This is a genomic window from Melioribacter sulfuriphilus, from assembly GCF_051488685.1.
Taxonomy (GTDB): domain Bacteria; phylum Bacteroidota; class Ignavibacteria; order Ignavibacteriales; family Melioribacteraceae; genus Melioribacter.
Window position 1 is genome coordinate 230,687 of the sequence record NZ_JBPSEH010000005.1, and the last position, 52,381, is coordinate 283,067.

The 52,381-nt window shown below is 38.0% G+C and carries 51 protein-coding genes and 1 pseudogene (1 of these 52 only partly in view); 18 read left to right on the forward strand and 34 right to left on the reverse strand.

Features of this window, described 5'->3' with window-relative positions; all coding sequences use genetic code 11:
- Positions 1-140, forward strand: partial view of a VOC family protein gene (locus ACSSV9_RS08770; RefSeq protein WP_437346872.1) — the end only. The gene continues 241 nt to the left of window position 1, outside the view; only the last 140 of its 381 coding nucleotides appear in the window; its start codon lies beyond the left edge, outside the window; the stop codon is at positions 138-140.
- Positions 141-205: 65 nt separating this feature from the next.
- Positions 206-763, forward strand: a complete 558-nt coding sequence (locus ACSSV9_RS08775; RefSeq protein WP_437346873.1) for a hypothetical protein — start codon at positions 206-208, stop codon at positions 761-763.
- Here the strand turns inward: ACSSV9_RS08775 and ACSSV9_RS08780 are convergent.
- Genes ACSSV9_RS08780 through rpmH form a run of 5 tightly spaced genes read right to left on the reverse strand, consistent with a single transcriptional unit; the run spans position 757 to position 6,169 of the window.
- Positions 757-3,441: a patatin-like phospholipase family protein gene (locus ACSSV9_RS08780; protein WP_437346874.1), complete on the reverse strand. Its 2,685-nt coding sequence runs from the start codon at positions 3,439-3,441 to the stop codon at positions 757-759. The genes ACSSV9_RS08775 and ACSSV9_RS08780 overlap by 7 nt on opposite strands.
- Positions 3,442-3,459: 18 nt before the next feature.
- Complete coding sequence (gene yidC, locus ACSSV9_RS08785; RefSeq protein ID WP_437346875.1) at positions 3,460-5,340, reverse strand: membrane protein insertase YidC; 1,881 nt, start codon at positions 5,338-5,340, stop codon at positions 3,460-3,462.
- Positions 5,341-5,357: 17 nt separating this feature from the next.
- Positions 5,358-5,567, reverse strand: coding sequence for a membrane protein insertion efficiency factor YidD (gene yidD, locus ACSSV9_RS08790; RefSeq protein WP_437346876.1), 210 nt, complete (start codon positions 5,565-5,567; stop codon positions 5,358-5,360).
- Complete coding sequence (locus tag ACSSV9_RS08795) at positions 5,564-5,971, reverse strand: ribonuclease P protein component (RefSeq protein ID WP_437346877.1); 408 nt, start codon at positions 5,969-5,971, stop codon at positions 5,564-5,566. The genes yidD and ACSSV9_RS08795 overlap by 4 nt, the downstream gene beginning before the upstream one ends.
- Positions 5,972-6,022: 51 nt before the next feature.
- On the reverse strand, positions 6,023-6,169 hold the full coding sequence (rpmH, locus tag ACSSV9_RS08800) for a 50S ribosomal protein L34 (protein WP_437346878.1): 147 nt from the start codon (positions 6,167-6,169) through the stop codon (positions 6,023-6,025).
- Between the two features lie 384 nt (positions 6,170-6,553).
- On the opposite strand from rpmH, the gene ACSSV9_RS08805 reads away from it, so the two are divergent.
- Positions 6,554-9,187 carry a DUF5916 domain-containing protein gene (locus tag ACSSV9_RS08805; protein ID WP_437346879.1) on the forward strand — a complete coding sequence of 878 codons (2,634 nt, stop codon included), beginning with the start codon at positions 6,554-6,556 and terminating at the stop codon, positions 9,185-9,187.
- On the forward strand, positions 9,187-10,401 hold the full coding sequence (locus tag ACSSV9_RS08810) for a lipase family protein (RefSeq protein WP_437346880.1): 1,215 nt from the start codon (positions 9,187-9,189) through the stop codon (positions 10,399-10,401). Before ACSSV9_RS08805 ends, ACSSV9_RS08810 begins: the two co-directional genes overlap by 1 nt.
- On the opposite strand, the gene thrC is transcribed toward ACSSV9_RS08810, so the two are convergent.
- From thrC to ACSSV9_RS08845, 7 genes are all read right to left on the reverse strand, one after another.
- Entirely contained in the window at positions 10,398-11,705 is a 1,308-nt protein-coding gene (gene thrC, locus ACSSV9_RS08815) for a threonine synthase (protein WP_437346881.1), read from the reverse strand. The genes ACSSV9_RS08810 and thrC overlap by 4 nt on opposite strands.
- Positions 11,705-12,637, reverse strand: a complete 933-nt coding sequence (locus tag ACSSV9_RS08820) for a homoserine kinase (protein WP_437346882.1) — start codon at positions 12,635-12,637, stop codon at positions 11,705-11,707. Before ACSSV9_RS08820 ends, thrC begins: the two co-directional genes overlap by 1 nt.
- Positions 12,627-13,676, reverse strand: coding sequence for an aspartate-semialdehyde dehydrogenase (gene asd, locus ACSSV9_RS08825; RefSeq protein WP_437346883.1), 1,050 nt, complete (start codon positions 13,674-13,676; stop codon positions 12,627-12,629). Before asd ends, ACSSV9_RS08820 begins: the two co-directional genes overlap by 11 nt.
- A gap of 4 nt (positions 13,677-13,680) precedes the next feature.
- A complete protein-coding gene (locus ACSSV9_RS08830) occupies positions 13,681-15,078 on the reverse strand; it encodes an aspartate kinase (protein ID WP_437346884.1) in 1,398 nt (465 codons plus the stop codon).
- Positions 15,079-15,326: 248 nt separating this feature from the next.
- Complete coding sequence (locus ACSSV9_RS08835) at positions 15,327-17,369, reverse strand: thioredoxin domain-containing protein (RefSeq protein WP_437346885.1); 2,043 nt, start codon at positions 17,367-17,369, stop codon at positions 15,327-15,329.
- A gap of 32 nt (positions 17,370-17,401) precedes the next feature.
- On the reverse strand, positions 17,402-17,836 hold the full coding sequence (locus ACSSV9_RS08840; protein WP_437346886.1) for an FKBP-type peptidyl-prolyl cis-trans isomerase: 435 nt from the start codon (positions 17,834-17,836) through the stop codon (positions 17,402-17,404).
- Between the two features lie 207 nt (positions 17,837-18,043).
- Positions 18,044-19,528 carry a B12-binding domain-containing radical SAM protein gene (locus ACSSV9_RS08845; protein ID WP_437346887.1) on the reverse strand — a complete coding sequence of 495 codons (1,485 nt, stop codon included), beginning with the start codon at positions 19,526-19,528 and terminating at the stop codon, positions 18,044-18,046.
- Positions 19,529-19,701: 173 nt separating this feature from the next.
- Between ACSSV9_RS08845 and ACSSV9_RS08850 the strand changes: the two genes are divergently transcribed.
- The 8 genes from ACSSV9_RS08850 to ACSSV9_RS08885 all read left to right on the forward strand — a co-directional run bounded on the left by ACSSV9_RS08850 (position 19,702) and on the right by ACSSV9_RS08885 (position 26,719).
- Entirely contained in the window at positions 19,702-20,658 is a 957-nt protein-coding gene (locus ACSSV9_RS08850) for a sensor histidine kinase (RefSeq protein ID WP_437346888.1), read from the forward strand.
- Between the two features lie 5 nt (positions 20,659-20,663).
- On the forward strand, positions 20,664-21,380 hold the full coding sequence (locus tag ACSSV9_RS08855; protein ID WP_437346889.1) for a response regulator transcription factor: 717 nt from the start codon (positions 20,664-20,666) through the stop codon (positions 21,378-21,380).
- Positions 21,381-21,465: 85 nt separating this feature from the next.
- Complete coding sequence (locus ACSSV9_RS08860) at positions 21,466-22,029, forward strand: DUF3109 family protein (RefSeq protein ID WP_437346890.1); 564 nt, start codon at positions 21,466-21,468, stop codon at positions 22,027-22,029.
- A 6-nt stretch (positions 22,030-22,035) separates the two neighbouring features.
- Positions 22,036-23,508, forward strand: a complete 1,473-nt coding sequence (gene rpoN / locus ACSSV9_RS08865) for an RNA polymerase factor sigma-54 (RefSeq protein WP_437346891.1) — start codon at positions 22,036-22,038, stop codon at positions 23,506-23,508.
- Positions 23,505-24,179 (forward strand): NnrU family protein, encoded by a 675-nt coding sequence (locus ACSSV9_RS08870; RefSeq protein ID WP_437346892.1) that lies wholly within the window; start codon positions 23,505-23,507, stop codon positions 24,177-24,179. Before rpoN ends, ACSSV9_RS08870 begins: the two co-directional genes overlap by 4 nt.
- Positions 24,142-24,678 (forward strand): ATP-dependent protease subunit HslV, encoded by a 537-nt coding sequence (gene hslV / locus ACSSV9_RS08875; RefSeq protein ID WP_437346893.1) that lies wholly within the window; start codon positions 24,142-24,144, stop codon positions 24,676-24,678. The genes ACSSV9_RS08870 and hslV overlap by 38 nt, the downstream gene beginning before the upstream one ends.
- 11 nt (positions 24,679-24,689) lie before the next feature.
- Positions 24,690-26,048 carry an ATP-dependent protease ATPase subunit HslU gene (gene hslU / locus ACSSV9_RS08880; protein WP_437346894.1) on the forward strand — a complete coding sequence of 453 codons (1,359 nt, stop codon included), beginning with the start codon at positions 24,690-24,692 and terminating at the stop codon, positions 26,046-26,048.
- A 35-nt stretch (positions 26,049-26,083) separates the two neighbouring features.
- Positions 26,084-26,719, forward strand: a complete 636-nt coding sequence (locus ACSSV9_RS08885) for an HAD family acid phosphatase (RefSeq protein ID WP_437346895.1) — start codon at positions 26,084-26,086, stop codon at positions 26,717-26,719.
- Between the two features lie 4 nt (positions 26,720-26,723).
- Here ACSSV9_RS08885 and ACSSV9_RS08890 read toward each other — a convergent pair whose 3' ends face one another.
- From ACSSV9_RS08890 to ACSSV9_RS08960, 15 genes and pseudogenes are all read right to left on the reverse strand, one after another.
- Complete coding sequence (locus ACSSV9_RS08890; protein ID WP_437346896.1) at positions 26,724-27,881, reverse strand: metallophosphoesterase; 1,158 nt, start codon at positions 27,879-27,881, stop codon at positions 26,724-26,726.
- Between the two features lie 32 nt (positions 27,882-27,913).
- Entirely contained in the window at positions 27,914-29,419 is a 1,506-nt protein-coding gene (locus ACSSV9_RS08895; protein ID WP_437346897.1) for a glycogen synthase, read from the reverse strand.
- A gap of 143 nt (positions 29,420-29,562) precedes the next feature.
- Entirely contained in the window at positions 29,563-30,813 is a 1,251-nt protein-coding gene (locus ACSSV9_RS08900) for a multiheme c-type cytochrome (RefSeq protein WP_437346898.1), read from the reverse strand.
- Positions 30,814-30,862: 49 nt separating this feature from the next.
- Complete coding sequence (locus ACSSV9_RS08905) at positions 30,863-31,384, reverse strand: DUF1858 domain-containing protein (RefSeq protein WP_437346899.1); 522 nt, start codon at positions 31,382-31,384, stop codon at positions 30,863-30,865.
- Positions 31,374-32,603 carry a DUF438 domain-containing protein gene (locus ACSSV9_RS08910; RefSeq protein ID WP_437346900.1) on the reverse strand — a complete coding sequence of 410 codons (1,230 nt, stop codon included), beginning with the start codon at positions 32,601-32,603 and terminating at the stop codon, positions 31,374-31,376. Before ACSSV9_RS08910 ends, ACSSV9_RS08905 begins: the two co-directional genes overlap by 11 nt.
- Positions 32,600-33,394 carry an ATP-binding protein gene (locus ACSSV9_RS08915; protein ID WP_437346901.1) on the reverse strand — a complete coding sequence of 265 codons (795 nt, stop codon included), beginning with the start codon at positions 33,392-33,394 and terminating at the stop codon, positions 32,600-32,602. The genes ACSSV9_RS08910 and ACSSV9_RS08915 overlap by 4 nt, the downstream gene beginning before the upstream one ends.
- 76 nt (positions 33,395-33,470) lie before the next feature.
- A complete protein-coding gene (locus ACSSV9_RS08920; RefSeq protein WP_437346902.1) occupies positions 33,471-34,259 on the reverse strand; it encodes an ABC transporter permease in 789 nt (262 codons plus the stop codon).
- On the reverse strand, positions 34,225-34,962 hold the full coding sequence (locus tag ACSSV9_RS08925) for an ABC transporter ATP-binding protein (protein WP_437346903.1): 738 nt from the start codon (positions 34,960-34,962) through the stop codon (positions 34,225-34,227). Before ACSSV9_RS08925 ends, ACSSV9_RS08920 begins: the two co-directional genes overlap by 35 nt.
- Positions 34,949-36,205 (reverse strand): nitrous oxide reductase family maturation protein NosD, encoded by a 1,257-nt coding sequence (locus ACSSV9_RS08930; RefSeq protein ID WP_437346904.1) that lies wholly within the window; start codon positions 36,203-36,205, stop codon positions 34,949-34,951. The genes ACSSV9_RS08925 and ACSSV9_RS08930 overlap by 14 nt, the downstream gene beginning before the upstream one ends.
- On the reverse strand, positions 36,183-36,629 hold the full coding sequence (locus ACSSV9_RS08935) for a nitrous oxide reductase accessory protein NosL (protein ID WP_437346905.1): 447 nt from the start codon (positions 36,627-36,629) through the stop codon (positions 36,183-36,185). The genes ACSSV9_RS08930 and ACSSV9_RS08935 overlap by 23 nt, the downstream gene beginning before the upstream one ends.
- Complete coding sequence (locus ACSSV9_RS08940) at positions 36,607-37,185, reverse strand: hypothetical protein (protein ID WP_437346906.1); 579 nt, start codon at positions 37,183-37,185, stop codon at positions 36,607-36,609. Before ACSSV9_RS08940 ends, ACSSV9_RS08935 begins: the two co-directional genes overlap by 23 nt.
- 56 nt (positions 37,186-37,241) lie before the next feature.
- Positions 37,242-39,185 (reverse strand): annotated as a pseudogene (gene nosZ, locus ACSSV9_RS08945) (Sec-dependent nitrous-oxide reductase).
- A gap of 16 nt (positions 39,186-39,201) precedes the next feature.
- Positions 39,202-39,663 carry a c-type cytochrome gene (locus tag ACSSV9_RS08950; RefSeq protein ID WP_437346907.1) on the reverse strand — a complete coding sequence of 154 codons (462 nt, stop codon included), beginning with the start codon at positions 39,661-39,663 and terminating at the stop codon, positions 39,202-39,204.
- Positions 39,664-39,676: 13 nt separating this feature from the next.
- Positions 39,677-40,411 carry an iron-sulfur cluster repair di-iron protein gene (gene ric, locus ACSSV9_RS08955; protein WP_437346908.1) on the reverse strand — a complete coding sequence of 245 codons (735 nt, stop codon included), beginning with the start codon at positions 40,409-40,411 and terminating at the stop codon, positions 39,677-39,679.
- A gap of 49 nt (positions 40,412-40,460) precedes the next feature.
- Positions 40,461-40,865: an RrF2 family transcriptional regulator gene (locus ACSSV9_RS08960; RefSeq protein WP_437346909.1), complete on the reverse strand. Its 405-nt coding sequence runs from the start codon at positions 40,863-40,865 to the stop codon at positions 40,461-40,463.
- Positions 40,866-41,024: 159 nt separating this feature from the next.
- Between ACSSV9_RS08960 and ACSSV9_RS08965 the strand changes: the two genes are divergently transcribed.
- The 4 genes from ACSSV9_RS08965 to ACSSV9_RS08980 are packed head-to-tail and all read left to right on the forward strand — an operon-like array spanning position 41,025 to position 45,498.
- Complete coding sequence (locus tag ACSSV9_RS08965; protein ID WP_437346910.1) at positions 41,025-42,119, forward strand: 4Fe-4S binding protein; 1,095 nt, start codon at positions 41,025-41,027, stop codon at positions 42,117-42,119.
- Entirely contained in the window at positions 42,116-42,724 is a 609-nt protein-coding gene (gene nrfH / locus ACSSV9_RS08970) for a cytochrome c nitrite reductase small subunit (RefSeq protein ID WP_437346911.1), read from the forward strand. Before ACSSV9_RS08965 ends, nrfH begins: the two co-directional genes overlap by 4 nt.
- Before the next feature lie 14 nt (positions 42,725-42,738).
- Positions 42,739-44,235 carry an ammonia-forming cytochrome c nitrite reductase gene (nrfA, locus tag ACSSV9_RS08975; RefSeq protein ID WP_437346912.1) on the forward strand — a complete coding sequence of 499 codons (1,497 nt, stop codon included), beginning with the start codon at positions 42,739-42,741 and terminating at the stop codon, positions 44,233-44,235.
- 60 nt (positions 44,236-44,295) lie between these two features.
- The gene (locus tag ACSSV9_RS08980; RefSeq protein ID WP_437346913.1) at positions 44,296-45,498 is read left to right on the forward strand and encodes an alginate export family protein; all 1,203 of its coding nucleotides are present in this window, start codon (positions 44,296-44,298) and stop codon (positions 45,496-45,498) included.
- A gap of 26 nt (positions 45,499-45,524) precedes the next feature.
- On the opposite strand, the gene ACSSV9_RS08985 is transcribed toward ACSSV9_RS08980, so the two are convergent.
- The 4 genes from ACSSV9_RS08985 to ACSSV9_RS09000 are packed head-to-tail and all read right to left on the reverse strand — an operon-like array spanning position 45,525 to position 48,548.
- Positions 45,525-46,952 carry an alpha/beta hydrolase family protein gene (locus ACSSV9_RS08985; protein WP_437346914.1) on the reverse strand — a complete coding sequence of 476 codons (1,428 nt, stop codon included), beginning with the start codon at positions 46,950-46,952 and terminating at the stop codon, positions 45,525-45,527.
- An 8-nt stretch (positions 46,953-46,960) separates the two neighbouring features.
- Positions 46,961-47,158: a type II toxin-antitoxin system antitoxin gene (locus ACSSV9_RS08990; protein WP_437346915.1), complete on the reverse strand. Its 198-nt coding sequence runs from the start codon at positions 47,156-47,158 to the stop codon at positions 46,961-46,963.
- Between the two features lies 1 nt (position 47,159).
- On the reverse strand, positions 47,160-47,666 hold the full coding sequence (locus tag ACSSV9_RS08995) for a hypothetical protein (RefSeq protein ID WP_437346916.1): 507 nt from the start codon (positions 47,664-47,666) through the stop codon (positions 47,160-47,162).
- Between the two features lie 6 nt (positions 47,667-47,672).
- Positions 47,673-48,548 (reverse strand): SPFH domain-containing protein, encoded by an 876-nt coding sequence (locus ACSSV9_RS09000; protein WP_437346917.1) that lies wholly within the window; start codon positions 48,546-48,548, stop codon positions 47,673-47,675.
- A 94-nt stretch (positions 48,549-48,642) separates the two neighbouring features.
- On the opposite strand from ACSSV9_RS09000, the gene ACSSV9_RS09005 reads away from it, so the two are divergent.
- Entirely contained in the window at positions 48,643-48,750 is a 108-nt protein-coding gene (locus ACSSV9_RS09005) for a TetR/AcrR family transcriptional regulator (RefSeq protein ID WP_437346918.1), read from the forward strand.
- A gap of 59 nt (positions 48,751-48,809) precedes the next feature.
- On the opposite strand, the gene ACSSV9_RS09010 is transcribed toward ACSSV9_RS09005, so the two are convergent.
- The gene (locus ACSSV9_RS09010) at positions 48,810-49,127 is read right to left on the reverse strand and encodes a hypothetical protein (RefSeq protein ID WP_437346919.1); all 318 of its coding nucleotides are present in this window, start codon (positions 49,125-49,127) and stop codon (positions 48,810-48,812) included.
- A 102-nt stretch (positions 49,128-49,229) separates the two neighbouring features.
- On the opposite strand from ACSSV9_RS09010, the gene ACSSV9_RS09015 reads away from it, so the two are divergent.
- On the forward strand, positions 49,230-50,186 hold the full coding sequence (locus ACSSV9_RS09015) for a pyridoxal-phosphate dependent enzyme (protein ID WP_437346920.1): 957 nt from the start codon (positions 49,230-49,232) through the stop codon (positions 50,184-50,186).
- A 2-nt stretch (positions 50,187-50,188) separates the two neighbouring features.
- On the opposite strand, the gene ACSSV9_RS09020 is transcribed toward ACSSV9_RS09015, so the two are convergent.
- Both ACSSV9_RS09020 and ACSSV9_RS09025 read right to left on the reverse strand, forming a co-directional pair.
- Positions 50,189-50,710: a type 1 glutamine amidotransferase domain-containing protein gene (locus ACSSV9_RS09020; protein ID WP_437346921.1), complete on the reverse strand. Its 522-nt coding sequence runs from the start codon at positions 50,708-50,710 to the stop codon at positions 50,189-50,191.
- A gap of 51 nt (positions 50,711-50,761) precedes the next feature.
- On the reverse strand, positions 50,762-52,243 hold the full coding sequence (locus ACSSV9_RS09025) for a M64 family metallopeptidase (RefSeq protein WP_437346922.1): 1,482 nt from the start codon (positions 52,241-52,243) through the stop codon (positions 50,762-50,764).
- Between the last annotated feature and the right edge of the window lie 138 nt (positions 52,244-52,381).

Below are 52,381 nucleotides of genomic sequence, written 5' to 3' on the forward strand. Positions count from 1 at the left end.
ATCTGGACGCAAGCATTGATGCCTGTATTGTAAACGGCGGCAAAGTTATCTCCGGACCAAAGATAATTAAAGGAATGGGTAAATATTGCTTAATCGAGGATCCTGCTGGCGCATGTTGTGCACTCTTTGAACACGAATAAAATGAAACTTTTTTCTCTGGTGTGATGAATAAAAGTGCCAGAGTCAAATAATTTTCTGAAAAGAGATGAAAAAAGAATTGATAAAAAAACTCGAGTCCACTTTTAGATATTCAAGTTCGTCCGATGAATTATTCGACGCATTTACCGAAGCCGTAAGATGCGGAATAGACGATCTGGAAGTATTTAAAATATTATTAGGCAATCCGACCCTGAATCTCGACGAAATAAAAATGTACACCGAAAAATTGATTCGAGATTTCAATCACAAGAAATACGACCTGGCAATCTGGACTGCAAAAATTCTGGAAAATAATGCCGACGAATACGAGTATCTCGAAAGCGCTATTGAGTATTACAAAAAAGCGATGACCGCTAATCCAGCTGCGCACGAACCCCTTATAAATCTTCTCGGCCTTTATAATTTTGACCTCGACTTGCCGACAAATTCAAAGATAATTGAATTAGTTAAAACAAATGTTAAGAACGTTGAACTAAAAAGTAAAGTATATCAATCGCTTGCTAATCATTATAAACGATTAAAGGATTTCCAGAACGAAGCCCGCTATACAGCACTTGCCGAAAAAGCAGCCGAGCAGGAAAGGAAATCGAAAAAGACTCAGTAATAATAACCAATCGTAAAATAGAAGAAAGGTTCACCCTTGACCAGAATGTTTTTAGGTAATCGGTCTTTAAAGAAAAAACTCCTGCCTGCGGAAAAATCTGCCGGCCCAATCGGAGTGTCGAACGACAGTGTAAATCCTAATCCATGCTTCAGGTCTTTGTACCTAATTGCTTCCCGCTTTTCCCAAACCGAGCCGATATCGTATCGAAGTTTCAAATAGGTATCGAAAAATATTTTTACAGGCAATTTATATCTGTACTCTGCAGAAATGTTTAGTATTTGTCTGCCTTTGTATTCATCATTTCGGAAACCGAAAAACATGTTCTGTCCACCCAGAGAAAATTGTTGCGTTAAGGGCAATGTATTGTCGCCCACTCCAACGGTTGTTTTGAATGTAAATGTGTGCGATGGCAGAGGGCTGAAAACATTCTTGTAATCGAAAAATATTTTTGTATAACTGACGTCGCCGCCCAGCGAGGCTTGAGCTGTTTCATAATAAGTTTTAAGATAAACACCCCGTGTTGGGAAAGGATAATCGTTTTGTGTATCGACTGCAATAGAAAATCTAAGAGCAGATATAACCGTGCTACCCGTCAGATCTTCAGCGTTCGATTTATTTTTAATTCTGTCTTCCTGAAAACGAGCTTCTACCATTAAATTTCCAAACCTTTTTACCTGCGCTCCAATCCCGAACGTTCCACCCAGGAAAATTTGTCTGTATTCACCCGATTTTATCCGTTTAAATTCATTAAAAGCTGCGGTTGAATCGTCTTTGTAAATATTAATATCATTAAATTCATAAATTGCTCTCACTTTGTAAGTCATATAAGTATCGAAAACTCGATTTGCTTTATGTTCAATGATAAACGATCGATTCCTGATCCCACCCGAAACTATTGCTCCAATTTCGGTACCTGTACCATTAAAATTTTCGTCGCGCACATCCACAGAAAACTGGGTGAAGTTTTCATTGTCTACACGCATTCCAAATCGAATTATACTCGACGGGCGCTCAATCATTTTCAACGAAAGGATATTTTTTTCGCCTTTTCTATCGACTGTCAATTCGATCTGTTCAAACAAGTCCGTACTTCTCAAATTCATCAAACCCAATTCGGCTTCTCTTAGAATAAAAGGCTTACCCTGTTTAATTGGGAACTCGCGCAGTATAATTTCTCTTTTTGCTCTATATTTCCCTGTTAATTTTATTTCGTCAATCACGCCTTCTTCTATCAAAAATTTCAAAATACCGCTTTGTTCGTCGAAATCTACCTTTTTTATTTCTGCTATCGGGAAACCTGCATTGCGATAGTAATTGATTATTTTTAGAGCAACTTCAAATAGTTGCCTCGGGCTGGCGGGTTTTCCTATCTGATTCCTAACAATCTGCATCAATTGATATCTCGAAACTGCAGAATCTCCAGTGAATTCCACTTTCATGACCTGAGGATATTCATCTTTAATTAACCTGAGATACGTTGTGTCGTTTATTATTTCAAATTCGAAAGCTGCTTTTTTTAGTCCGTAATCTTTTTTTATACGATATAAAATCAAAGTCAGCCTGCTGCTGTCGATAGAATCAATTATCGTTTGATAATCGAAGTATTTGTCTATATGGTCTTTCGCGTGTAGTTTTAAATTATAATAAACTGTGGGATTTTTAATTTTTTTCTTAAAATGTTTGAGATAAAGATTCGTTATCTCTTCCTTCTTTTCCTTAGCGGCAAGATAACCTTTTTGAATCAACTCATTAATATTTTTGAAATCGGTATTTCTGACACCCATCAGTTCAGGTTGAATTACAATATCGGCATTTTCGAGTTGTTCTTTGTTGAGCAGGTGCATTGGTATGCTGATTAGCTGATCGGCAAGAATCCATGGATAATTAAGTTCGCTTTCCGAATAAAGCGGGCTTACGGCATTTCCTGCAATGACGATATCTGCACCGAGACGTCGTGTTTCTTTTACAGGAATATTGGCAACTATACCGCCATCGACAAGTGTAAGCGAATCAAATTGAACCGGCGGTAATAGAAACGAAACACTGGAACTGGCTTGCATAGCAAGTCCCAGAGAACCTTTGTCGATAATTACTTCCCTGCCGTTAACAAGATCGGTACAAACCGCTCTGTATCTGTATATCAGTTTATCGAAATCATCCGATTTTACAGGCGCATTTAACGCAAGCAAATTTAAAAATGCCGATCCTTTCAAACCGGAATTTAGAGACCTTGGAATTATTGGCTTTAAGCCTTCGAGTCTTAAAGATAAAATTGCCCTATCTTGAGTAATTTTTTGATCGACAAAAAGTTCGTTCCTGTTGGAACTTTCAGAGGTAAAAAGTCCATTCCAGTCGGTGTTCGAAGCGATTGAATCGAGATCGTCAATTGAATATCCAGAGGAATAGAGTCCGCCGATAATACTGCCCATACTTGTGCCCATAATCATGTCGATTGGAAGATCGATTTCTTCAAGGAATTTTAAAATTCCGATTTGAGTTAATGCCCTTGCCCCGCCACCACTGAGTGCTAATCCAACGTATGGTCTATTCGCAAGAATTTGTTCTTCCAGTCCGAATGGCAGGGATCTGTTTTCAAGTTCAAGGCACAGCGTGTCTTTCCGCTGCGCCATAATTAGAGATAAACAGGAAAAGAATAATGTAATTAAAAGACGTTTCACATTTCGACTCGTAGTCGATTATTTTTTTCTTTTTCTGGATTTCGATTGAATCTGTTTTTGTGCCTTTGCCTGCTTTTCGGCTGCTTCGAGCATACGTGCCATGAATCCTTGCTTTTTACCAGGATTGGCCACTGGCACCAGTTCAATATCGCCTTTTTTGTGATTTATATAATATTGCTGTCCAATCGACAATAAATTGAACATAAAGTAATAAAGATTGAGCCCGGAGGGGAATCCCATAAACATCAAAGTAAACATTATGGGCATTATATAAACCAAAGCCTTTTGTGAAGGGTCTTTAACACTCTGCTTTTGTTGAATAAACATCGTTATACCGAGCAGCAAAGCTAAGCCACTGACTACGTCGATATTAAAAAGAGGCACCCTGAAGGGTAATTTGAAAATAACATCTGGCGCTGAAAGATTGTCGATCCAGAGCATAAACGGCTGCTGCCTGATGTCGATGGCTACATTAAACAAACTCCACAAAGCTATAAGTATAGGCATCTGAAGCAGCATCGGGAAACATCCGCCCATTGGATTGATGCCGTAGGTCGAATAAAGTTTCATCGTTTCTTTCTGTAATCTTTGCGGGTCGTCTTTATACTTTTCCTTCAACTCATTTATCTTCGGCTGTAAAAGCTGCATTTTTTTCATCGACTTCATACTCTGCTTTGTAAGTGGATGCAGAGCAAATTTTACTATTATCGAAAGTAATATGATTACGAATCCGTAATTTGGAATAAACTCATGGAGGAATTTCATCAAAGGCAAAAGAAAATATTCAGAAATGGGACGAATTATAATTTTCAATCCCAGAAAACTTCCGAAATCGACAAGTGCTTCGAAGTTTCTGCCGTATACTTTTAGTGTATTGTATTCTACAGGTCCAATGTAAAGTTTAAACGAATCTTTCTGGTAACTTTGATTTTTGAACGGTACCTTTAGACTTACGTTGTAATATTCCCTGACGTCTTCACCTTTAACCACATGCGTCCCCTCGACGTAAGCGCCACCGTCGTCGTTTGGACTATCAGGCGAAATTATAATTGAAAAATATTTACTTTTTACTGCAGCCCAATCGACTTTACCGTTAATATCCTTAGATACTTTTTCATCCGGACTGGAAGCATCGACAACCACCTGTTCGCCCCCGGCATAAATAGAGGCATTTGTGTAATGCGCTTCGTCAACAGAATTTTTTTCGGTGAAGTTTATTCCATTAGTCCACGCAACGTCGTATCTGAAACTGCTTATGATGTCCTGAAAATTAGCAAATTCGATATCGATATCGGCAGCATAATCATTGCCAAAAAATTTGAAGGTTTTTATAATTTCTTTTCCATCGGTTCCTTCAAATTTATATTTCAACACCAGTGAATCGTTCTCGTCGAGTTTATAAAAATAGTTGCTGGACTCGGAGAAAAAATCAAGATTGGAAGTATTGACAAGTTTTCCGTCTTTTGTAACAAAAATCAAATTGAAATCTCCGCCGTTATCAGGATTAATCAATTGAACATGTCTGTTATAAAAATCGCTCTCATCATATTTTTTGTGGTACCACGTTTCGTAATTTTTTAGATAATATTTTCGAATCTTGGCACCTTTGCTGGTCAATTCGATTCTTGCAAGTTTTGTATCGATTGTAATTATTTTTTCGGGAAGTTGTACTGTTTCAAAGGGAAGAGTTTCATTTTCTTCGGCAATCGAGTCCTTTTTCACTTCTTTCGATTTTTCAGCGGGAAGAGTATCCTTACCTGCCTTTGAAGTATCGTTAGCTACCAACGTTGAATCCTTTGACTCTGGTAATGCCGGAGGGGGAGTGGGTGAATTGAGATAGAGCCATACTACTAAAATAACTCCGATAAGTATGAATGCAATTGTTGATTGTCTGTCCATAAAATTTACCTTTAAAATTAATCGAGAGGATCGTACCCACCTTTATTGAACGGATTACATCTTAATATTCTCCAGATAGATTTAATACCCCCTTTGATTACACCGTATTTAGTAAATGCCTGAACCGAATATTCCGAACAAGTGGGATAAAAGCGGCACGACGGGGGGAACATTGGGGAAATTGCCTTCTGATAAAATTTAATTAAGTAGATAAACAAGTACTTCATTTTAATTCGAGCCTGTCTTTAACTTTTTTCATCAAATCTACGATTTCCGGCATAATTTCGCTCAACTTGACTTTTTTATTTATGGTCTGATTCATTGAATGAGATGCAAACACAAGCAGCAATTTAATTTTATTTGCCTTGCATAATTCTGTCAGTATAAATTTATTGAGGCGATACGATTCGCGCATCAGTCTTTTAATTCTGTTTCTCCAAACAGCATTGCCGCTTTTTCGAGCTACCGCATAAGCTGTTTTAACACCTGGTTCGTCTGCCAGAAATTCAGCGTAATAGACCACTTTCAACTTTTTTGAAGGAGAGATTAATAAATTTCCTTTATTATAAACTAATTCGAAATCTTTTTTCCTTTTGATTCTTTCTTTGGCAGAAAGACCATATTGCTTCAAAATAAACCTCTTTGAAGTCCCGAATTTGAGGGGACGCTTACAGGGCAAAAATTAACGCTCGTCGCTTACTGTAAGTCTCTTTCTTCCTTTTGCTCTTCTTCTGGCTAAAACTTTACGCCCATTTTTTGTGGACATTCTTTCACGGAAACCGTGTTTATTCCTTCTTTTTCTATTACTCGGTTGAAATGTTCTTTTCATAATTCACCTAATTTAATCGTTCGAAACGTGCAAAAGTAAACATTTTAGACGTAATTAACAAACCAATGGTGGGGAGGTATATGGACATAAAAAAGGCGGCAATCTCAGCAAACTGCCCAGCCGATAAACAGTCCGCCGGAAAAACCGCCGCCTTGTTACTTTAGAATCAATTTGAATGCCAATTCTGTTTCGTTCGTTTTTACGCGTCTTTTTTCAATAATTCTGTCCTGTTGTGAGTCGTAATTCGATAATGAGACACTTCGTTCGCTATTCAATTCATTATTTATTTAATTTAAATGCTAAAAAAAATTACTTTTGATTATTTTTGCAACGAAAACCAATTTAAGGAGTCTAAAGACACCAAATTGAAAACCGGGAGTGGTAATGTTTTCTTTATTACTAATTTTATTAATACAGTTACTTACGACTAACACAGAAGCAGCCTGTAGAGCTCCTACGATTAAAGCATTTAAGCTCGAGAATACCGAAATCCACCTGGACGGTAAAATTATCGAACAGATATGGCAATATCTGCCAATCGACAATTTTACACAACGTGACCCTAACGAAGGAATGCCTGCTTCGGAACGAACTGAAGTTTGGATTGCTTACGACGACGAGTATTTATACATAGCAGCGAAACTATACGACAGCCATCCGGAATTAATCGATGCAAGCTTAACGCGTAAAGACAATTATATTCTTTCTGATTGGTTTGGATTTTATGTAGACCCGTACAACGATAAAAAAAGCGGCTTCTTTTTTGCAGTCAATGCCGGCGGCTCGGTTATTGACGGTATTCTATTTAACGACAGCTGGGACGACGATACATGGGATGGCATTTGGGAAGCTAAAACAAGTATAGAAGATTTCGGCTGGTCAGTAGAAATAAAAATCCCATTTTCACAATTACGATTCAAAGAAGAAAACAAGATGAAATGGGGTGTGAATTTTGCGCGCGAAATAAAAAGGAAAAACGAACGCTCATACTTTGTAATGGTACCAAAGAATGAAAGCGGCTTCGTTTCCCATTTTGCCACTCTGGAAGGCATTAACGGAATTAAAGCGACACAAAAGATTGAAGTGCTCCCTTATTTATTGCAAAAGACTCAATTCTTAGTTCACGACGCCGGCGATCCTTTTTATAAATCGAATCAATTTAAAACTTACGCTGGAGCCGACATTAAACTTGGCATCGGCTCTAACCTTAACATGAATTTAACTATCAATCCGGATTTTGGACAGGTGGAAGTAGATCCCGCAGTTATTAATTTATCGGCATTCGAATCTTATTTTCGCGAAAAAAGACCTTTCTTTGTTGAAGGCGCCGACTTGTTCTACTTCGGCATCGGTGGCTCGAACAGCAACTGGAATTTCAATTTCGGTTGGCCAGAACTTTTTTATTCCAGGAGAATCGGGAAAACACCTACTGGCAATCTACCTGATGAATACGATTACGCAGATTTTCCGGGCGAAACACGGATTTTAGGCGCCGCAAAAATTTCAGGAAAAATCAACCAGTCAACTACCATCGGTGCAATATCGGCTTTGACAGAAAGAACGTTTGCTAAAATTTATTCCCAAAATAATATTTCGGAATATGAAGTAGAACCCCTTACACACTATGGAGTATTAAGATTAAAACGAGAATTCAACGAGGGTAAACAATCGCTCGGTTTAATGTTTACATCGGTAAACCGCGATTTACACGACAACGACCTTAAAGAATTGCTTTCAAGACAGGCATACACTATTGGACTCGATGGCTGGAGCTTTCTCGATGACGATAAACAGTACGTTTTATCTGGAGCATTTGCAGGTTCTTACATCGAAGGTACAAAAGAATTTCTAATAAACCTTCAAGAAAGACCGCATCGGTATTTCCAGAGGCCGGATGCTTCTTTCTCACGCCTCGATTCAACACGGACTTCGCTTGCAGGATATTTCGGGAGATTAATGCTCAACAAACAACACGGCAATTTTTATTTCAACATGGCATTGGGTGCGGCTTCTCCAGGATTCGAATTTAACGACCTTGGATTTCAATGGTTAGCCGACAGATTAAATGGACACGTTGTTATTGGCTATCGCTGGTACGAACCTGCAAAAATTTTCAGAGAAAAATTTATCTACGCAGCTCATTCTCGCTCATTCGATTACGACGGCAATCTTCTCAATAATTTCTTGTGGTTCAGAAGCGGAGGAACTTTTCATAATTACCATAATATTCGAATCAGCGGCCATTATTCTTTTGAAAAATATACAAAAACTCTTACACGCGGTGGACCTCTTGCAATCGACCCGGCTAATTACTCGGTAGATATTTCCTTCGGCACCGACAATAGAAATAAAATCGCCTTCGATTTTGATTATGAATATTCGGCTAACGACGCTGGTAGTAATTCGATTGAACTTCAACTCGAAATCGACTGGAAGCCGACTTCACAAATCAATTTGATCTTCGAACCGGAATACAAATTCGGATACGAAACACGACAATGGATCGATGCTTTTGACGATCCAACTGCAACGGCAACTTATAACAAAAGATACGTCTTCGGTAAAATTAAACAAGACGTGCTTTCGGCAAATATCCGTCTCAACTGGACATTCACCCCAACATTAAGCCTACAGCTTTACCTGCAACCTTTTTTGGCCGTCGGTAAATACAGCGAGTTCAAAGAACTTGCTCAACCAGGAACAGACAATTTTATAAATTATACGCATTTCAGGTACGACAGTGCCGAAAATATTTATTATATTGACCCTGACGGCGAAGGAGACGCTGAAGAAATTTCTTTTGAAAATCCCGATTTCAATTATAAATCTCTCAGAGGCAATGCGGTTCTCCGCTGGGAATTTGTTCCAGGTTCCATATTTTATTTTGTATGGTCACACAATCAAACTAATTACGATTACGCTGGTAACTTCGACTTTTCGAGAGATATAAAAAGTTTGTGGAAATCAACCGGCGACGATATCTTCTTAGTTAAATTTTCTTACTGGATAAATATTTAGTGAAAAAGAATATTAAATACTTTTTGTTGATAATTTTACTGCTTGGATGTGAAAGAGGTAGTGATCTTATAGGACCTCTGGAATCTGAGCGGGGCAAAATTATCGACTACGAAAAAATTGCCACATACAATTCCGATCTGCTACTTACTCTTGCTTCAGAGTACGACGACGACAATATATCAAATATTACTTCGAACAAAAGTATTCATGATGTCGAAGTTTATAAAATAATCTATAACACGGTTGGGTACGATAACAAAATTGAAATGGCTTCTGGAATAGTGTTTATTCCTGTGGGAACTAATAATTTATCGATGATAAGCATTCAGCACGGAACCCAAACAAATCGCAAAAGAGTTGGCTCGGTGAACCCGTTATTTGCGCTCGAAGGATTAATTGCTGCGGCGTTGGGCTATTACGCTTGCGAACCCGATTATCTTGGACTCGGCATTTCAGAAATTGTGCATCCTTATCATCATTATCAAACTTCTGCAAATTCGGTAATCGATTTTTTACGCGCCGCCAGAGAATTTGCATACATTCAGAATTTAACACTGAATGGGAAACTCTTTTTAGCCGGCTATTCAGAGGGTGGTTACGTAACGATGGCTGTTCAAAGAGAAATTGAACTTAACCATAGAAATGAATTTAACATCACAGCATCAGCGCCAATGGCAGGCGCTTACGATCTGGAACTAACGGCAACAAAAATTCTTGAAAATGATTATTATCCACAACCCGCTTTCTTAGCTTACCTTATTTATGCTTATTCAAAAATTTATAAATGGAACGACTTGAATTACTTTTTTAACGAACCTTACGCCTCAGCCATGCACGAACTCTTTGACGGCTCGAAAAACATAGAGATGATTAATGAATCACTCCCGAAAGAGCTCAAACAATTGCTTGCGCCAGAATTCCTCTCTTCGATACAAAACAAAACTGAGAAACGACTCCTACCAAAATTGAAAGAAAACAGTTTAATAAATTGGAGCCCCTCGACTCCAATGCGACTTTATCACGGCGATAAAGACGACTTTGTACCTGTCGAAAATTCGTATCTGGCTTACGATTACTTTTCGGCACACGGTGCAAATGTGGATTTAATTATCATTCACAACGGAACTCATTATACAAGCGCCGTCCCTGCTCTTATCGATTTAATTCTTTGGTTCGACAGCTTTAATCAATCGCACTTCTATGTACAAAACTAAACTGTGGAAAGTAAATATTCTTTCAGGTCGCTGTAATTGGAACTAAGTTCGATGCTTTTCTTTTGTTTATCGAGACAAGTTGCAAGCCGTTGAGGAACATCAATTTCAACTCCAAGTTCCTCTTCAATTACATCTTTGAATTTTGCAGGGTGTGCAGTTTCGAGAACCACTTTATTAAATTTAGCCGTCGCTCTAACAATCTCGTAGTCCTTTAGCGCCATATATCCCACCGCACCATGTGGATCGAGGATATATCCATATTTTTCGTAAACTTCTTTAATGCCCCGTCGTGTCTGGACGTCGTCAAAGGATCTGGAGTGAATATCTCGTTGAATTTCCGAAAGTCGGTTGCCGTATAATTCCCGTATACGCGCAAGATTACTCGGATTTCCGACGTCCATAGCATTTGAAAGCGTTTGAACGGAAGGATGCGGCTGGAAAATTCCGGTATTGACAAAATCGGCAAACACGTGATTGCTATTTACTGCACCAATAAATTTTGTAATCGGTAATCCCATTTTCTTTGCAATCAAACCGGCGGTGAGATTGCCAAGATTGCCAGAGGGTACAGAAAAGACTGAGTGAATTGTTTTATTGGGAATTTGTTTATAAGCCTCGAAATAATAAAAGGATTGAGGCAGCAATCGAGCAATGTTAATCGAATTTGCCGAAGTCAAATTCAATTTCGATGCAAGTTCTTTATCAATAAATGCGCTCTTCACAAGACGCTGGCAATCGTCGAATGTGCCTTCGATTTCAAGGGCTGTTATGTTCTTGTTTAACGTTGTTAATTGTTTTTCCTGAATTAAACTTACCTTTCCTTTTGGATAAAGAATATAAACATTAATTCCGGGAGTTTCATAGAAACCGTACGCAACAGCACTACCGGTATCTCCTGATGTAGCCACCAGAATATTTAGACTTTCCCCTTTTTTCTTCACAAAATATCCCATCGTTTTAGCCATAAAGCGGGCACCGAAATCTTTAAATGCAAGCGTAGGACCGTGAAAGAGTTCAAGTACCATTAAATCGTCTTTTAGATTAACTAATGGAGCTGGAAAGTTGATTGCCTGTTGTATAATATCCGAAAGGTCGCTTTCGCCTATTTCATTGCCGACAAATTTTTCCGCAATTCTGAAGGCAATTTCCTGAAATTGATAGTTTTCAATCGAATCAATCATTTCTTTCTGGAGTATGGGAATTTCGACGGGCATAAAAAGGCCACCGTCTTTTGCCAGCCCTTGCAAAACCGCCGTTTCGAAATTGACAATATTTTTTTTGTCGTTTGTACTATAGAATTTCATTATAAAACCATCGGACCTTTTTTATTAATTTTTGATACGTAAATTTTGCCTTCGAAGCCCGCAGATTTTACAGCTTTCAACATTGCGTTTGCAATTACGCGCGCATGCGACTCGCTTCTCGAAAAAGCAAACATCGAAGGACCAGAACCAGTAATGTTACAATTAATAGCTCCCTTTTCCAGAGCTGCATTTCTCACTTCGTCGTAGCATGGTATTAATGCCGCTCGTTTCGGCTCGGCAAAGTAATCGATAATCGACCTGGCAATTAAATCGTAATCCGATGTAATTAGACCAGCAATTAAAGCCGAGGCATTACCTGCCTGTGCAATTGCTTTTTTTATGCTAACATTTTTACTTATTAGTTTACGAGCCTCGCAGGTTTTTATTTCTATATTGGGATAAACAATTGAACAATGGAGATCTTCAGGATAGTCAATTTTTATTATATCAATCGGATTATAACTTCGAATCAATACGAATCCTCCGTAAAGGCAGGGAGCAACATTGTCCGCATGAATACTGCGACTGGCAATAAATTCTCCTTTGAGAGCATGTTCCAGAAGTTCATAAAGAGATAATCTAAGTTCGAGAAGTTCATTTAGAGCAAAAACGCCGGCTACTGCGCTCGCAGCGCTCGAGCCCAATCCGCTACCGATTCCCATCTTTTTATGTATCGTTACATCCAGCCCAACATTTATTCTGTACTTTTTCAATAAAGATAGCATGGCACCAGTTGTAGTATTTTTATCCACTTCATAAGGAAGGTAGCCATTGTCGCCAAAGATTTTTACTATCCGTATTTCTTTGCGGTCTGTTAATTTTACAGTAACCTCGTCGCCGGGATTGTGAAGGGCAAAACCCATCATGTCGAATCCTGGACCAACATTAGAAACCGAAGCCGGAGCAAATACTTTAATCGACTTAGAGCTCATCGAAGTACCCTTTTGCTTTCATTAATTCGGCAATCAAAATAGTGCCTCCCGCAGCACCTCTTACTGTATTGTGTGAAAGGACAACGAACTTATAATCAAAAAGTGGGCATTTTCGTAATCGTCCAACTGAAATTGACATTCCTCCGCCCAGATTGCGGTGTATTCTCGGTTGCGGATAGTTTGACTGTTCGAAATAGATAATTGGTTTTGCCGGCGTCAGCGGCAAATTTAATTCCTGAGGCACTGATCGAAAGTTATTCCATACTTCAATAATATCTTGCGGCTCGGCTTTGGTTTTCAGTTTAATCTGAATATTTTCTGTATGACCGTCAAGTACGGCAACTCTGTTGCATTGAGCACTAATTTTAATATTGGCATACTCAATCGAATCATCTTTCAATTTTCCGAAAATTTTGAGCGGTTCGGTTTCCATTTTTTCTTCTTCGCCTCCGATAAAAGGCACTACATTGTCGAGGATGTCCAGACTCGGTAAACCTGGATATCCTGCGCCCGAGATAGCCTGCAATGTAACCACATTGACGGCTTCTATCCCAAAATTATCAATAATTGGTTTGAGTGCAAGCGCCATCCCAATCGTTGAACAATTTGGATTTGTTACAATTGCTCCTTTATGTTTTTGAGATTTAATCAGTTCGATATGCTCGGGATTAATTTCGGGAATAATCAACGGAACGTCTTTGTCGAAACGGTGATTACGCGCGTTGGAAATTACTATGCAACCGTCTTCGGCGTACATTTTTTCAATATCACCCGCAACTGAAGAATCGAGTCCCGAAAAAAGTATACGCGCCGTTAAACCAGTTTCACATTTCTTAACAATCATATTTTCTATTTGAGGAGGAATAGGTGTAGCCATAATCCAGTTGACGGCGTCTTTATATTTTTTTCCGGCGGATCTATCGGAAGCGCAAAGTTCAACAACTTCAAACCACGGATGATTTGCCAGCATTTCGATAAATCTTTGTCCAACGCTGCCAGTAGCTCCCAATACTGCCACAGGTATTTTACTTTCTTTCATATTTTCACCGTTTTATAGTTTTTAATAAACTTTTATGAAGCACATTAAGTGCTTTTGAAATATCTTTCCTATCAATAATAAGCGAAATATTCAACTCCGAAGAACCCTGAGCAATGGCAATAATATTAATATTGTTCTTGCCGAGTGCCTGAAATACTTTTCCAGCTATACCCGGAGTGCGTCTCATGTTTTCGCCCACAACAGCTATGATCGATAAATTTTCCTCTAACGAGAGCCGACTGATTTTGCCTTCCATAATTTCGAATTTAAATTCTTCTTCGATGGCTTTTATCGAAGTTTTTCCCATCGAAGGAGGAATGGCAATACAGATCGAATGTTCGGAGGAAGCCTGTGAGATTAAAATTATATTCACATTGTAGCGAGCAAGTGCAGTAAATAATCTGCCTGCAATACCAGTGACCCCGACCATACCGCCGCCCGATATACCAATCAATGAAACGTTGTCGATTGAAGAAATTCCTTTAACGGTCATGTCGGAACTCTGTTCCCGTCGAATGATTCTTGTACCCGGGAATTCTGGATTGAATGTATTCTTAATTACAATTTCAATATTCTTTTTCAGAGCTGGCAAAATCGTTGGAGGATAAATTACTTTTGCGCCGAAGTGGGACAATTCCATCGCTTCTTCATAAGTAACTGTGGATAGAGGAAAGGCACCTTTGACCTTGCGCGGGTCGGCAGTAAGTATACCGTCGACGTCAGTCCAGATCTCAATCTTTTTTGCATTCAAAGCCGCCCCGAAAATTGATGCTGTGTAATCGGAACCGCCTCTACCGAGTGTAGTTATTTCGTTATCGATTGTCGATGCTATGAAGCCGGTGATTATCTGCAGTTTCTTGTGCTTTGAAAAATATCTTTTAATTTTATTGTAGGTTACTTTTTCATTTACTTTTGCATTTCCGAAATTGTCGTCTGTCTTTATCAATTTACTGGCATCCAGGTATTCACAATCTATTCCCCTTTTTTGCATTGTATAAGAGATAATAGAACACGATAATTTTTCTCCGAAGCTTTGAATAAAGTCGAGTGTTTTAGGCGAAACTTCGCGTACGAGATAAGCGCCGTGCAAAATTTCTTTCAATTCTCCGAATAAACTGCGGAGCAATTTTTCAATATCTGGCAAGTCTTCAGTTCTATTCAGATCTGCTGCTACTTTCAAATGAAGTTCTACAAGCGAATCGAATTCTTCTTTGTATGAATTGTCCCTGCTATCTGCTTTGCGAGCTATCTCAATCAACTTATCCGTAACGCCTTGAAATGCTGAAAAAACAACTGCAATTTTTTTCCCGTTATTCAGATAATAGTTCGTAAGAATATCGATTACGCTGTTTATTCTTTCCGAATTACCTACACTTGATCCACCAAATTTTAATATAGTCATACTCATTCACCTGTTAAATTTTAATGAAAAAGCTTGGATTGTGTGCCGTAAATCAGCACGTCGTGACATGCGTTTGCGTGGACGTCGTTGTTGTACGCAGTTCTGCTTTTTTGCCGCGCGGGGTAGTCGGCAAAATCTTATATGGGGTTGTTATATAGGAACTGCTCGAATGCACTTGCAAAATCTCAAAATTTTGGATTTTATTATAAGAATCGTTCGGGACAGTTTCAACAGATTTTATTAAAAAATTATTTTTTTTGATTAATTGCCAATAAAATCTCTTCTCGATTATCGGTGGGCAGTGTGCATGAAAAATCCTTGCAAAGATAGTAGATCGTCTTTTGGGAATCGAGTTTGTAATTCTCAAGCCATGGCGCTCTTTCAATCATTTTCTCAATGTTATTTTTGTCGACATGAAGATAATAGAGGTTTGAGTTTTTCCTTAACTGCGAGATAAATTTTTGCTCTGGCTTATTTCCAGAAATCAATAAAAGAGAAGTATCTTTGGAATGAAATTTCATAATACCACGCAGAAAATATGTATACCCGATCGAACTTTTATTTAACGAGGAAGAAAATGCTTTAATCGAATTTACTGCCAGTTCTCTATTATTACCTGTAATAAAATAAAGTTCGATTAAATTTAGCAACTGAATCGAATTCCCCGACGGGATTGCGCCGTCGTAAGCAAATTTTAATCTTATTGTATTCTCTTCTGGCCGATTGTAAAAAAATCCCCCTTCAGATTTGTCTTCGAATAAATCCGTAAGTATATCGTTAATTTGAAGTGCTCGAAAAAGATAATCTTCGTTCAGAGTGGTTTTGTAGAGTTCGAGAGCGGCTTTAATTAAATACGCATAATCGTCGAGAAAACCGGGAATTTTATTCTCGGAATAATGATACAATTGATTATTGACAAAAGCATGGTCTATCAAATATGCGAAAGCTTTTTCAGCGCTTGCAATCATTTCTTTATTTTCGAGAATCGAGCCCGCCAAAGCAAGCGACGAGATAACCATTGAATTCCAGTCTGTTAAAATTTTTTCGTCTCTTAAAGGTTTGATTCTTTTGCTCCTGGCTTCGAGTAAAATTTTTCTTATGGACTCAATTTTATCTCTTCCGTATTGAACACGAAGTATGTCAGATCTTTGTTGCAAGAAGAAGATATTTTTCCTCGTTGGATTTCCAGTCGATTCGTTGCGGTGATTGCCCTCCTCTGAAAAGTTAAATATTTCCCGAGCAATCCCGTAATCGTTCCCCAAAAGCGACTTGATTTCATCTGAAGTCCAGAGATAATATTTTCCTTCTTCCCCTTCACTGTCGGCATCCAGTGCCGAATAAAATGCACCTTCAGAAGAGGTCATTTCGTTTTTAATAAATTCATATACTTCTTTAACCGTATCGGCATAAAAGCTATCGCCAGTTTTTGCATAAGCGAGTGCGTAAACTTCGATCAATGAAGCCTGATCGTAAATCATTTTTTCGAAGTGAGGAAGGAACCATTTTTTGTCCGTCGAATAACGATGAAATCCAAAGCCGATTTGATCGTATATTCCGCCTTTTCTCATTTCAGTGAGAGTTTTTTCAACCATTTCATTTGCCTGCCGATTATTGTAATCGAGAAGAAAGAGAAGGTTGTGAGGTGCAGGAAATTTTGGAGCAGTTCCGAAACCTCCGTACTCGGCATCGAAATTCAATTTCAGTGTTTCGAATGCTTTGTCGATAATCGAATTGTCAAAGGCTTCGCTTGTCGAAGATTCAAAATGTTTGATAATGGTTGATGATATTTCATCGGAAGTACGCAATAACAGACTTCTGTCTTTGTTCCATAAATCGATTATTCTGTTCAATAGATCGACAAAACCGATTCTCCCGTAATATGAATACTTCGGGAAATAAGTGCCGGCGTAAAATGGCTTTCTATCGGGTGTAAGAAAAATCGAAAGAGGCCAGCCTCCCCTGCCCGTAATCAACTGGCAGGCGGTCATGTAAATTGAGTCAATGTCGGGACGTTCTTCCCTGTCGACTTTAATCGAAATAAAATGTTTATTGAGAAGTTCGGCTACTTCTTCGTCTTCAAAAGATTCGTGAGCCATAACATGGCACCAATGACAGGTTGAATAACCGATAGAAAGAAAGACAGGCTTGTCTTCCCTTTGAGCGATACGGAAAGCTTCGTCGCACCACGCATACCAATTGACAGGATTATCTGCGTGTTGTCTTAAATATGGCGATTTCTCGTTTTTTAAGCGATTAATTTTCTCTTCCTTTCGGAAAAAAAAGCTCCACACTCAATAGTATGGAGCAAGTTAAACTAACTAAATTATTCTTCTTCGATCGATACCAATTCAATGTGAAAGTTAAGGTCCTGCCCTGCTAATTCATGATTTGCATCCACCACAATACCATCTTCGAGCACATCAACGATCGTAAGGGGAATAATTTGATTGTCATCTGTTTGCATATGAAGTTTCATTCCAACTTCCGGATTCAAGTTAGGAGGAAGGTTTGAATTATTTACTTTGATAATCAAATCTTCCCTTCTTTGTCCGTAAGCTTCGTCGGCAGGAATATTAATATCGACGGTTTGTCCTGGTTCGAGACCAACAACTGCCTCTTCAAATTTACCGAGCAGAGCTCCTTCACCAATTGTAAATTCAAGGGGTTCGTTGCCGAATGACGAATCGAATTGCGTACCGTCGTTTAATGTTCCGGTATAATGAACTTTTACTTTGTCGCCTGTTTTTGCGATTGACATATTTTTTCCTCCAACCGCATTCCTGAATGCGGGTTATTTTGTTTATAGATTTACCTAAGTTTATTAATTTTTTTTTAATAACATCCAATTACTACGAATAGTTTAAGAGAAGAACCAATGTTGCAAATTCGATGTGAAAAACGTCAGGTGTGAAATGCAACTTACGTTACAAATATAAAAAATATTACTTAGAAAAAAACTAAATTATTAATTTGTTATTCTCGCAGATATTTTTCTAAAATGATATCCGTAAACAGCAAAAGTCATGGCAAGGGGGAATTTTTTTGGATATTTTTTAACCGTATAGAAAAACACCTTCCAGAAATAACGTTTTCCGGCGTCGAGTATACCCAGTTTCCATAATATCATAAAAAACGCTTTAAACTCTCTAAATGTAAATCTGACTTTCGGCCAATCAGGCACACGATAAACATCAACGAAATTTCTTATACGATTATAATATTCTTTCGGCGAATAAATTTTTTTGATGATCTGTGTATAGCCTTTTATCAATTCTTTGTAATTCATTCGGGGGACAATGTTCGTAAAGCCATCCATATTGTTGCCGCTGAAGTTGTCGATCAAGCGGTTCTCTTTTTTTAGCCTGTTATACAATTTAGTGCCGTTAGGAGCATTTAGCAATCCAACCATAGCAGAAACTATACCGCTGCTTTGAATAAAATCGACGTATTGTTTATGAAATCCAGGTTTATCGCTGTCGAAACCCACAATAAATCCCCCCGATACTATCATTCCGCTGCCAATTAATTTTTTAACTGACAATTCGAGGTTTCTTCTTAAGTTTTGTTTCTTACCGCATTCGTTCAAGCTGTCCGGGTCGGTTGTTTCGATTCCTACAAAAACGCTGTTAATACCGGCATTAATCATCTGAGCGATCAGCTCTTCGTCGTCTGCCAGATTGATCGATACTTCTGTAATAAAATTGAAAGGATACCCTTTTTCTTGTTGCCACTTAATAATTGCGGGCAGAGTCTCGGACTTTAAAAGTCTTTTATTGCCGATAAAATTATCGTCAACAATTGAAACTCCACCACGCCAGCCGAGTTGATATAATCTATCGAGTTCTGCAATAAATTGGAAACTGCTTTTTGTACGCGGTCGTCTTCCGTTTAAAACAGTTATGCTGCAAAATTCACAATCGTAAGGGCAACCACGTGAATATTGAATACTCATTGATGCGTATTTATCCATCTCAAGCAGTTCCCACATCGGTACGGGAGTGGCGCCAAGTTCTGGATATTCATTTGTTGAATAAACTCTTTCAGCTCTGCCCTTCGAGAGGTCGCTTAAAAATTGCGGCAAAGTTAGTTCGGCTTCATTCAAAACAAAATGGTCTATGCCGGGAAAATCGTTATACTGAAAAGTAAAAAGGGGACCACCACCAACTATTGGTTTGTCCAGATTATTACATTTTCTAATAATTTTTCTTATCGATGAGGTATGAATATTCATTCCGCTTAAGAAAACATAATCCGCCCACAAAATATCCTCGTCTTCGAGTCGGGTTACATTCAAATCGATCAGTCTCTTTTCCCACTCAGCTGGAAGCATCGAAGCTACAGTGATCAATCCGAGTGGTGGTTCGGCTGACTTTTTCGATACAAATTTAAGCGCATCTTTAAAACTCCAGAATGTTGCCGGAGTCTCTGGATAAATCATTAATATTTTCATCTCGTTTAACGTGTTTATTAACACTCGTAATAATCATAAATTTCAGACATACTTTCTGTAAAAGAAATGTAAAAATTAAGCGCAACCAGCTTTTGATTTTCTTCCTTGCCTTACTACGTATTGTATAATTCGCGTATTTCAGCGATATTAATCCGTCAATTGAACGGCGAAAGATGAAAAAAATTAATTCGCAACTCTATATTATTATCGCCTTTGTTATCGCTCAGATTGCATGGCTTGGCCTGCTGGCTTTGTGGATTTATTGGTATGTAACAAATTATATAATATTCGAACAGGTAGCCAGCAAACTTTCGCCTTTAATTGACATTCAAACCCCAAATGTATTTGTCTTCACCGGTGGAATTATTCTCATTGTGGGAATTGCTGTTGTCATGTTCATTTTTTTTCGGAATCTTACTGTTCAGTATAAACTCGCAAATTTATACGACAATTTCATTGCTACCGTTACTCATGAATTAAAATCACCTCTCTCCTCATTAAAATTATTCCTTGAAACTATGTCATATAAAAATGTGAGCGAAGATAAACAGAAAGATTTTCTTGCGTTAATGATGAAAGACATTCAACGACTAGATAATTTGATAAATACAATTCTCGAAATTTCCCGACTTGAACAAAAAAAGATTGTACACGACAGACGAACATATTATACCTGCAGTCTCTTTGAAGAACTGGTGAATGAATCGATCGCCAATTTATCGGTTCCCGATGGTGTGGTAAAATACGAATGTACTTCCACCTCAAGCTGCTCTGCGGATAAAAAAGCATTGCAGATAGCAGTCGATAATTTGATAAGCAACGCAATTAAATATTCAAACAAAGAACCCTCGATTAATATTTCCGTTAAGGACAATAGAAAGAAAATTATTATAAACATAAGTGACAATGGTGTGGGCATCCCACAGCAATATCAGAAAAAAATATTCAATAAATTTTTTAGAATCGACTTGAATTATATGCCAAACGTAAAAGGGACGGGATTGGGTTTGTACTGGACAAAAGAAATAATCAAGCAGCACGACGGCTCGATAAACGTTTATAGCGAAGGCTTGAACAAAGGGTCAACTTTTACAATTGAACTCCCTGCGGTAAAAATAAAGGACAAATAAAAAACATGACACAATCCGAAGAATTAAAAGGTAAACGTATTTTGCTAATCGAAGACGAAGAATCACTGGCAATCGGACTCGAATTCAATTTAAGAGAGGAAGGATATATTGTAGACTGGGCTAAGAACGGCAGAGAGGGCATCGAAAAAATCACCAACGAAAATTACGATCTCATTATTATCGATTTAATGCTTCCTTATCACGACGGTTTTGAAATTACCAAATTAATTCGGAACAAAGACATTCAAATGCCAATTCTGATACTCACGGCGCGTTCTTCTGCCGAGGATAAAATCAGGGGTTTCAATTACGGAGCCGACGATTATGTGGTAAAGCCATTTAATTTAAAGGAATTGCTTCTGCGGATAGAAAGGATGTTAAAAAGAAAATCGTGGTACAAAAATCTGGAAAAGACGGGAGAAACTTTTCAGTTCGGCAACAACAAAGTCAATTTTATTAATCTCGAGTGTACCTCTGGCAAAAAAAAATTCCGGCTTACTCCCAAAGAGGCAATGTTATTAAAATATTTTGTCGAAAACAGGTCGAGAATAATTTCGAGAAAAGAGTTGCTCGAAAATGTCTGGAATTTGCACTCCGATGTTGAAACCCGTACCGTTGATATATTTGTTTCCCGTTTGAGGAGGTATTTTGAACTCGATCCCGACAATCCGGCTTATTTCAAAAGCGTCCGCGGCATGGGATACATTTTCGAATTCCATTAATGAAGACTGTTTGTATTAAAAAAAATTCGGCAATTTACTGAATGAACAAAAATTTGTATCTTACAACAAAAATTATTCCAGTATTATGAATAATCATTTAATCGATGTTGACGATGTAATTGTAAACAGGGAGATAATTGAAACAAAGTTTACGTGCGATTTGAGCAAGTGCAAAGGGTCATGCTGTACTATGGAAAGCAAATATGGTGCTCCTCTTTTAGAAGAAGAAATCGAGATAATAAGCAAATACATCGATATAATTAAAGATTTTCTTCCTGATGAACACGTTGACGTTATCGAACGCGAAGGTTTCTGGTTCGAAGAACATGGCGAATTTATGACAAAAAGTTTAAATAATAGAGCGTGCGTCTTTGTGGTCTACGAGAACGACATTGCATATTGCGGCATCGAAAAAGCATACAAGGCAGGTAAAATCGATTTTATTAAGCCGGTCTCGTGTCATCTTTTTCCAATTAGGATTTCTAATTTTGGCGGTCCCGTACTTCGATACGAAAAGTACGAAGAATGTCTTCCTGCATTAGCAAAAGGGAAAGAAACATCGACAACAATAATAGAGTTTTGCCGCGAAGCTCTAACAAGAGTTTTCGGCAGCGACTGGTTATCAAAATTAAAAAAAGTAACGGAGTAGAAGACTATGTTATCGTTGCAACAAAAAATGGCACTTCAGCAGAAATTATCGCCTCAACAAATACAGTATCAGAAGCTACTTCAATTAAATACACTTGCACTCGAGCAAAGAATCAAAACCGAGCTCGAACTTAATCCGATTCTCGAAGAAGCTCTTGAAGACGAAATGGAACTCGAACAACTGGAAGAAGAGCCCGAGAAAGAGAACGCAGCTGAGGACGAGGAAGAAGAACAATTCGACAATGCAGAAGACGAGTTCGATCTGGAAGATTTTATGAACGATTCAGAGTACGAACAGGAATTCGAGCGCCTTAATAAAAATAACGACGAAGAAAAAGTTTATCCCGTGGCAATTCAGCGGAAATCGATGCGCGACAGTTTAATAGACCAGCTTCATATGCTCGACCTGACCGAAAAAGAAATGATACTGGGTGAAAACATAATCGGAGCGCTCGACAAAGACGGCTATTTTAAAGAGGACCTCGAAAAATTTATTAATGAATTGAAACTCTTCGAAAGTATCGACGTAAGCCTGGAAGACGCCGAAAAAGTTCTTAAAAAGATTCAAACTTTAGAGCCCGTCGGTATAGCAGCTCGTAATCTTCAGGAATGTTTACTCATTCAAATTCGCAACTCTTCCTACGACCCGTATTATTCATACATTGCAGAAAAAATACTAAGCGAACATTTCGAAGATTTTATCAACAAACGCTTCGACAATATTCAGAAAAATTTAAAACTATCCACAGAAACTTTAAAATCGGCGCTGGCTCTGATTCAAAAATTAAACCCCAAACCCGGCGAAGGAAATATTGACTCGGAACAAATTAACCAGATTACGCCCGATTTCATTATCGAAAAGGTTGACGACAATTATATTGTAACGCTTAACGATAGAGCGGTACCATCTGTTACTATAAGCAAGACTTACCTTGAAATGCTCGAAAACAACAAAAGAAAAAGGAAAATACCCAAACGCGAAAAAGAAGCACATCAGTTCTTGAGAGAAAAATTCGAATCGGCTAAATGGTTTATCGCTTCGTTGCATCAAAGACGCCAGACTCTTATGAAAATTATGCAGGCTATTCTCGAAAAACAATACGAGTTTTTCGAGAACGGACCGAAATATCTCAAACCGATGATCTATAAAGACATTGCCGATGAAATCGGGATGGACATTTCAACAATAAGCAGAGTGGTCAACGGCAAATATGTGCAAAGTCCTCAGGGAATTCACGAATTAAAATATTTCTTCAGCGAAGGTCTTTCAACCGACGACGGCGACGAAATATCTAATAAGCATATCAAAGAACTAATCAAAGAAATTTGCGAAAACGAACCGAAAGATAAACCGTACAGCGACGACAAAATTGCAAGCATTCTGCAGGAAAAGGGAATTCACATTGCTCGAAGAACCGTCGCAAAATACAGAGAACAGTTGAAAATTCCGGTTGCCCGACTTCGTAAAAAAATTATATGATCCTGTTCGATATAATCAGCATCGTCGTACTTTTTATACTTTTTGCTCTGGCACACTCGTTACTCGCGTCTAAAAAAATAAAACTTGCCCTCAAAGAGCGACTAGGAGAAGCAATCGCTTTTTATCGTCTTTTTTACAATGCCGCATCCGCGATTTTTTTTCTTCTATTTTATTTAATCGCACCTAAACCCGACATAACGATATACGACTTACATTATCCCTATGATATTATTACATTTGTATTTCAGGTTCTTTCTTTATTTGGAATTATTGTATCAACTAAGCCAATTGATTTGCTCGAGTTCATTGGCATACGTCAGGTTATTCGATATATTAAAGGCAGCTACAATATTGAACAGCTCGACGAATGGCAGCCGTTGATTACCACTGGTATTTATAAATACGTGCGACATCCGATTTATTTCTTTACAATACTGTTTCTCGGATTCCGTCCGACAATGGATCTGTTTTACATGGTAACGTTTATATGCATCGTTTTGTATTTTTATATTGGTTCAATTTTCGAAGAAGAAAGACTTAAAGAAAAGTACGGGAAAGATTATGAAGAATATTCTAAAAATACACCTCGAATTTTTCCCTGTATGATAAAAAAGGAAACTAAACGGAGATTATATGAAAGTCAGGTCAACGACAATACTGGGCGTAATTAAAGACGGCAAAGCCGCTCTTGGCGGCGACGGTCAGGTTACACTGGGCAATACTGTAATGAAACATAATTCTAAAAAAATACGTAAACTTTTAGATGGAAAGGTACTATGCGGATTTGCTGGCTCGACCGCCGATGCTTTTACACTATTGAATCGCTTTGAAGAAAAGCTCGAAGCTTACAGGGGAAATATTGAAAGAGCGGTTGTCGAACTGGCAAAGGATTGGAGGACAGACAAATATTTAAGACGACTCGAAGCAATGCTTGCAATTATATCGATCGACAAAGCTTTTATCGTTTCGGGAACCGGCGACGTAATCGAGCCGGAAGATAATATTGTGGCAATTGGCAGCGGAGGAATGTATGCGCTTGCAGCGGCCAAAATGTTAAAAAAACACAGCAACTTATCCGCAAAAGAAATTGTTCAAGAAGCACTAAAAACAGCGGCTGAAATATGTATTTATACCAATGACAAAATTTCAATCGAAGAAATAGACAAATGAGGTTTTAAATTATGAATAACAATATGCACCAACTTACTCCTTCTCAAATTGTAAAAGAACTGGATAAATTTATAATCGGGCAGGACGAGGCTAAGCGCGCAGTTGCTATAGCTCTGCGTAATAGATGGCGTCGACAGCAGGTCGAAGAAAAGATGCGCGAAGAGATAATGCCAAATAACATTATTTTAATTGGACCTACGGGCGTAGGCAAAACCGAGATTGCACGTCGACTGGCAAAACTTGCAAATGCTCCTTTCGTTAAAGTGGAGGCTTCAAAATTCACGGAAGTTGGCTATGTAGGCAGGGACGTCGAATCGATGATACGCGACTTAACCGAAATTGCCGTCAATATGGTCAGAGCCGAGAAAACGGCAGTAGTGAGAGACAAAGCCGAAAAACTTGCAGAAGAAAGAATTCTCGATCAATTGATCCCGCCTTTGAAACGCTCTTCTAAAACCGACGACGAAAACTCAACCGATGAAATTCAAAACGAAAAAACCCGCGAATGGATGCGCGAGAAATTGCGTAATGGCGAACTCGACGAAAGGATGATCGAATTCGATATCACGGCTCCCGCTTTCGGTATGCAGGTTCTTGGACCAATGGGCATGGACGATATAACTTCAAACCTTCAGGATATGCTCAGCAATATGATTCCAAAAAAGAAAAAGAAAAGAAAAACTACAATTAAAGAGGCAAAGAAAATTCTCGCTCAAGAAGAAGCAGAAAAGTTAATCGATATGGAAGCAGTACAAAGAGAAGCCACGCAAAGGGTACAGGAATCCGGCATTGTATTCATAGACGAAATTGATAAGATAGCAGGAACAAAAAGTCAGCATGGGCCAGACGTATCGCGCGAAGGCGTCCAGAGGGATCTTTTGCCAATTGTAGAAGGTTCTACTGTAAACACAAAATATGGTCCCATAAAAACCGATCATATTCTCTTTATTGCATCTGGAGCATTTCACGTCTCTAAACCGTCCGACTTAATACCTGAACTTCAAGGTAGATTCCCAATACGTGTCGAATTGAAAAGTCTTACCGAAGAAGACTTTATTAAAATTCTTACACTGCCTGAAAACGCTCTATTAAAACAATATACAGCACTTTTACAAACAGAAGGGGTAAGCATTAAATTCAACGACGAAGCAATACGTGAAATTGCCCGAACGGCTGCTTTAGTAAACGAGCAGGTTGAAAATATCGGAGCTCGCAGACTTCATACAATCCTTACCACATTGCTGGAGGACATTTTATTCGAGGTTCCCGACAAAATGCCCGAAAGCACAATTGAGATAGACGGCGAAATGGTAAAGAAAAAATTAGAGAAAATCGTAACTAACAGGGATTTGAGTAAATATATTTTGTAACCAGCCCCGGCTGACAAATCGTCCGGTATCCTTTTATGAAATATAGAATTCTTCAAATATCGCTCTTAATTTTCTTGGTTGCCTGCCAGCCCGAATTGATTAATCTCGACAAGGCTAAAAAAGCTGTTGCAGAGTACTATGATTCGGGAAAATATGAAAAAGACTGCAGAAAGCTAATTGACAGGGCTATTGAATTTATTGAATCGGTAGAGCCTTTCGATAGCAATGCAGTAGTTTTTGATATCGACGAGACTGCCTTCGACAATTACCAGTATATCAAATCGATCGGATTCGGATATATTCTTGAAGAATGGAATAAATGGGTTAACAGCGCAGAAGCACCTCCGAATAAAGAAGTCAAAAGATTCTACAATTACCTTCGTTCGAAAAATATACGAATTATATTTCTTTCCGGAAGATATGAGGAAACTTACAAAGCCACCGTTGATAACTTACATTCAGCCGGTTATACTGAATACGATACTCTTATCATCAGGAAAAACCATCAAATCAACGAACTGGCTTCCAAATTCAAAAGCCGCGTAAGAAAAGAGCTTTCAGAAAAAGGTTATCGAATTATTGCAAATGTAGGCGACCAGCAAAGCGATTTCGAAGGCGGTTATACGGGTTATGTAGTCAGGCTTCCTAACTATCTTTATGAAGTGGATTAAAAAATCATTTGCCTGTAAAATTCAGTTTGATTTGAATAATTTCTGGAAGACTACCGGTTCTTACCGGCGGGCCCCATCCCCCTACTCCGCAAGAAACATAATAGTGTGTACTGCCTTTAGTTTTATAACCCCAGGGCAATTCATAAATTTTTTTCACAATATAGTTTAATGGCCAGAGCTGACCGTTGTGCGTATGTCCGGACAACTGTAAATCGACACCGTTATTTTGCGCTTCTTCGAGATTAAACGGTTGATGGTCCATCATTATAACAGGCATAGACTTATCAATATCAGCCATAATTTCTTGGAGACTTTTTCTGTTATATTCTGAAAAACGATTGATAGCTCTGTCTTCTCTTCCCACTACATAAAAACTATTGTCGATTAAAACATGACCGTCCCTGATGATTTTGATGTTATGATTGTTCAAATAATCGACCGCTTTATTTACTCCACCAATATATTCATGATTTCCAGTAATCCCATATACTCCATATTTTGCTCTAAGTTCAAGAAGTGCATTGCCAACGTTATCTCTTAATACAGGCTCTATGTCTTCATCAATAATATCACCTGCAAATAAAATTATATCTGGTTTCAACTTATTGATTTTATCGACTATTTTATAAGCAAATTTACTTCCATTGATTGTTCCCAGATGCAAGTCGGAAACCATTACAATATTAAGCGACTTAAGGTCACCTGCTTTTTTATTGATAATGAGGTTATACTTTCTTATTTGAATCATCCGCGTTGTAATAAATCCACCGACAACCATTATAACTACAAAGATGGATACAATCATAGCAACATATTGTTTTGTTTTAATTGGATTTTTTGATAGTACGCCTGGCAAAAATGGAACTGCCCAATTTATTAATCGAATTAGATCAATTATCAGCAAGGAAAGGAAAGTATAAAACATAATCGCAATCCAGAACGAACCAATCCACACTAAAAAATCACTCAGGTAAGATATCCAGTAATTTTCGATCACTCTTCCAATTATATAAGAGAGAACAAAAAACAACGATAGAATCAGAGCAATTCCTTTATACTGCTCCGGGATTACTGAAAGTAGTCTTTTTACAATATAGTAATTAATTAAGCCGTAAACGGCAAATACAATTCCGAAGAATAAAATCATTTGTGTCAACTTCATGACGTTATAAACCCGCTTGACAATAGATTAGTTCAAACATGTAAATTGTTAACAAGAGCTTTTTTATAAAGATCAATATATTTTTCGGCAGAACGACGCCAGGAATAATCCTGCATCATTCCGTTGGTTTGAATTTTATGCCAGACGTCCTTCAAATAATAATCGTGGATAGCACGTTGAACAGACTGCAGCATTGCATGGCCACTATAATCCCAGAAAGAATAACCGGTACCGATTTCTTTTCCCTGTGCGAGATACTCGTTCCAGTCAAGGACGGTATCTGCCAGTCCGCCAGTTTTTCTTACCACCGGCACAGTTCCATATTTCATCGAATAGATTTGATTTAGGCCGCACGGTTCGAATTTCGAAGGCATTAGAAATATATCCGCACCAGCTTCAATTAAATGAGCCAATTCGTTATTGTAACCGATGTAGACAGCCATTTTTTCTCGATATTTTCCTGCCAGATAATAAAACATGTCTTCGTATTTTTTTTCACCGCTACCGAGTACTATCCACCTGACATCCAAACTCATCAGGTCATTGATAACGTATGCCATGATATCGAATCCCTTCTGGTCTACCATACGGGAAATCATTCCAATCAAAGGTCTGTCATCCACGGGTAACATAAAATGCTCAAGCAAATATGCTTTGTTCTTCTTTTTGTCATCCAGATTTTCAATTGAATAATTGTACGGTATATATTTATCGGTTTGAGGATTCCAGATGCTATAATCAACCCCGTTTAATATACCATAAAAGTCATTTATTCTATGCTTAAGATATTCATGCATTCCTTCCCCGTATTCTGGAGTAAGGAGTTCGCGGGCATAATTTTCGCTTACGGTATTAATTACATTGGCAGTATAAATTGCAGTCTTCAGGAAATTAACTCCCCCCTGGTATTCGCCAATTCCTCCGTGAAGATAATATTGATCTTTTATTTCGGCTTTTGCAAAAGATGATTTAGAAAAGCGTCCCTGATATGCTACATTATGAATTGTAAAAACTGTAGCTGTATTATGAAATAATCTGTCCCATCCATAATTATCTTTTAAGAGCAACGGTATAAGAGCTGTTTGCCAGTCGTTGCAATGAATAATATCTGGAGCCCATTGAAGTCTCTGCAAAATTTCGATAACGCCTTTCATAAAAAGAATAAAGCGCTCGTCTTCGTCGGGGTCATTTGTATAAAGTCGGAACCTGTGAAAGTAATGAGGGCAGTCGACAAAGTAGACTTCCACATTCGAATATTTATCTGGTTTATTATTCGGCAGAATGGCGGTATGAACGTGAACTGGAACAACTCTACCTGCAACTCGCACGGGTATTTCACCTATATCCCACCTGTATTTCAAACCATGTTCGAGCTCGCCGAAAGTATTATATTTGGGCATGAACACTTTAACTTCATTTCCAAGAGAAGAAAGCTCCAGCGGGAGTGAACCCGAAACATCTGCCAAACCGCCTGTCTTTGCGTACGGGTAAACCTCGCTCGATACGAAAGCAATTTTTAAAGGTCTGGATGTCTGCATTAATATCCTGAAACGAAAAAATATAATTACAAAAATAAAGATTTATTATATCATTTCTGCGAAATTAATTAGAAAAGGGAGAGTGACAGGAGCGCAGGTAAAACTTGCAATCATAATCTGCGCTCCATAGAAACTTGTAGTTATTAATGACTTGCTTTTTGATTCAATCTCATCTGATGAGCCAGTTCTTTAATTTCCGAGAGGTCGCGCTGCATTTCGCTCCAGCCATACCAGAGCGCATAATCTGGATTATTATGGAATGTTCCCTGGAAAGTTCTCATTCTGTGTTCGAGGAACATAACGAATAACTTTTGTTCAATGACCGTCGGGGCATCGTGGAATGTTAATAACATCGGATAAGCGGCAGGGTAATTATCATTTTTTTTGATAATGCCTTCTTTATAGAGATCGGCTACAATTTTAATTGCTTCTGCCATTAATCTATCGGCATTTTTAATCATCTCGTCGCCTTTTTTGAGTTCTGTTCTAACATAATTTTCCGAATGGCATTTCGAGCAAATATTGATCATTTTATCCCGTTCTTTCTGCCAGTCTTCTTGAGTCAATCTTGCCACATCGGCAGCTTTAACCACGTCGAGCAGTTGAGTCGGCTTCCCGTCTGGGTCGAGAACTCCGAGCGCTTTTAGAATTGTCGTACGATCTTCAGCCCATTGTTTGTCTTCAGGCATCGGAAGACGTACAGCAAGAAATCCCCATGCAGTTCTCACTTCATGATTTCCATCTGGCATATGACACGTCTGGCATGTTGGAGCGGCACTGTTTTCGGCCAGTACATTGTTTTGCTTCAGGAGATAACGAACTCCATGTTTCGAACCAGAATACATTTCCCACTGAGGATGGTCGAATCCTTGATGACAGGTTTGACAGGCCTGCGGCTGCAGAGCTTCCTTTTTGCTGAATGTGTGGCGTGTATGGCAAACGTCACACGACGCGTGTCCAAATACCGAACCATCAGCTTTTAATTTTTTCATTTCCTCTTCGGACTTTATACCAACTTTATGACAACCTCCGCAACCTTTGAGACCTTCCATCAGGGACATCGGTTGCATATGTGCTGTGGGCATAGCTTTCATTGCAGCCCACGCTACTGAGTGTTTCCCTTTTTTAAATTGGCTTACCTGAGTATCGTGACACATTGCACAGGTTTCTGGTGTGGGTAGTTTTACTTTTGCAATATCTCCGGCCGACATATGTTCGTCGCCGTGGCAGACCGAACAATCGATATCATTTTCTGCATGCTTACTGAGTTGCCAATCGGAAACTATATTTGGAGTTTCCTTATAATGGCACTCGATACATTTGCTTTGTTGACTGTAAATATTGATTGCACCAAAGAGAAGCAACCCTGAAATTAGTAAAATGTTTTTTTTCATTAACGAATCTCCTGGCTGTGATTAATTTATTATTTATATGTGACTGGATTTATTTTTTACCAATAAATGTATACCAAGTAGTTTCGTTCTTTTTTTCGCTGTAAGTTTTATAGCCTTTTTCTTCTACAATTTTTATTAAAGGTGCGGGTAAAAACGGAGTAATCAACAAATAGATTTCTCCATCTTTCAGGCTCATAATTTCTTTTGTGACTTTTGCAGCGGGGTGCAATCCATTTTCAATGTCGAGCGAAGCATCGTATTCGATTACAATTTTGCCGCTATCTACCCAATCGGGTTTTACTGCTTTCTCTGTAGAATCCTGTTCAACTTGAATCTGCTCCATATTAACAGCTTCTCTCAATTTATTGATTAAAATCGAGACGGGCACTCCTGCAATTTGTGCCGCTTGTTTTAAAGTGGCTACTTTCGCCACAGTTTTTCTGAGAACGGGATTTTTCAGTTTATTGAATACCGGCGCAATTTCTATCAATTTATCTTCAATTTCAGGATAGTCCCGGAGCAGGTCGCCTACAATCGTATTCGGTGTTATGTCGCATTTTTCAGTTGTCATATTGCAAAATTCTCCTTTCACCTTCAAGTTTTTTGTATTCGTTAATATCCTGAGTTACTTCGAGAGTACCGAGATATTCACCTTTTGAATTTCTTACGGCATAATAAGCAATATGCACATATTGTCCATGAAAATTAATCCAGAATTTAGCTGAATTTTGTTTGCCTGATTTAAAATCATCCAGTATTTTATTGACGATATGAACGCTCGACGGTGGATGACAGTATTGAACCTGCCTACCCAAGACAGCTTTGGGTCTTTGAAAAATGCGATTACCACCGTGCGAAAAGAATTTAACTTTATCATCTTTATCCACAAAAGTAAGATCGAGCGGAATTGTATTCAGAATTCCTTCGAGTTCTTCCTGACTGAGTGAACCGTTTTCGAATTTAACTTTGTCATTTTTTATTTCTTCTATATTATCAATTTCAAATTCGGGCTTCCAGACACCTTCCGGAGAATAGAGGCAATAGCCTATCTCATCGAGCTGCGAAGCAATTTCGTACCACTCAATGTCATTCAAAGAATCAACACACATCGGGAAAAGAATATTCTCTTCTTTATAAATCATTTCTTCGATAGCTTTAACGGTCGGTTCCAGCATTAAATCGATAAAGCCGGACACTACTTCAGCCGTAGCTTCATGTTCATTTTCAAAGAGGGGAAAACAGGATTTCAGGAAAGTTCTTACTTCGTCGTGTTTTCCCCACATAACCATCGGAGGTCCAGTTATTTCGTGCTTTTCCAAAAAGGGGAAAAGAAGATTTTCTTTTTTGAGATAATGTTTTTCGATATCCATCAATAAATTGAATTCCTCGTGTAATGCTTTCAATAGGTCACTGGCGTTTTCATTCTTATCTCGTTGTCGCGTTTCGTAAAACAGGTGCCTTATCCTGTCGATTACCTTTTCCACCTCTCTGTTTTCTTTCATGAAAATGTCAATTGGGTGATACTGCGGAATTGGTTTGGAAAACCGTGCCTGAAGATTCCCTTTAAGAGCTTCGGTGTGCAGATCGCAAAATTTCAATATTTCCTCGCGCTCCATTCCTTCTTTAATAAGCTCTTCTTCGGCCTGGACAACTTCTCCGTAAGGAACCGAACCAAGTTTTTCGACCAATTTACTTTTTGTTTCCTCTACCGAATTCCCTTGATGTATTTCTCTTATAAGATGTTTCAGTTCTTCAACTCTGTTTTTGCTGTTATTTATTAATTCGCTCATATAGTTTCCCTTTCATTTACATTAACTTTTTTTAATACTTCTCCTTTCGTACTGACAATTACAATACTAACCGGGATTCGTCTGCTTGAAAATTCGACCGCCTGCTTAGCGATTTTCACCAATCCGCTGCAGCAAGGCACTTCCATAATCAAGACGGTTATTGATTTTATATTGGCTTTTTCAATCATTGTAATCAGCTTATCGAGATAGACCTGTTTATTCGAATCAAGCTTGGGACAAGCTATTGCAAGGCTCCTGTTTTTCAAAAAACTGTTGTGAAAATCGCCAAGAGCATACCCGCAGCAATCGGCCGAAAGGAGTAAATCCGTATTAACGAAACAGGGCGCCAGAGGCGATACAAGATGCATCTGAATAGGCCATTGATTCAACACCTGGTCGTCCGGTTTTTCTTTCGGCATATCTTCGGAATGTTTGCTGATATTCGGAATTTCTATTCCCATTTCGTTAAGATATTGGACGGCTTCACTAATATAGTCATATTGACCGTGTTCTTTGAGATGAATAAGATGTGCCTTGATCACATCTGAGCCGCCACGTATAATGTAATCCATCACCTTTCTCTCGTCGTAAGGTTCGGCTTCTCTTTTTTCAATAGTGAGAGCGCCGGTGGGGCAGCGTCCGATACACGCGCCTAGACCGTCGCAAAACAAGTCGCTTATCAACCGCGCCTTGCCGTTAATTATCTGCAATGCTCCTTCGCGACACTCAGGCACACACTTCCCACATCCATCACAAAGTTCTTCGTTGATTGTTATAATGTCCCGCATCATATTAAAACAGATTATTTATTCCGATTATAAATTAACAAAATTTATTTTTTCTCTGCAAATGAAAAATTGAATTTGTCTAAAAATCTTTTTTTATGAATCTTTTCAATCCGAGCAGCAGGGGAAAAATCGACCAGACGATCATATCGGTAAGTGCAACCATCAATCCTAAACCCGAGCCGAAAAACTTATTAAAAATCGCTCCGGTATAGCCCATTAAAGCCGAGACATCCAGTTGCAACATAAGCATCAACCTACCTATATCAATCGGATTTAAGAGCGATATGATCGCTGATGGCTTTTCTACTGGATAATTTCTAAACATAAACAATAGTATCATGAGAACGCCGTCGAATAATATTGCAAATGCTAACCATAAGAAGATAGAGACACCCAATCCCAGAAGCCGATTTTCAATAAAAGTAGATATAAAAAAGGCTAAGGATGTAAAAATTAGTATATTGAAAATACCAAGCGCAATAATTGCAAATAAATAATCCATCGTCTCTTTGTGAAATGGACAATAAAAAACAAGAGGCAAAGCAACGCCAACCGTCAAGCTGATGATCTGAGCGAAAGTAACTCCAAAATACAATCCTAAAAACAGAGTTTGCCTTTTGATAGGCTGAGAGAGCATAAAAATAATATACTCCCGATTATTGTACATATAAATAGTACCGTATACAATCGATATGAAAGGCACTATAAACAGAAATATATTTCCGACGCTCAGAATAAATTTATGTCCGGTTCCGCTAAAATAAACCAATCCGTATGTGGAGGACATAAAGAACAGTGTATAAATTATCAGCCACTTGCTTCTGAGTATGTCGTTAAACTGATATTTGACCACTTTGATTGTCAGCATACAGATTTTCCTTCATAATGCTAATAATTTTTTCTTCAAGGTCGATTCCATTATTGGAAATAATATCGTTGATAATTCCGGAAAGAACGATTTTCCCGTTAACAAGGAGCACAATCTCCCGTGCCAGTTCCTGCAGATCTTTGAGAATATGCGAGGTAAAGATAATCGTCTTTCCCAGTTTATTTTCTTTTAATATTTTGTTTTTGAGAATAGAACTTGCATACGGGTCGAGACCGGCCGTAGGTTCGTCAAGTATTAAAATTTCCGGGTTGAACGCAAATGCTATAGCAGCGTTTACTTTTTGTTTTGTTCCTCCGGAAAGATGTTTCAATTTTTTGTTGAATTCTCTATAAAGGTTGTACGATTCTATTAATTCGCTATCGGCAAAATTTTTAACGGACCGAATTTCCGCTATCATATCAAAAATCTCTTTTATACTGAGATTGTCTGGGAAATTGGCTGTTTGAGGCATATAGCCGATCGAATTTCGGTACTCTGAATGTCCGTTTAACTTAATTCCGTTAACAACAACGTTGCCGGCAGAAGGTTTTACTAATCCCAAAATAATTTTAATCAGAGTAGACTTACCCGAGGCATTAGGACCTACAAGGTAAGTCATGCTTCCTTTTTCAATCTTTAGATTAACTTGTTCAAGTGCCTTTATATTACCGAAATTTTTAGAAACTGAATCAATCAATATCATAATATTTTTTCATCCTTGGCGATTTATCCTGGAGTTCTGCCGGAGTTAGCACAGGAAAAATTTTTTCCGATAAATCGAGCAGTTTAACAAATAGACTATGTAATAATATCAATGTTGTGGGGTTTTTTACTACAATGTATGAAAAAAGATTAACCGGTCTGTACGGTACATCTCCGTAACCGTCTTTATTCAAGTCGTACCCATCATACCTATTCCAATAATTAGCTACAAAAACATTATAATTACGAACGCTGTTTGTAGAGACATCAAAAGTATTGTCGATGAAATTATTTAATTCAAAAACGTTCCCCATCGAATTTGCCATCAACTTGATTGCCCACCCGTTTTTCGAAAATAAATTCTTCGTTGCTTTTACTCGGCTGCACGATTCATAATAGATTGCGCATGTATTACCGATAAATTTATTATTCCTAATCTCACTGTCATATATTTCCTTAAGCAGCAAACCATATGAGGCAGCACCCCAATTATCGACAAATTCATTTTTTTCCATTTTTACTTTCCTGGTGAACATTACAGCCACACCGGCTCGATTATTCATAAATTTATTTTTTGTATAGACGCAACTGTCGGAAAACATGAAGTGGAGTCCGTATCTCAAATTGTTCCTGCTTATGTTGTTTTCTACACGGCTGTTACGCACGAATTCAAAATAAATTCCGTCCCTGTGTCCTTCTATTAAATTGTTTTCAATAACAATATCCTTACAGTACCACAAGTGAATACCGTTTGCAGAGTGAGTTTGGCTTTTATTAGACGATATAATAACATTGTTTTTTATTCTGCAATGGCTTGAACGCGCCAGGTAAATGGCAAAAAAATTGTCGGTAAATTTATTGTTTTCAATTATGCAGTTAGATGCGCTGTCGATTCGAATAGCCGCATTGTCATGAATAAAACTTACGCCAGCATTTCTAAATTCCAAATTTTTCACTACAACGCCATGTGCAGTTATATTCATGATTTCATATTTTCCTTCGCCGGAGAGGACAGGGAAGTCTTCACCCAGCAGTGATATTTTCTTGTCGACGACTATTACGCCTTCTTTATAAACGCCTTTTGTTACAAAAACAGTATCGAAATTGTTTGCATATTTCAAAGCGTCGGAAATTTTTTTAAATTTTTCATTGCTACCTACCTTTAATACTCTTCCGAAAGATTGACCCGGGGATATTAATACAATCAGCAGAAAAACTATTTTAAAACCATTCATCTTTGACATATTTTTTTATTCTTTCCCAATTGACAATTTCTTCGGCGCCATATTCAATCCCTGTATTTTTTACCGAATCGCTTTCAAAAGCGGCAATGCCGAGTCCCATTGGGCTCTTAATGCCGTCGCTAATTACAAAAAGGGCTTGGCTAACTTCTATAAGATTTCCCGGCTTTTTATAATTTGTAACCCAGGCAGAATGATACTTTCCGTCATTGGAAATGATATATGCCGCCAGACATTCCGAAGAGTCGAAATAATATTTTTTCCCTGATTCAGTAATCAGTTCCGCACCAAATTTCGGGTCGGAAACTGTCATTTGACAATAAGCGCAATCGATATTACCATAATCAATCGCTTCGGGCGATTTACTGCATCCGCCGATTAACATTAAAACTATCAGAGTTAAATCAACTATTATTTCTTTTTTCATATATCAAAGCTCCTATAAAACCCAATAAGGACAATCCAATTATATAACTTCCGGTATCGGGAAGAGAAGTTGTTTTCATATTAAGAAGCTGTTTTGTTCCGATTAACGGAGGTTGGTATGTCATACCAGGAACTTTAATTGGTGCTTCCGGATTAAGATTATGCCCGTAGTCGTATTCCCACTTATAAAAGTCGTATAAACCAATCAAAAGGACTGACGCCATCAAAAATACATACAGATAAATCATAATTTTCCTGCGTATTAAAAAAGCCGCTATTCCGAAAGCGATAAAAAATACTATGATAAAAGGCATAATTTTTAATTCGGGGATCGAATCTGGTTCGATAATTTTCATACCGATGTAATGATTTAATTTATTGATGTTATCGAGGTCAAAATCATTTAATCCAGTAATTTTGTCCACCCAGATTCTAAGTCCGATTCCTTCCGGGTACTGAGGCGCATTCAAATCAATTTTCCATATCGGCACATAATATGTAGCAATTAACAACAATGTTGATATTAATAATATGTATTGTGATTTCTTTGATATCATCTTTCCACCAATTAAGAATGCGGGCTGATATTTCAGAGTCAGCCCGCCTAAATACTTTAATTATAGATTAACTTAGTATTGCTTCCCGCGCCCGAAACTCTAATATACCCCTGCATTTCCTGGTGAAGAGCCGAGCAAAAATCGGTGCAATAAAAGGGATATATGCCTGCTTGTCTGGGATTCCATACGATTGTTTTTGTTTGACCGGGCATAATCAACAGTTCTGAGTTGTTCAGTCCTTTCACTGCGAAACCATGCGGTATGTCCCAGTCCTGTTCAAGATTTGTGATGTGGAAATAAACTTTATCACCAACCCTGACACCTTCTATATTATCCGGCTTAAAATGAGTTCTTGTAGCGGTCATATAAATATGAACTTCATTTCCCTTTCTTTCCACTCTGGCTTCTTTTTCATTCGCCGTTTTATTGGGATGGGAATTTTTCTCGAGTTCATAAATTTTCTTGTTTTTCTCCACTAAAATATCAGCAGGTATTGCCTGGGCATAATGCGGTTCACCGACAGTTGGGAAATCGAGCAGAAGTTCCATTTTATCTCCTGAAATATCGATTAATTGAGCTGACTAGCACAGTTCAGGACCTGTGGGCAGGTATCTGTCTTTAGTAATTTTGTTCAAAGCCACGACGTATTTACCCCACGGTTTCTTGCTATCTCCTCCCGGAATCATAAGATGACCGATCGAGTAATAAGTCGGAATTCTGTCAACTACTTCCCAGGTACCGAGTTTCCACTTAACGATTTCAGAAGAAATAAATGCTGAAGTATAAGCGTAGCCTTTTCCGTCGAACTCAGTATGGAGCGGTCCTAATCCCGGGTTTTCCACCTCTCCGGCAACAACCGATTCATATTTAAGAATCGGTATACCGTCAATTTCGCCATCGAACTCTTTATTTTTTATTGCTTCAAGCATTTTCGAAAATGAATGAACAGGAATTACGGTTGCAAGTTTGCCTCCTGCAACGATATATTCGCCACTCGGATCAACGTCAACGCCATGCGGCGATTTAGGTGTGGGCAAGTAATAAATGAGATCAGGACAATCTTTGGGATTCAGAACATATACGCTCGATTTTTTCTCCGAAAAAGCATGCTGTTTCTCTTCATCGAAATAGTTATGGTAGTACTCCGTACTAACTTTTTGAGCTTTCCCTTCTGCAAGATATTTTTCCGCAAGTTTCCAATTTACAGCGGCAATAAAGTCCTTGTCGTTTTGCGAAGCGTTTATTTCAAGAAGTGTATTTGCCTGCTCGCTATTATATGAAGTAAAAAAAGCCCATCCGTGAGAAGGACCTTTGCCAGCATGCGCAAGGTCATAATCAAAACCGGGGACGAGAATCTGAAATGCAATATCCATATTACCTTTTTCGGGGTCGACTTTAATAAAAGAAAGTGTCCCTTTAAAGTTTTCTTTGTACGTATTGATAGCCACATCTCTATTTGGAACTGGAACGCTAAAGCGCGTAGAGGCAATTAGATACTCTGTATTTTCAGTAACGAATGGCGACCCATGATTTCCGGCAGAATTGGGAATTTCGATAATTTCCGACGTTTCAAAAGACGACAGATCTATTCTTGCCACTCTGGTCGTATTGTTAGCGTTAATAAAAATCCATCTGCCGTCGGGAACGCCGTTTGTTTGAGATAATTCTGGATGATGTGCATCGTCCCAGGGAATAAAACCGTATGAAGTCATTAGCATTGGTTTTGTTTCTTCAGAAAATCCGTATCCGGTTTCAGGATTCTGCGAAAAAACGCTTATAATCTTAAAAAGTCTGCCAGAAGGTAATCCATAAACAGACAATTGTCCGTTAAATCCCCCCGACATAAAAGCATAAAATTCGTCATATTTTCCCGGCGCAACATAAACTTTCGAAGCCGCCCCGTCAAAATCGCCTCCCTTATTCGAGGGGGTACAATTGTTAAGAACAACTGCTATTATAATCATTAAAAGAAAAAAGGATAATTTTTTTTGTGATTTCATAGCTCTCTCCTATGAATTAATTTGAAACGGAGCGTAGATATTCAAGAATCTTTCTTGCATCTTCTTGGGTTACATTCTGGAACGTCATCTGAGTCGCATACAACCCAAGTAGCTTCTTAGCTTCGGGATGTTTCTGCGTCATTTCAGTTGGATTTAGGATCATATTCATTATATATTCCGGTGAGCGCCTTTGGGTAACATCTCCCAAGGCTGGACCTGTATATCGCTCGTTTAATTTATGACACTGAGTACATTTTGCTTCAAATATTTCCTTTCCGCTTTCTGCCATTATCTGATTGATTTGCTCTGGTATATTGATTTTTTCCTTAATTGGACCGATACCGTTTTCGTATTCAAAGACCGTCAGCCCAAATTTTGCGGCCAGTTTTTCGTTCACATTTCTATTTGTCTTGTCGCCTTCTTCTGAGCTGCAATATGTAAAAACCAATAAAAAATACATTATGAATGCAAAAATCATTTTTTTTCATTTTTTACTCCTTGTTTATTATTGAATTTTCCAGTTCAATGGCTCTGGTGAATAAAATATTATTTTCCAGATGAACATGAATGTGTAAATCTTTTTCAAACTCTTTTAATTTTTCATAAAGAAGAGAAAAAGTAACGCACGCATCTTTTGGCAGGTTATAGCCACTCGTTGTGGTAGCGATATTTTCAATTATGTTACCTGCGTTGTCATGCTCGCGAATCATTTGAGAGATTGGATTTTTTATCGTACCGTAACCTTTTGTTTTCGGTTTTTCACCCGCTTTTTTTGTATTCACTAAGTAACGTATAAGAGGAAATAATACTCGCTCCTCTTTAAGCAGATGGCTCATTAGTTCTTTCGAGAGTTCAGCAAACAGATTGTTTATAATTTCAAGAAACGGGTATTTGCCACCATGTGCATTTATTACTTTTAATAGCAAACTTTCAATTTCAGGCACTGACGATCGTATATAGTTATGATGTTTATTTACAATAACCTCGCAAAGTGTGTCGAGTTCAAGATCATTATAGTTATCAGATTGCTGCGTTTTTTTATTAACATAATTTTTTAATTCATGAAGAAAAGCGTTATGGTCAATTTTCTTTTCATCCAAAGCATCTTTTAATAGTTTACTGCCACCACAACAATAATCAATCGAATATTTTTCAAAAAGATCGGCAACTTGAATATTTTCTTTTACAATATCTCCGACAGGGGAATCTAATAGTTTATTTATCATAAAGCCTCCTTAATTAAGTATATTGTGTCCGATTATAAAATAAAAAATTTTATTTACTCACTTCGTTACCGCTTATCGAATAGTTTCTCAATGCTTCGTTAAACTCTTTTAAAAAAGTTTTCCAATTGTTACAAAAAGGACAAATATTACGTTTGCAGGTGTCTTTCATTTCAAAGATACAATCGCTTATATTTTCATCATAACCGAGCACTCGAAAAACCCTTTCAAAGCTTAATTCTGAAGGATTTACAGCTAGATAAAACCCCCCGCCCTTACCTTTTTTTGAATTTAATATTCCCTCGTGAGCCAGGCTCTGCATTATTTTTGAAATGAATTCTTTGGGGATATTAAGTCTTTTTGCTATTTCCTTCGCCGTATACAATATATTTTCCCCAGTTTCTGTAAAAAAGAACAACACTTTAATTCCGTATTTTATTTTATTGTTTAATAACATTTTAATCAGATTATTAATTCTGTTTAAATATATTCACTTATTTTCTTTATGTCAAGGATAAAATATCTATTTTATTATGATTTAATTTGACTATTCCTGATACAAACTATAATTTTATTATCGGAATTTATAGTCTGTTTACATATTGAAAGGCTCCCAATGAAAGGAAAAAATAAAATAATACGGAACACCGAAAAAGCAATTCAAAAATATAGATTTGCCATTCAAGCACTCTTTGCACTACTATGCATCTGGATCGGAATTGAGTTTACATTATTCGTAAAGTCTCTCGAATATGGCAATCCAGATCTCGTGTCGTATCGACCTCCTGGAGTTGAGGGCTTTCTTCCAATTAGTGCTTTAATGAGTGTTTATTATTTTTTCGTAACAGGTGAAATTCATCCTGCACACCCTGCTGGATTTTTTATATTTCTTGCCATTGTTGGAGTCTCATTAATTGCCGGTAAATCATTTTGCAGCTGGCTTTGCCCGATTGGTTTCCTTTCTGAGACAATCGGAGAATTTGGCGAAAAAATATGGTACAAATTATTCAAAAGACGCATTAAATTACCAAAATTCATCGACTACCCTCTTCGTTCACTAAAATATCTACTACTCGGCTTTTTTGTTTATGCCATCTTTTTTTCTATGACTATCACTGCACTCAAGTCGTTTCTCGACAGCCCTTACAATCTTATGGCCGACGTAAAAATGTACTACTTCTTCGCCCATATAAGTAGATTCTCGTTAATCGTAATTGCTCTTTTGTTTATACTATCGATATTTATAAGGAATTTCTGGTGCAGATATCTCTGTCCTTATGGAGCCTTGCTAGGGTTAGTTTCATTCTTGAGCCCTCTTAAAATAAAAAGAGAAGCCAAAAGTTGTATCGATTGTGGATTATGCGCAAAAGCATGTCCTTCTTTTATTAAAGTCGACAAGGTTGATACTGTCCGTTCGGATGAATGTTCGATGTGCATGAATTGCATAGACGCATGTCCAGTTGCGGACACTTTGTTTGTAGAAACAAAAATAGTTAACAAAAAAATTTCTAAAAAATTAGTGGTAATAGCCATTATTAGTACATATATTGCCATTACTGGAATTGGATTTCTTACTGGGCACTGGAAAAATAATATTTCTCGAAAGGAATATATTATTCTTCACGAACAAATCGAAAATTTAGGTCACCCTACAAGTACTGCAGACATTGAAAAACTAAATAAAGAATCAGAAAGTGGAGCAGATAAATGAACGCCGAAAGAAAGTCGTTTTTTAAAAAAATTATCGAGATATTGAGTCCACCAGACAGTTGGAAGTTTCCGGTAATTTTATTACTTGGTATACTGACAGGGCTTGGTTTTCATATTCTTTATGTTTCCAACGCGATATCATATTTATCTGACGACCCAAAAGTATGTGTCAATTGCCACGTTATGAATCCCGAATATGCTACCTGGCAAAGAGGAAGTCACGCAAGGGTTGCGACGTGCAACGATTGTCATGTGCCTCAAGAAAATATTTTTGAAAAACTCTGGTTCAAAGCAAACGACGGTTTACGACATGCTACAATTTTTACTCTTAGAATGGAACCACAGGTTATTCAAATAAAAGAAGCGGGTAAAAATGCCGTTCAGGAAAATTGTATTCGGTGTCATACTAATCAAATTCATCCAATTGCCCTGAGAGCTATCAATAACCGAAGCGTTGCCGACCAGACAGAGCGATACTGTTGGGAATGCCATCGGGAAACTCCTCATGGCAAGATACACAGCCTTTCGTCTACACCTTATGCGCGCGTACCAAAATTAAAACCTGTCGCCGAATGGATTTTTAATGAAAAAGAAATTATAAAATAAAAACGGGGAACAAAATGAGACCAATTCAGGAAATAATCAAAGCAAAACCATGGGTAGCATGGTTAATCTTTTTTGCAACCGTTGTTGTAGTATTTTTTATTGGACTTTTTGCTTCTTCTATAATCGAAAGGAGAAGCGAATCGTTCACTCTGCAAGTAGTAAAGCCGATAGCGGAGTGGGAGCCCCGCAATGAAGTATGGGGAGAAAATTACCCACGTGAATATGAAACTTATCTAAAGACACTCGATACAAATTTTGCCAGCAAATACGCCGGATCCGTTACGCGCGATTATCTCGAATTATCACCCGAGCTTGTAATTATGTGGGCGGGTTATAGTTTCTCAAAAGATTATGAAACTCCAAGAGGACATGCCTACGCAATTAAAGATATTCGCAATACATTGCGTACCGGCGGTAATAAAGTCAGTCCGATGCCCTCGACTTGCTGGACATGTAAAAGTACTGATGTACCGCGTGTTATGGCAAGAGATGGAGTTGCCGAGTTTTATAAAGGGAGCTGGATCGAAAAAGGACATGAATTCGTAAATCCAATTGGTTGCCAGGATTGCCACGATCCAAAAACTATGGATTTAAGAATTACAAGACCAGCTCTTATCGAAGCTTTCCAACGCCAGGGCAAAGACATCAAAAGCTTTAGTCACAACGAGATGCGTTCGCTTGTGTGCGCTCAATGTCATGTTGAATACTATTTTGACAAAACAAAAGTGGAAGGCGCACAGTATCTGACATTTCCGTGGGATAAAGGATTCAGTGTGGACGATATGGAAAAATACTATGATGAAATCGAATTTTCCGACTGGACACATGCACTTAGTAAGGCACCGATGTTGAAAGCACAACACCCCGATTACGAGCTTTATATGACAGGTATTCATGCCGAAAGAGGTGTTTCATGCGCCGATTGCCATATGCCTTACAAAACCGAAGGAGGAGTTAAATTTACAGACCACCACATTCAAAGTCCTTTAAACAATGTGGAAAATTCCTGTCAGGTATGCCACAGGGAAAAAACCGAAAGTTTGATTAAAAATGTTTACGACCGCCAGGACAGAATTCACGAATTAAGAAGATATGCCGAGAAAGCCCTTGCAGCTGCACACATTGAGGCTAAAATTGCATGGGATAACGGAGCAACCGAATCGGAAATGAAGAAGGCTCTCAAACTTATCAGGCACGCACAATGGAGATGGGACTGGACTGCAGCTGCAAACGCAATGGGTTTCCATTCGCCTGTTGAAGCACTAAGAGTTCTTGGGACTGCAATTCAAAAAGCCGAAGAAGCTCGCAGAGAAATTGCTGCTGTTCTGATTAAACACGGCGTGAACTATCCGGTTGAATTACCCGACATCTCAACAAAAGAAAAAGCACAAAAATATATCGGTCTCGACATCAATGCACTCGAAGCAGACAAAAAAGAATTTCTGAAAACCACAGCAGTTAAGTGGGATAGCGAAGCTAAAAAACGACAGGGAACTTTAAAGAAATACTAATTTATGAAGAGCGGACTTATCCGCTCTTTTATCAATTCATCAAAATTGAGGAGCATTAACATGAAAAAAATTCTATCACTACTTCTTGCGCTTCCTATCATCCTAAATGCTCAAAGTATTTACAAACTCGATTTCCAGTTACGTCCACGCTTTGAAATTGACAACAAAGATTTCAATTCGTCTACAAATCCAAATACTTTTACAGCATTGAGAACGCGACTTGGACTGAAATTCAATGTTTCCAAGGACATGAGTGCTTACATTCAATTGCAAGACTCCAGAATTTTTGGAGAAGAAATCTCAACATTGAGTAATTCAAACAATCTTGATCTTCACCAAGCTTATTTCAAAATTAATAACTTTTTCGATTTACCGGTTGACATTAAAGTCGGCAGAATGGAATTAAAATATGGCTCGGAAAGATTTTTAGGACCTGTCGACTGGCATAATGTTGGTCGTTCGTTTGACGGCGGCGTATTAACCTTCAAAAGCTCTCTACTTAATGCAGATTTAATAGCTGTAAGAGAGTTCGAGAAATTCAACGTAGGCGACTCTCTTGATCAGAATATTTATGCATTGATGACCGATTTGTTTCTTTTCGAATCGTACAAAATTCAACCCTTTGTGATCTGGCAGAGAGTTAATCCAACAAATTATCTCGACAGGGCAACTCTTGGATTCTATATTGCTGGTAACCTGAAAAATTTTCAACATGAAATTGATTTCGGATTCCAGACAGGCTCTGCACTTGTAAACGGCAGAGAACAAGATCTTAATGCGATGACTTTTTCGATCAACACGAATTATAATTTTAGTCATTCATTAAAACCATCTCTCGGATTTCAATTAGACTATGCAAGTGGAGACGACAATCCTCTCGACAACGAATACAAAGCGTATACCTCAGTCTATCCAACCGGACATAAATTTTTCGGTTTCATGGACTACTTTGTCAACCTGAACAACGATACATATAATCTTGGAATACTTGATATAGCAGTTAAATGTAGCATCCAACCAATAAGGGCTCTAAGCATTGCCTTTAATTACCACATTTTTCGCTCTGTCGAAGATTATGTTTATTCGGGCGGGACTTCCAACGAATTCGGTTCTGAAGCAGATTTGACGTTTAATTATAAATACAATGAATATGTCGATTTTCAGGCAGGTGCTTCTCTGTTTAATCCTAGCAAGATATTCGAAAGATTGCGTGGCAATGATTTATCTTCGTGGTATTATCTAATGGCTACTGTTAATTTATAATTTCATTTTTAAGACCGCCGGAATGTTCACTTCAACCCGGCGGATTGATTTACAGTTTTTTTAATCCAATCTTTTATCATCTCAAGCGCGGGCATATAAATTGTCTCTTCTATAGAACCATATTCAAGTGGCAGACCAGTTATCGATTTTTGAAAAAGATGATTCAAATCGTCGCACACGACGGTTTTAAATTGTTTATTGCCAGCAGCTTCCAGCGCTTTTATTAGTGCCGTCATATTTTCTCTTGCAGGAACTTGAAGGTCTTTACTGCCCCAAAGTGCAAGAATAGGAATCTTTACATTTTCAAGTGCCCACGCTGGATCGTATTTTAAGAAAAACCTGAACCAGGGACTCAAATAGTTCTTTGCTTTTCGATCAAATTCGTCGAAACTGTATTCGGGTTTCTTTTTCACCTCTTCCGGCAACGCTTCAATCTCTTTCTGGTATAATTCCTTCAATTTATTGTAAACAACTAAGCTGTCTGAGTTATTAGTAATAATTTCAAAAACAATTTTCATTTCTGAAACTGTGCGGGAAATTGTAAGACTGTCGATACCCTGGGTTTTCATTATTAATTCAGTTTGAAGCGGAATCAAATCCTTACCCGGAATTCCAGGAGGAGCGAGCAGCACAAGAAATTTGACATCATCAGAAGAAGCAGCAACCATTGGAGCAATTAAACCTCCTTCGCTGTGACCAACCAATCCGATCTTTTCGTGGTCAATTTCGTTCCTTGTTTTGAGATATTCGACTGCAGCAACTGCATCTTTCATAAAATCTTCAGTTGTAGCTGTGTAAAAATTACCACCGGATTTATTCACGCCGCGATCGTCATATCTCAATGCTGCAATACCATTTCGTGTAAGATAATCGGCAATAATTAAAAAAGGTTTATGACTGAAAATTGTTTCGTCTCTGTCCTGCGGTCCGGAACCGGAAATTAAAACAATCGCAGGGAATTTACCTTTTCCGGAAGGCAATGTTAATGTTCCTACTAATTTAATATCGTCGTAAGGGTTTAAAAATGTTACTTCCTCTTCAATATAAGGAAATGGTCTTTCAGGATTCTGTGGTCGTCTTAATTCGGCTATTCCTTCAGTTTTTTCAAGTATCAAGGGAAGATTATAACCAGACTGACTGAAAATTCCTGTTATTTTTTTTCCTTCTTTTTCGAATGCCCCTTTGAACGACGCACCTATTGATGCAACCGAAAATTTAAGACTATCGCTGCTTATGTATATTTCTGTAACCTGCATATTTACCACGCCCTGATTTGGGCTATCCAGATGTGCAGCAAGCTTTCCTTCTTTGGTTGCAAAAATTTTCAGGACTACGTTAAGAGCTGTTTGACCGAAATTCAGTTTACCCTGCCAGTACGAATCATAATTGATATTTTCGAATTGTGCATTTAATCCGCAATAGCACATCATCAATGCAAATAATATTTTTTTCATAAACCCTTCTATTTTTCTGTTTTTGTATCAGTAATTGCTTCATTATTATTGCTAATTTCCTTAAGACGATTATTCTTTCGTAATGCTTCTTTCAGAAGAAATTCAATTTGTGCATTGATGCTTCTTAAATCGTCTGCCGCCCATTTTTCTAAAGCTTCATAAATTTTTTCGTCTATACGAAGTAAAAATTTCTTTTTGTCTGCCATATTAAAAATTACTTTTAAATGCATGAATTAGATAAACAGGAAATGCTACAACCCACGGATTCTTATTAATCTTTTCGCTTGCATTTGTAATTATTATATCAATGCTCTTGCTTTTAAGACTAATGTTTTGTTTATATAAAACCAATTTGTCATTACCATAAAACAGTTCATCATACTTTTTGAATGGATTCAATGCGATAGAAAAGTGAAGACCCATTGGTAATTTGAGAGTACCTTTATTCTTAAAAAATTCTTTATAAAAAAAAGCCGTTGGCAAATCAAAGCCATATGGTCGAATAGAGATGTCACTTTTCCAGATACTTTCCCTGTAAAACTCCCACTCGCCCCATTTTCCTTCTAACAGAAAATTGTTCTTAAGAAAACCCGTTCTTTTGAGCCCTGCTATTAATTCTTCTTCAAGTTTAATTTCAAGATTTCTATTAATAACCGACTGCTGATTAACGGTAAAGCGCATTCCTTTTTCAAATTTATATTCTTTTTTCGTCATAATTTTTTATTGATAGAGTGTTCCCGTATTAATGACAGGTTGAGCCTGCACTTCTGATACAAGGGCTACCATCAAATTGTTAACCATTGTTGCTTTTTTATCTTCGTCGAGTTGTACTATCTGTTGCTGGCTCAGAGTTTTAAGAGCCATATCGACCATACCGACGGCACCTTCGACAATTTTCTGGCGAGCTGCAACAACTGCTTGAGCCTGCTGACGGCGGAGCATTGCCTGTGCAATTTCAGGTGCATATGCCAGGTGGCTTATTCGTGCTTCGAGAATTTCTACCCCCGCAATTTCGAGTCGCTGTTGTATATGAGTCTTTAATCGTTCGGAAATTTCGTTTTGACTCGTGCGCAAGGACATTATATTTTCATCGCCGCTGTCGTATGAATATTCGGTTGCCAGAGTTCTTATGGCGGTCTCGCTCTGTATTGCAACGAATTGTTCGTAATTCTGGACGTCGAAAATGGCGCGTGCCGAGTCGACAACCCGCCATACAATTACCGCTGCAATTTCAATTGGATTTCCGTCGAGGTCATTCACTTTTATAACGTCGCTGTTAAAATTGTGAATCCTCAGCGATACTTTCTTTTTTACAGACAATGGATTTACCCACCAGAAGCCCGAATTTTTTACTGTACCGGTATATTTCCCGAACAAAATCAGTACCTTCGATTCGTTCGGCTGAATAATAATAAATCCCAATGGATAAATCACATCAACAATTGCCAACAAAATGAATGCTAAAAGTTTTTCTTCTTCTGGATGTCTGGCATAACTTCCAATTACTAACAAAGTAATTAACAATAAAGCCAGATAAATTAAAACCATTAAATAACCATTAATTTTAAATCCGTTTTTTTCGACTACTTTTTCCATATTCCCTCCTTAAAATGATATCACAAAGATATCATATCAATATCTTGAAGTCAAATAAAAAATCATTATATTTATACTAACGAACGTTCGTATTATGAAAACACGCGAAAAAATAATTTCTGTATCATTAAAATTGTTTTCTGATTATGGATTTGCTGCCACATCTGTCAGACAAATTGCAGCAGAAGCAGGCATAAGGTAGAGCTCCATTTATAACCATTTCCGCTCCAAAGACGAAATATTAACCGAGCTAATTAAAAATTATTCTGCTCTCAATTCAGCAAGAGAAATACTCAATGAAGAACTGCTCGACAAATTATCTGAGCCTGTCGATTTCTTTGTAGACTTTTCCGAAGAGCTGCTAAAGAAGTGGTCTTCGCCCGAAGAAGTACAATTTACACGGCTTATTCTCTCCGAACATTTCAGGAATATTGATGGACTGAAAATTTCAATATCAATTCTTTTCGAAGAGACAAGAAAAATAGTTAAATTAATTCTGACAGAAATGAAGAAGAACAATTTAATTGAAAACGAAGTTGAGCTGCTTACTGAAGAATATCTGACGCCTTTATTTTTCATTCGACTTGAAAAGATGACAGTGCTTCCTATCGACAAATCGATATTTGAGATGGCACAGAAGCACTCGCGATTTTTCTGGCAGAATATAAAAAGGAGATAAGCTTGCTAAAGGAAATTCCATCGAAAGAAGATATTATTAACGCTGCAAATATAATCAAGGAGAAAGCTCACCGGACTCCGATTCTTTCTTCTTCGGCTATAAATTCAATGTTCGCATGCACGATTTTATTCAAATGCGAAAATTTTCAGAAAGCTGGCGCCTTTAAATTTAGAGGTGCATATTACACTTTGAGATCATTAAACAGGGATGAATTAAAAAAGGGCGTAGCGACGCATTCTTCGGGCAATCACGCAGCAGCACTGGCTTTATCAGCCAAACTACTGAACAGCAAGGCATATATCGTTATGCCTGAAACGGCACCTCAAATAAAAAAGGATGCAGTGCGCTCATACAATGCAGAAATTTACTTTTGTCAACCAACTCTCAAATCAAGAATTGAAAAAGTTGAGGAAGTAATCTCTAAAACTGGCGCAACATTAATCCATCCATACGATAACTATTCGATAATAGCTGGACAAGCAACCTGCGCTTTCGAAGTATTTGACGAAGTAAAAGATGCAGATTATATAATTGCACCGGTAGGAGGTGGAGGCCTGTTAAGCGGCACATCACTTTCTGCAAAGTATTTCTCAAAGTCTACAAAAGTAATTGGAGCCGAGCCGGAAGGAGCCGACGATGCATTCCGTTCAATTCGAGATGGATTTATTCATCCGTCAGTTAATCCGAAAACAATTTGCGACGGCTTATTAACTCAACTGAGCGACAGGACTTTTAATATAATAAGAAATAATGTCGACAGGATATTCACCTGCAGCGATCAATCTGTAATAGAATCGATGAGACTAATCTGGGAAAGGATGAAAATAATAGTCGAACCTTCGGCTGCAATAACTCTTGCAGCGATACGGGAAAATCAAATGTTTTTCGAACGTAAAAAAGTGGTTTGCATTTTGTCGGGGGGCAATTTAGATCTGAATCGCCTCCCGTGGAATTCATAATTTTATTTCTTGTTCATAAATTCGATAATTGCCTTACAAAATGCAGGGAGGTCGTCCGGCCTTCGGCTCGATATCATATTTCTGTCAACCACAACCGGCTCGTCGACCCAGATAGCGCCTGCATTTTCAAGATCGTCTTTAATACCGACGGTAGAAGTGCATCTAAAACCCTTCATAATTTTTGCAGAAATTGGAATCCAGCCGGCATGACAGATATGCGCCACAAGTTTTCCCTTTTGATGAAAATGTTGCGTTAAACTAATCACTTTTTCTACACGCCTCAGTTTATCTGGTGCAAAACCACCTGGAATGATCAGTCCGTCAAAATCGGTTTCTTCAACATCGTAGTAAGATACGTCAGCTTTGCACGGATAACCGTTTTTGCCTCGGTACGTTTTACCAGCTTCTGGCCCTGCCACAACCACTTCTGCACCTTCTTCTATCATCCGAAGTTTTGGATACCACAATTCGAGGTCTTCGTAAATATCATCGACAAACATTAAAATCTTTTTTCCTATCAACATAATTTTTCCTTTCGAATTATTATTGTTAAATCGCGCACAATTAATAAAAGTTCATTTCACAATGCCGTTCGTATAAAATCCAATTACTTTTTTGATATGTTCTTCACAAACTCTACAGAAAGGTTTAGCGCCTTTAGAAAACATCAAACAATCGAGCATTGGTCGATACATTCCTTCTGATGAATAGCCCGCTCCTTCGAATGCACCAACTTTATTCCAGTATTTTGAGTTTCTCAAGTAACGATCAACTTCAGCACTGTGTTCTTTATCCTTCCGATTATATTCTTCCTGCAATTTTTTTATTTCACTTTCGGGAGCCTTTATTTTCTTTAATTGAGCAATTTTTTTGTTTAACTCAGCGCGTTCCTTTTGCCATTTTAAATCCATCTTATCAAATTCTTCTTTTTCCCATGGGGTGGGCAATTCGATTCCTGCAGTGACAAGAGATTTCCACTTCAAATTTTCTTTGTCGAGCAGACGGGTTATATTCGGTTCGACAGGCTCCAAATCTTTTGGGTAGAATTCGTTGTATGCTACCGAATTTGTATAATATTCGTCGGCAAGTCCTCCGAAGGAATGTCCGAATTCATGAAGAAAGATATAATCGCTGAATTGGTTGTCGGATGTAAAAGTACAATAAAAATTATAGATACCACCCCCACCGTATCTTTCTGTGTTACACATAATATAAATAGCATCATATGGAACAAGAGCGGCCAGGTCCCTCATTGTTTTATTGTCTTCTGTCAATACATATCTTTCGGAGCCAAGAGAATAAAATGTTGTGCCGAGTAAGTTATTTTTGAATTGACCGGCATCAGGCTCGTCGATGCCACTTTCCTCGGATGCTCTGTAAATCCCAGTAAAGTTGATCTTATCTTTAAATTGATTGTAAGGAGAAAAATTCATTATCAAATCTGTATAGCGCTTTAGATCTTTTTGAAATTTTTCTTCTTCGTCTTTAGTGTAGCCGTCGCCCAAGATCAAAATATCCAGACATTCATGGGGATCTTTTGCAATGTGGGATTTAATAATTTTAGCCTGGCTATCGAAGAATTCTTTTCTTATTACTGTAACATCGTCGGGATCTATTAGTGTACTGAATATTTCTTTGAGCTGGTTTGATCGATCGCGTTTTTCGAGAACGAATTTAATTTTGTTTTTCGGCGCCGGAATAATTGCACTTTCGTGGTACGTACGCAAAATTCCCGAGGCTGCATCATCGGTAGTCTGGTATTCTTTAAAATAGCTGTCGAAGCCCTTCGAATAGAGCAATCTGCCGTCGTTTGCATCGTAAATTTTGTAATAGTATGCCCCGTTGTTAAACTCGTCAATCAGATTTAATTTGCTGCCCGCCCAGATACCGTAGATATAAATACGGTCGATGCTCACAAATTCCCGTTCTGAATCACCGGTATGATAGTAGTCGATTCGCATAGTTTTGTCTTCAAAAAACTTTTCGAATTCACTTTGTGCTTTGATAACATTGAATAACATAATCATGAATACTAATGCAGTTAAAACTTTTCTCATGTTGGTTTTCCTTTTTTTTCGTAAAAATACGTTTATTAAATTATTGGAAAAATTTATGTAAAAGAAACCTCTGAAAAATTATCCAGAATTTAAAAACTTTTTAATGAAAAGCGTTGTAAGAGAATAAACAAAAAAGAG

Excerpts from the sequence above, each read along its gene's own strand:
- ACSSV9_RS08845 (WP_437346887.1), bottom strand. The coding sequence starts at position 19,528 with ATGAAAATATTAATGATTTATCCAGAGACTCCGGCAACATTCTGGAGT.
- ACSSV9_RS08990 (WP_437346915.1), bottom strand. The coding sequence starts at position 47,158 with ATGGCAGACAAAAAGAAATTTTTACTTCGTATAGACGAAAAAATTTAT.
- ACSSV9_RS08830 (WP_437346884.1), bottom strand. The coding sequence starts at position 15,078 with ATGACTATATTAAAATTTGGTGGATCAAGTGTAGGTAATTCGGAAAGA.
- ACSSV9_RS09020 (WP_437346921.1), bottom strand. The coding sequence starts at position 50,710 with ATGTTGATAGGAAAAAAGATTTTAATGTTTGTCGATGATATTTACGAA.
- asd (WP_437346883.1), bottom strand. The coding sequence starts at position 13,676 with ATGAAAGAAAGTAAAATACCTGTGGCAGTATTGGGAGCTACTGGCAGC.
- ACSSV9_RS08950 (WP_437346907.1), bottom strand. The coding sequence starts at position 39,663 with ATGATTTTTGCATTCATAATGTATTTTTTATTGGTTTTTACATATTGC.
- ACSSV9_RS08805 (WP_437346879.1), top strand. The coding sequence starts at position 6,554 with ATGTTTTCTTTATTACTAATTTTATTAATACAGTTACTTACGACTAAC.
- yidC (WP_437346875.1), bottom strand. The coding sequence starts at position 5,340 with ATGGACAGACAATCAACAATTGCATTCATACTTATCGGAGTTATTTTA.
- ACSSV9_RS08910 (WP_437346900.1), bottom strand. The coding sequence starts at position 32,603 with ATGAGCGAATTAATAAATAACAGCAAAAACAGAGTTGAAGAACTGAAA.
- hslU (WP_437346894.1), top strand. The coding sequence starts at position 24,690 with ATGAATAACAATATGCACCAACTTACTCCTTCTCAAATTGTAAAAGAA.
- ACSSV9_RS08940 (WP_437346906.1), bottom strand. The coding sequence starts at position 37,185 with ATGATATCAAAGAAATCACAATACATATTATTAATATCAACATTGTTG.
- ACSSV9_RS09025 (WP_437346922.1), bottom strand. The coding sequence starts at position 52,243 with ATGAGAAAAGTTTTAACTGCATTAGTATTCATGATTATGTTATTCAAT.
- thrC (WP_437346881.1), bottom strand. The coding sequence starts at position 11,705 with ATGAAATTCTATAGTACAAACGACAAAAAAAATATTGTCAATTTCGAA.
- ACSSV9_RS09010 (WP_437346919.1), bottom strand. The coding sequence starts at position 49,127 with ATGAAAAATAAAGGCGTCAGATATTCTTCAGTAAGCAGCTCAACTTCG.
- nrfA (WP_437346912.1), top strand. The coding sequence starts at position 42,739 with ATGAGACCAATTCAGGAAATAATCAAAGCAAAACCATGGGTAGCATGG.
- ACSSV9_RS08965 (WP_437346910.1), top strand. The coding sequence starts at position 41,025 with ATGAAAGGAAAAAATAAAATAATACGGAACACCGAAAAAGCAATTCAA.
- ACSSV9_RS08930 (WP_437346904.1), bottom strand. The coding sequence starts at position 36,205 with ATGTCAAAGATGAATGGTTTTAAAATAGTTTTTCTGCTGATTGTATTA.
- rpoN (WP_437346891.1), top strand. The coding sequence starts at position 22,036 with ATGTTATCGTTGCAACAAAAAATGGCACTTCAGCAGAAATTATCGCCT.
- ACSSV9_RS08925 (WP_437346903.1), bottom strand. The coding sequence starts at position 34,962 with ATGATATTGATTGATTCAGTTTCTAAAAATTTCGGTAATATAAAGGCA.
- ACSSV9_RS09005 (WP_437346918.1), top strand. The coding sequence starts at position 48,643 with ATGAAAACACGCGAAAAAATAATTTCTGTATCATTAAAATTGTTTTCT.
- ACSSV9_RS08980 (WP_437346913.1), top strand. The coding sequence starts at position 44,296 with ATGAAAAAAATTCTATCACTACTTCTTGCGCTTCCTATCATCCTAAAT.
- ACSSV9_RS08920 (WP_437346902.1), bottom strand. The coding sequence starts at position 34,259 with ATGCTGACAATCAAAGTGGTCAAATATCAGTTTAACGACATACTCAGA.
- ACSSV9_RS08870 (WP_437346892.1), top strand. The coding sequence starts at position 23,505 with ATGATCCTGTTCGATATAATCAGCATCGTCGTACTTTTTATACTTTTT.
- yidD (WP_437346876.1), bottom strand. The coding sequence starts at position 5,567 with ATGAAGTACTTGTTTATCTACTTAATTAAATTTTATCAGAAGGCAATT.
- nrfH (WP_437346911.1), top strand. The coding sequence starts at position 42,116 with ATGAACGCCGAAAGAAAGTCGTTTTTTAAAAAAATTATCGAGATATTG.
- ACSSV9_RS08995 (WP_437346916.1), bottom strand. The coding sequence starts at position 47,666 with ATGACGAAAAAAGAATATAAATTTGAAAAAGGAATGCGCTTTACCGTT.
- ACSSV9_RS08915 (WP_437346901.1), bottom strand. The coding sequence starts at position 33,394 with ATGATGCGGGACATTATAACAATCAACGAAGAACTTTGTGATGGATGT.
- ACSSV9_RS08935 (WP_437346905.1), bottom strand. The coding sequence starts at position 36,629 with ATGAAAAAAGAAATAATAGTTGATTTAACTCTGATAGTTTTAATGTTA.
- ACSSV9_RS08820 (WP_437346882.1), bottom strand. The coding sequence starts at position 12,637 with ATGAGCTCTAAGTCGATTAAAGTATTTGCTCCGGCTTCGGTTTCTAAT.
- ACSSV9_RS08985 (WP_437346914.1), bottom strand. The coding sequence starts at position 46,952 with ATGAAAAAAATATTATTTGCATTGATGATGTGCTATTGCGGATTAAAT.
- hslV (WP_437346893.1), top strand. The coding sequence starts at position 24,142 with ATGAAAGTCAGGTCAACGACAATACTGGGCGTAATTAAAGACGGCAAA.
- ACSSV9_RS08850 (WP_437346888.1), top strand. The coding sequence starts at position 19,702 with ATGAAAAAAATTAATTCGCAACTCTATATTATTATCGCCTTTGTTATC.
- ACSSV9_RS08855 (WP_437346889.1), top strand. The coding sequence starts at position 20,664 with ATGACACAATCCGAAGAATTAAAAGGTAAACGTATTTTGCTAATCGAA.
- ACSSV9_RS08905 (WP_437346899.1), bottom strand. The coding sequence starts at position 31,384 with ATGACAACTGAAAAATGCGACATAACACCGAATACGATTGTAGGCGAC.
- ACSSV9_RS08900 (WP_437346898.1), bottom strand. The coding sequence starts at position 30,813 with ATGAAAAAAAACATTTTACTAATTTCAGGGTTGCTTCTCTTTGGTGCA.
- ACSSV9_RS08885 (WP_437346895.1), top strand. The coding sequence starts at position 26,084 with ATGAAATATAGAATTCTTCAAATATCGCTCTTAATTTTCTTGGTTGCC.
- ACSSV9_RS08890 (WP_437346896.1), bottom strand. The coding sequence starts at position 27,881 with ATGAAGTTGACACAAATGATTTTATTCTTCGGAATTGTATTTGCCGTT.
- ACSSV9_RS08775 (WP_437346873.1), top strand. The coding sequence starts at position 206 with ATGAAAAAAGAATTGATAAAAAAACTCGAGTCCACTTTTAGATATTCA.
- ACSSV9_RS09000 (WP_437346917.1), bottom strand. The coding sequence starts at position 48,548 with ATGGAAAAAGTAGTCGAAAAAAACGGATTTAAAATTAATGGTTATTTA.
- ACSSV9_RS08960 (WP_437346909.1), bottom strand. The coding sequence starts at position 40,865 with ATGTTATTAAACAATAAAATAAAATACGGAATTAAAGTGTTGTTCTTT.
- ACSSV9_RS08860 (WP_437346890.1), top strand. The coding sequence starts at position 21,466 with ATGAATAATCATTTAATCGATGTTGACGATGTAATTGTAAACAGGGAG.
- ric (WP_437346908.1), bottom strand. The coding sequence starts at position 40,411 with ATGATAAATAAACTATTAGATTCCCCTGTCGGAGATATTGTAAAAGAA.
- ACSSV9_RS08895 (WP_437346897.1), bottom strand. The coding sequence starts at position 29,419 with ATGCAGACATCCAGACCTTTAAAAATTGCTTTCGTATCGAGCGAGGTT.
- ACSSV9_RS08840 (WP_437346886.1), bottom strand. The coding sequence starts at position 17,836 with ATGTCAATCGCAAAAACAGGCGACAAAGTAAAAGTTCATTATACCGGA.
- rpmH (WP_437346878.1), bottom strand. The coding sequence starts at position 6,169 with ATGAAAAGAACATTTCAACCGAGTAATAGAAAAAGAAGGAATAAACAC.